This is a genomic window from Candidatus Flexicrinis affinis (assembly GCA_016716525.1).
GTDB classification, from domain to species: domain Bacteria; phylum Chloroflexota; class Anaerolineae; order Aggregatilineales; family Phototrophicaceae; genus Flexicrinis; species Flexicrinis affinis.
Genome location: JADJWE010000001.1, coordinates 1 through 57671 on the forward strand (window position 1 = coordinate 1; position 57671 = coordinate 57671).

At 60.3% G+C, this 57671-nt stretch carries 37 protein-coding genes (1 of these 37 running past the window's edge); 28 read left to right on the forward strand and 9 right to left on the reverse strand.

Annotation, left to right across the window (positions count from 1 at the left end):
• Positions 1–180: 180 nt before the first annotated feature.
• The 8 genes from IPM16_00005 (at position 181) to IPM16_00040 (ending at position 8958) form a co-directional block, all read left to right on the forward strand.
• Entirely contained in the window at positions 181–819 is a 639-nt protein-coding gene (locus IPM16_00005) for a response regulator transcription factor (GenBank protein ID MBK9121488.1), read from the forward strand.
• Between the two features lie 354 nt (positions 820–1173).
• A complete protein-coding gene (locus IPM16_00010) occupies positions 1174–1938 on the forward strand; it encodes a hypothetical protein (protein MBK9121489.1) in 765 nt (254 codons plus the stop codon).
• A gap of 47 nt (positions 1939–1985) precedes the next feature.
• Complete coding sequence (locus tag IPM16_00015; protein ID MBK9121490.1) at positions 1986–2873, forward strand: RES domain-containing protein; 888 nt, start codon at positions 1986–1988, stop codon at positions 2871–2873.
• Positions 2874–3004: 131 nt separating this feature from the next.
• Positions 3005–3217: a hypothetical protein gene (locus tag IPM16_00020; GenBank protein ID MBK9121491.1), complete on the forward strand. Its 213-nt coding sequence runs from the start codon at positions 3005–3007 to the stop codon at positions 3215–3217.
• 109 nt (positions 3218–3326) lie between these two features.
• Positions 3327–4541 (forward strand): hypothetical protein, encoded by a 1215-nt coding sequence (locus IPM16_00025; protein ID MBK9121492.1) that lies wholly within the window; start codon positions 3327–3329, stop codon positions 4539–4541.
• Between the two features lie 12 nt (positions 4542–4553).
• Positions 4554–5219 carry a hypothetical protein gene (locus tag IPM16_00030; GenBank protein MBK9121493.1) on the forward strand — a complete coding sequence of 222 codons (666 nt, stop codon included), beginning with the start codon at positions 4554–4556 and terminating at the stop codon, positions 5217–5219.
• 11 nt (positions 5220–5230) lie between these two features.
• Positions 5231–7600 carry a hypothetical protein gene (locus tag IPM16_00035; GenBank protein MBK9121494.1) on the forward strand — a complete coding sequence of 790 codons (2370 nt, stop codon included), beginning with the start codon at positions 5231–5233 and terminating at the stop codon, positions 7598–7600.
• Complete coding sequence (locus IPM16_00040) at positions 7600–8958, forward strand: hypothetical protein (protein ID MBK9121495.1); 1359 nt, start codon at positions 7600–7602, stop codon at positions 8956–8958. Before IPM16_00035 ends, IPM16_00040 begins: the two co-directional genes overlap by 1 nt.
• 85 nt (positions 8959–9043) lie before the next feature.
• On the opposite strand, the gene IPM16_00045 is transcribed toward IPM16_00040, so the two are convergent.
• Entirely contained in the window at positions 9044–11440 is a 2397-nt protein-coding gene (locus tag IPM16_00045) for a tetratricopeptide repeat protein (GenBank protein MBK9121496.1), read from the reverse strand.
• A 296-nt stretch (positions 11441–11736) separates the two neighbouring features.
• Here IPM16_00045 and IPM16_00050 point away from each other — a divergent pair, with 296 nt between their 5' ends.
• The 10 genes from IPM16_00050 (at position 11737) to IPM16_00095 (ending at position 23185) form a co-directional block, all read left to right on the forward strand.
• On the forward strand, positions 11737–11976 hold the full coding sequence (locus tag IPM16_00050) for a hypothetical protein (GenBank protein ID MBK9121497.1): 240 nt from the start codon (positions 11737–11739) through the stop codon (positions 11974–11976).
• Between the two features lie 28 nt (positions 11977–12004).
• A complete protein-coding gene (locus IPM16_00055; protein MBK9121498.1) occupies positions 12005–12481 on the forward strand; it encodes a hypothetical protein in 477 nt (158 codons plus the stop codon).
• The gene (locus tag IPM16_00060; protein MBK9121499.1) at positions 12478–14592 is read left to right on the forward strand and encodes a hypothetical protein; all 2115 of its coding nucleotides are present in this window, start codon (positions 12478–12480) and stop codon (positions 14590–14592) included. Before IPM16_00055 ends, IPM16_00060 begins: the two co-directional genes overlap by 4 nt.
• Positions 14593–14612: 20 nt before the next feature.
• Positions 14613–14819 (forward strand): hypothetical protein, encoded by a 207-nt coding sequence (locus IPM16_00065; protein ID MBK9121500.1) that lies wholly within the window; start codon positions 14613–14615, stop codon positions 14817–14819.
• A gap of 3 nt (positions 14820–14822) precedes the next feature.
• Positions 14823–16451 carry a hypothetical protein gene (locus IPM16_00070; GenBank protein MBK9121501.1) on the forward strand — a complete coding sequence of 543 codons (1629 nt, stop codon included), beginning with the start codon at positions 14823–14825 and terminating at the stop codon, positions 16449–16451.
• On the forward strand, positions 16448–18115 hold the full coding sequence (locus IPM16_00075) for a hypothetical protein (protein ID MBK9121502.1): 1668 nt from the start codon (positions 16448–16450) through the stop codon (positions 18113–18115). Before IPM16_00070 ends, IPM16_00075 begins: the two co-directional genes overlap by 4 nt.
• Before the next feature lie 591 nt (positions 18116–18706).
• Positions 18707–19735 carry a LacI family DNA-binding transcriptional regulator gene (locus IPM16_00080; protein ID MBK9121503.1) on the forward strand — a complete coding sequence of 343 codons (1029 nt, stop codon included), beginning with the start codon at positions 18707–18709 and terminating at the stop codon, positions 19733–19735.
• Positions 19736–19898: 163 nt separating this feature from the next.
• Positions 19899–21170 (forward strand): ABC transporter substrate-binding protein, encoded by a 1272-nt coding sequence (locus IPM16_00085; protein ID MBK9121504.1) that lies wholly within the window; start codon positions 19899–19901, stop codon positions 21168–21170.
• Between the two features lie 192 nt (positions 21171–21362).
• A complete protein-coding gene (locus tag IPM16_00090) occupies positions 21363–22244 on the forward strand; it encodes a sugar ABC transporter permease (GenBank protein ID MBK9121505.1) in 882 nt (293 codons plus the stop codon).
• 80 nt (positions 22245–22324) lie between these two features.
• On the forward strand, positions 22325–23185 hold the full coding sequence (locus IPM16_00095) for a carbohydrate ABC transporter permease (protein ID MBK9121506.1): 861 nt from the start codon (positions 22325–22327) through the stop codon (positions 23183–23185).
• A gap of 117 nt (positions 23186–23302) precedes the next feature.
• Here IPM16_00095 and IPM16_00100 read toward each other — a convergent pair whose 3' ends face one another.
• The 4 genes from IPM16_00100 to IPM16_00115 are packed head-to-tail and all read right to left on the reverse strand — an operon-like array spanning position 23303 to position 26522.
• Positions 23303–23530 (reverse strand): HU family DNA-binding protein, encoded by a 228-nt coding sequence (locus tag IPM16_00100; GenBank protein MBK9121507.1) that lies wholly within the window; start codon positions 23528–23530, stop codon positions 23303–23305.
• A complete protein-coding gene (locus IPM16_00105) occupies positions 23527–25494 on the reverse strand; it encodes a type IV secretory system conjugative DNA transfer family protein (GenBank protein MBK9121508.1) in 1968 nt (655 codons plus the stop codon). Before IPM16_00105 ends, IPM16_00100 begins: the two co-directional genes overlap by 4 nt.
• A 9-nt stretch (positions 25495–25503) precedes the next feature.
• Positions 25504–26151, reverse strand: coding sequence for a hypothetical protein (locus IPM16_00110; protein ID MBK9121509.1), 648 nt, complete (start codon positions 26149–26151; stop codon positions 25504–25506).
• Positions 26148–26522, reverse strand: a complete 375-nt coding sequence (locus IPM16_00115; protein ID MBK9121510.1) for a hypothetical protein — start codon at positions 26520–26522, stop codon at positions 26148–26150. Before IPM16_00115 ends, IPM16_00110 begins: the two co-directional genes overlap by 4 nt.
• A gap of 490 nt (positions 26523–27012) precedes the next feature.
• Between IPM16_00115 and IPM16_00120 the strand changes: the two genes are divergently transcribed.
• The 9 genes from IPM16_00120 to IPM16_00160 all read left to right on the forward strand — a co-directional run bounded on the left by IPM16_00120 (position 27013) and on the right by IPM16_00160 (position 54173).
• A complete protein-coding gene (locus IPM16_00120; protein ID MBK9121511.1) occupies positions 27013–33963 on the forward strand; it encodes an RHS repeat-associated core domain-containing protein in 6951 nt (2316 codons plus the stop codon).
• Positions 33960–34484, forward strand: coding sequence for a hypothetical protein (locus tag IPM16_00125; protein MBK9121512.1), 525 nt, complete (start codon positions 33960–33962; stop codon positions 34482–34484). The genes IPM16_00120 and IPM16_00125 overlap by 4 nt, the downstream gene beginning before the upstream one ends.
• A gap of 59 nt (positions 34485–34543) precedes the next feature.
• Complete coding sequence (locus tag IPM16_00130) at positions 34544–34990, forward strand: hypothetical protein (protein MBK9121513.1); 447 nt, start codon at positions 34544–34546, stop codon at positions 34988–34990.
• 2010 nt (positions 34991–37000) lie between these two features.
• Positions 37001–37993 (forward strand): RHS repeat-associated core domain-containing protein, encoded by a 993-nt coding sequence (locus tag IPM16_00135; GenBank protein MBK9121514.1) that lies wholly within the window; start codon positions 37001–37003, stop codon positions 37991–37993.
• 671 nt (positions 37994–38664) lie between these two features.
• Positions 38665–40089 (forward strand): hypothetical protein, encoded by a 1425-nt coding sequence (locus IPM16_00140; GenBank protein ID MBK9121515.1) that lies wholly within the window; start codon positions 38665–38667, stop codon positions 40087–40089.
• A gap of 145 nt (positions 40090–40234) precedes the next feature.
• A complete protein-coding gene (locus IPM16_00145) occupies positions 40235–48430 on the forward strand; it encodes a PD40 domain-containing protein (protein ID MBK9121516.1) in 8196 nt (2731 codons plus the stop codon).
• Positions 48430–50097 (forward strand): RHS repeat-associated core domain-containing protein, encoded by a 1668-nt coding sequence (locus IPM16_00150; protein ID MBK9121517.1) that lies wholly within the window; start codon positions 48430–48432, stop codon positions 50095–50097. Before IPM16_00145 ends, IPM16_00150 begins: the two co-directional genes overlap by 1 nt.
• A 125-nt stretch (positions 50098–50222) precedes the next feature.
• Positions 50223–52157 (forward strand): hypothetical protein, encoded by a 1935-nt coding sequence (locus tag IPM16_00155; GenBank protein MBK9121518.1) that lies wholly within the window; start codon positions 50223–50225, stop codon positions 52155–52157.
• Positions 52158–52961: 804 nt separating this feature from the next.
• Positions 52962–54173 (forward strand): transposase, encoded by a 1212-nt coding sequence (locus IPM16_00160; protein MBK9121519.1) that lies wholly within the window; start codon positions 52962–52964, stop codon positions 54171–54173.
• A gap of 582 nt (positions 54174–54755) precedes the next feature.
• Here the strand turns inward: IPM16_00160 and IPM16_00165 are convergent.
• A complete protein-coding gene (locus IPM16_00165; protein ID MBK9121520.1) occupies positions 54756–55127 on the reverse strand; it encodes a single-stranded DNA-binding protein in 372 nt (123 codons plus the stop codon).
• A gap of 373 nt (positions 55128–55500) precedes the next feature.
• On the opposite strand from IPM16_00165, the gene IPM16_00170 reads away from it, so the two are divergent.
• Complete coding sequence (locus tag IPM16_00170; GenBank protein ID MBK9121521.1) at positions 55501–55659, forward strand: hypothetical protein; 159 nt, start codon at positions 55501–55503, stop codon at positions 55657–55659.
• Here IPM16_00170 and IPM16_00175 read toward each other — a convergent pair.
• The 3 genes in view from IPM16_00175 to IPM16_00185 are tightly spaced (at most 46 nt apart) and all read right to left on the reverse strand, a layout consistent with a single transcriptional unit that may run on beyond the window.
• A complete protein-coding gene (locus tag IPM16_00175; protein ID MBK9121522.1) occupies positions 55656–56303 on the reverse strand; it encodes a hypothetical protein in 648 nt (215 codons plus the stop codon). The genes IPM16_00170 and IPM16_00175 overlap by 4 nt on opposite strands.
• 43 nt (positions 56304–56346) lie before the next feature.
• Positions 56347–57132 carry a ThiF family adenylyltransferase gene (locus IPM16_00180; GenBank protein MBK9121523.1) on the reverse strand — a complete coding sequence of 262 codons (786 nt, stop codon included), beginning with the start codon at positions 57130–57132 and terminating at the stop codon, positions 56347–56349.
• A gap of 46 nt (positions 57133–57178) precedes the next feature.
• Positions 57179–57671: the 3' portion of a hypothetical protein gene (locus tag IPM16_00185; GenBank protein ID MBK9121524.1), read on the reverse strand. It continues 164 nt past the right edge of the window; only the last 493 of its 657 coding nucleotides appear in the window; the start codon falls outside the window, past its right edge — the gene reads right to left on this strand; the stop codon is at positions 57179–57181.

Sequence of the window (57671 nt, forward strand, 5' to 3'; positions counted from 1 at the left end):
CTGCTCCTGAATAGCCTCAGGGTATTTGCCATATTCGTCGGTGCTCATCACGCTTAGTCTATAGTCTCGTGATTTTCATATCGATGCAAATCTTTGTGCCCGGAATGTCACAGCGTGACATCGCGCGCGGAATGACCTGCGATATGCTGAGAGGACAGCCTATCAGTCGAGGGTAGAACGATGTCAGCGCGAATCCTGGTCGCAGACAGTAACAGCCTGAGCGTCATCGGCGCGGAAACCGTTCTCCTGCGGCGAGCGCAAACAACCCTCAGCAGGGCCGAAAACGGCAGCGATCTGATCGCGAAAGCCAAAACAGTACAGCCCAACGTCATCCTCTTGGGGGATCGCTTTGACCCGCTCATCGACACGCTGGCGCTGGTCGAGCAGCTGCGAACCACTGTGCCGCGTACGCACATCATCGTCATGGGAACACTGAGCGACGGATTGTTGATCCGCGACCTGCTCGCGGCCGGGGCGAAAGGCTACCTGATGGTCGGCGACGATCTGAATGCTTGTCTGCCCATGGCCGTCGATATGGCACTGCGTGGGTGGCCATACCTCTCGCCGACCGCGAACGCCGAGTACCTGATCGCGATGCAGTCCCCGCTGCGCGACTGGAAGCTCGACGCGGAAGCCCGCGCTGTGCTGCGACTGCTCGCACAAGGTTTGCATGTCAGCGATATCGCCCGTCAAATGGACGTACCGCTGCGGCGCATCTATTGGGTGCGCCAGAAGCTGCGCCGGCGCTTCGGAGTCCAGACTAACGAGCACCTGATCAGCATGGCCATTCAAGAAGGCTTCGCGTTTCCGTCCAACTGACAGCGTCACGTCACGTTGGCAAAATCGCCAAGGGCAGCGAACCGCTGCCAACGCTAATGGTGCTGCCATCGCTGACGCCGACCCCGACAGCTACTCAATCCGCCACGGCAACCCGAACACCGACGCCGTCAGCGACATGGACGACGACCGCCACGCACACCGGTATGGCGGCGCCAACCCTGCGCGAATGCGTGATTTGTGTCGAACAAGAAGTATCCAAATCTGTGGAGGCACGACCGTCTAAGCATATAATGGTGATTAGGCCACTACATAGCTATAGATACCGCAATAGTTGCGCATTTGCACAGGTTAAGCACCGCAACACTCCTGTTAAACACACGGGCGCACGGGACCATGAACTGGGCGATTGAAATACAGCACACAACGCTTTCGCAAGGAAACCTTGCCGACTTGCTCGCGGACCTGGAGTTCACGCTCGTCGCTGGCGTAGAGTTCACTGCCTTCACGTCACCAGAGATTGATCGCTGCAATACACCTGCGGAGGCTTTCGACATCGCAAAACGGCTGAGAACAGCGTTCACTGGTCCTGCCCAGATTGATCCAGAATTTGCCTTAGGATCAGTCATCGACTACTCAACTACTCCGCCCAAACGCCATGCGTTCATTGAAGCCCAGTCTGCCACAATCAAAGCTTCCATCGGAGTGGCAACCCTTACGGTCTCGCCGCCGGCCGGACTATCGGATGAGGCCCTCGCAGAATGGGAAAAGGACCGTACCGAGCAGGAATACCAAAGTCGGCTGGAAGACCAGCGAGCCAAGCTAGTGCCAGCGTATTACAGCGAAAGGGCTGCGAAGGTGCTCGAGCTCTTATCGAAGGAGAAGCCTAGCGGTGAGACGCTTTACAAGATTTACGAGCTCACCGAAGAACTTCCGGCCAATCGCAATGCCTTCCACACGCAGTTTGGCGTTTCTAATGATGACTTTAATAGATTCAAGGATGCCGTGCATAATGCGAGCGTCAGCGGAGATTGGGCTCGGCATGCGACCAACGAGCCTCCGAAGACAACCAATCCAATGTCGCGAGACGAGGCAGAGAGTTTCGTACGCAACATTGCCTCGAGATGGCTGCAGTCTGTGCGGGCGAACAAGAGCCCATGAACTATGCGCTTAGTGGGGTGAGCGCGTGAATTGGAGCATTGGCCTACATGACAACTGTAGATGATGTAGGGGCGGCACTGAAAGGGCTTGCAGTCGCATCGCGCACGCTTCCTGCCAGCGAGACAAAGAGCCGACTACTACGATTACTCGACGGTTACTTCCAAGCCAGTGTTGCACTGGCCGGTCCACCCATGATGGGCGACGGTGGGGTAGCCACAGTTTTCCGTGGGCGCATAGACAAGCCATTCACGATTTCCGAAATAAGCTATCCACCGCAAGCCAAGGTTGTAGCGTTAGCAGGCAGGTGCAATAGGCAGGGTGAGCCTGTCTTCTACGGATCGTTCACTCAATCGGCAATTCCATATGAACTTCGAGCCACTGATGGACAGCGGCTATATATTTCGAGATGGACCACACGTCCTCGGCAATGGCTTTTCGTCAACTACTGCGGTCTCACAACATCTGCCTTTGAGCGTCTTGGAGCGAACAGAGAACCACCATTTTGGGCTACCCCCCAAGTAGTTCAAGAGCTTACCGCTCGCAACATGCATATCAATAGCTTATTGGCGGAATACTTCGTGTCGCAGGACGAACAAGACTACCCGTTTACAGCAACGGTCTATGACATCTTTATCGAGAAGAACCACGGCGTCATATACCCATCGGTGGCTGCCCGCGGTTTCTTTGACAACATCGCGATATCCCCAAAGTTTGTTGATAGGGGATTACGTCTCCAGCGAGTGGACGAGGTCACTTTTAGGTTTGAATCAGACAGTGTTGTGTTCGAATGCCTAGATTCTGCCGTTCCGAACGATCTAGGGCAACTCACATGGGGACGAGGCCCTGATATAGTCGGCTTTCTCTCTGATCCTCCCTTATGCGGCATGTTGATCAATCCAGGTCAGTGGTGGCCAACAATTGGCGTTGACGACTGATTTTGGCTTCAGGGCAGAGAGGCGTTGCGGATATACAATAAGAAGGACGTCCTGACACTCCAGTCACTAAAGCTGAAAAAGGCAGCAATCTGCTCCGCACGTTCGAGATGAGGTGTGCTGACCTCATTCTCTTGCGCGACTGGAAGCTCGACGCGGAAGCCCGCGCTGTGCTGCGACTGCTCGCACAAGGTTTGCATGTCAGCGACATCGCCCGGCAGATGGACGTGCCGCTGCGGCGCATTTATTGGGTGCGCCAGAAGCTGCGCCGGCGCTTCGGCGTTCAGACCAACGAGCACCTGATCAGTATGGCCATTCAGGAAGGCTTCGCGTTCCCGTCCAACTGACGTCGTCACGTCACGTTGGCAAAATCGCCAACGCAAGACTGTAATTCTCGTCAGATTGAGATCGCCGCGGTTGCTACGCTGAGATGCAGGAAGCTCGGCGGAGGCGAACATGCGGCGATTACTGGTGTTGACGGCTGTATGCCTGATGGCATGGGGCGTAGTTGCTTTCTTTGTCGTTGAGCGACATGCCAAAGCCAACGAACCGCTGCCCACGCTGATGGTGCTGCCGTCGCTGACGCCGACCCCGACGCCTACGCAGACCGCCACCGCAACTCGAACACCGATGCCGTCAGCGACATGGACGGCGACCGCGACGCCAACGCAGACCGCGACGTCCACCGCAACGACAACACCGACGCTCTCGACACGTGTGCTGGAAGTCCATGCGGTCATGCCCGGTGTGTTCGTCCCACCGACGGTCACGGGACTTCCAGCGGGGACGATCCTGCTGCCAGCACCGCCGCAGCCATTCGAGCCCCTGCCGGACGCAACCGATCAGGCGCCGCCTTACACCGGATGGATCAGCTACGAGTCGGATCATCCGGCCATACGCTACAGCACGCCGTGGGAACGGCGACAGCAGGCCGGCGCCAGCCGCGGTCAGTATCACCGCGCAGACGAACCGGACAGCGCCGTCAGCCTGGTGTTCGATGGCGAGGGCCTGCGGATCCGTTATGTTGCGGCGCGCAATATGGGCGTGTTCGATGTGATTGTCGACGGAACGGTCATCGATACGGTCGACGCCTATTCGCCCGAGCTCGCGTTTCCCGGCTCACCGGTGTACAGCCTCGGCAGGGGGGCGCACGTTCTAACCCTACGCAGCGCCGGCGAGCGCAATCCGGACAGCGAAGGCTCCGCGGTCGCGCTGGACGCGGTACAGGTGTATCGCGCTGGCCTCAACACGATCATCGGCGCGCCGCCACTGATGCCACCACCGACCGACGAGCCGCGCGACGTTGCGCGCATCGAACTGGTGTCCGCGCCGCCGGTCGTCCTGCCGATCACAACGCCCATGCCGCCTGCGCAGATGATCGTCTCCGTCGTCATCGCCTACGACGAGAACGGCAACCGCGCCGTCGATCCCGCTGAAGGCGTGTCGGGTATCCCTGTGCGCGTGGTCGAAACCGGCACCAATCGGGTGATCGCGCAGGCGTTCACGGATGTCAGCGGCTACGCGCAGATACAACTTGTAGCCGAAACACCGGTACGGGTCGTGGTGCCGTATTTCGGCAAAGTGTGGTCGGTCCCGAACGGCCGGCGTGGCGGAAACCTTCGCTTCACGCATTTGCTCACACCCGGCAACCAGCCGGGGCTGATTCCATAGGCAGGAATGCGAATGTCGCGCATGCTGCGTTTACTGACCGCGGCACTGGCCGTCGTATCTGCGATCTTGGCCTGCGGGACGGCGGTCCTGCAGACGCCGTATTACGTCTGCCCGACTCCCGTGCCGACAGCGGTCATCCCACAGCCGACCCCACTCCCCGGCACGCCGCTGCCGCTGCCAACCCTGCTTCCACTGCCGCCGACGCCCTACGTGATCACACCGCCACAGGACTTCCATGTCGGCGATGCGGTGTTCGTCGGGCAGTCCGGCGCACCGCTGCGGCTGCGCTTCCGTTTGCTCAACGTGGAATCGACGCCTGCCGAGCCGATCAGCGGCGAGCCGCGCAGCCTGTACACGTGGCAGCTTGAGATCGCCAATCTTGGCAGCGTGGTGTACGAAACGGTCCCGGTCGCGCTGATGACGATCACACGGGTCGACACCTTCAGCGGACCGTTGACTGGGACGTGGCCGACCTCACAGGCGGCGATGCAGGCCGCCGGCTACTGGAACGAGGACTACGCCGCACTCCAGCCGGGCAGCTCGCGGATCTACCGGCTGGCCGCGTTCGGGCCTGCCGGGAGTCTGCACCAGCTCACGTACTCGCTGGATGGCGGCGCGAACCGGATCACCTGGATCAATGCCATCAACCCGTTTTGCAGCGGCGATGTCGCCGACTAGAGGGACACACGATGCCTGATTTCGCGCGCATGCTCGACGAGTTGATGTACAGCATCATCGTGCTGATCGCCGGGATTCACTGGAACCTGCAAGAAGCCCTGATTATGGCGGGCTACACGGTGAAACTGGTCAACCAGTGGTTGATTGATCACGTATTTGCGCCGGTCATCGCGCAGACCAACGGAAGCCTCGGCGTGGCGGTCGGCTATGTATTCATCGCCGCGATGCTGGTCCTCGGCATCACCTACATGCTGGCTTCGTTCATCCGGCTGGATGTGGTCAGTCCACGCAGCGCCTTGATCTGGTATGTCGCCGGCGCCTTGTTCTTCAGCATCGGGCCAAGTTTCTATCGGGGCCTCAACGACTTCCGGCTGAACATCGGTCAGGTGATGTACGTGAGCGTGCTCAACGGGATGGGTGCCAACGCCGGCGATTTCTCGTCACTGGCTCAGGTCAACTCCAACGACCTTGGGTTGGGCGTTCTGTGCGATCAGTTCGACGTCTATCTGCCTGGCGCGACCGGGCCGGGACCGATCGATGGGCTGGACATCGCGATGGCGTATCTGCGCGGTCACGCTCAGGACGTCATGGGCTATCCACAGCCGGTCTACTCGCCAGGCTGTGGCATTTACTACCAGAACCCGAATCCGTCGACCTGGGCAGGCGCTGGCGGGACGTCGGTCGTGCCGATGGACTGGAACCTCGACGGTGGCTACTTCGACTACACCATCGCGCCGATTACGTGGGACGGCGTCGACGGTGCAGTACGTGCCACGGCAGTGTCGATGGCGGGATCGTCGCAGCAGCGCGCCTTGAGCGCATGGCCGCTGCTGCTGTTCGCGCTGGTCGAGCAGATCGTGCATCTGCTGATCACGATCGCGATGGGCATCACCTTTGTCTCGTTCGGATTGGCGATCCTGTTCGCTTTCTTCAAACGTACCGAAAGCATCGCCCATAACATGATCAACCAGTGGATCGAGTTGATCGTGCAGACCGCGATCATCGCCTTGATTCAGGCGCTGGTGATCGGCTTCTTCCTCGCCGGCGCGGCGACCGGCAGCGCGACCGGGATCATCGGCATCGGCCTGATCTGCCTGGTGTTCATCGCCATCACGTTGTGGTCAGGCGTCAAAGCCGTCTGGAACAGCTTCAACCGGCTGTTCAACGCCATGGGACAGGCGACCGGCCGGGTGTTCATGACGCCTGGCATGGTCACATCGGCGGCAGTGACGGGCACAGCGAGCGCTGCACTGGGGACGGCATCGGCGGCGGCCAGTGTCGGATCGAACGCACTGGCGGGCATGAGCGCGCTGCACAGCGGGGCGACGGCGGCACAGGCGGCCGGCCTGATGCTCGGCGGAAGCAGCGTCCTGACCGGCGCGGCGCGGACCCTGACGCACCTGCCGGGCTTGCGCAACACGGCGCTCGGCAGCGCGGCGGAGCAGTTCAGCGAAGGCGCAGCCACGCGGCGCGTAGCCGACAACCTGCCGGTCATCGGGCGCATCGCAGGGCCGCTGATCGGCGCACGGCTGCTGAGCGACCGCGATCCGGACCACGCTGTTTATGACGAGCGGGGCCGCATGCTCGCGCGGCCGATGCTGGTGCCGGCGGTCGGCGAAGCGCTGGCAAGCTGGACCGTACCGGGAGGCAGCGGCGCCGCTAAATCGACACAGAGCGATGAGGGTTCCGGTGAACCACCATCGCCGCGCCGCACCGGCATGTTCACGCCTGCCGAGCCGCCGCGTGAGGCGGTCGAGCGCCAGACCTATGCCGATGACATGCGCGGCGAAGAGCTGGAAACGCACCTGACCGAACGCCTCGGCCAGCTGCAAGTCACCGGCAGAGACAACATCGCCAGCGTGATGGGTGACGTGATGCGGCTGTTAGGCGGTCACGGCGCGCTGGGCATCGACACCTTGAGCGTCGGGCTGGCCATCGCGCAGGCGCTTGGCGTGAAGCCGACGGATGACAGGCCGCCGGTGCGCGACGATCTCTCGCGTTTCGGCGTGTTCATCGATCAGGCCGCGCGGCTCGGCCTCTCGCCGCAGCAGACCGAGCGCGTTGCACGGGAGATCAACCAGACGCCGGATCGCCGCTTGACAGACGAGTCGCGGTCGCAGTTGATCCAGCAGATCGTGAGCGCCGGCGCGTCGCGAGACGAGGCCGAGCGTGAGGTGACGCGGCTGGAGGTCACCGCGCGGCTGCTGCCCGACACGCTGACCGCGCACGGGCTGGTCAACGTCCCGCCGCAGACGGTCTCGCCGCGAGTTGACGGGACCGTGACCGCGCCGACACCGGAAGGTGGAACGGCGTACTCAGTGACGACACCTAGCGAGACGGCTGAGGGTGGCAGTGACCGCGCAGTTGGAGGCAACAGCTGATGGAGAAACTGCGCTATCACACCGTGGACGAACTCCAGACGCTGAGCCTGAGCGAATTGCAGGCGCTGTGGGAACTGGTGCCAACCGAGCGCCAGCGCGCGTACAAGACGGCCTACGAGCGCGAGGTTCGCACGGCCGGCGCGGTCGGATCGGACCAGCTTGAGCGCAAAGTAGCCGGGGAACTGCTCCAGCGCTACGCGACGTCGGCGCTGATCCCGATTGGTTCGCGTTGGGCGAGGACACCGGGGCGCGTGCAGGACGCCGCCCGGCAGAACGTCGTGTTGGATGCACCGGAAGACGAGGCGAACGCCGCATCCGGCAAACCGTCACGCGCGGTCGTTCTGGGCATCGGGCTGGCGGCGCTGCTGTTCGTCGTGATGCTGGTCTCGCGGCTCGGCGGTGGATCGCCGTCCGTCGTCGCGGACATGCCGCCGACGGAGACGTTGACGCCGACGCCTGCGATCAGCCCGACGCCGACACCGCTGGCGCTTGAGTCGCAGGACGACGTGATTCAAGGCAGCGACGGCGGCCGCGAAGTCGCCTACCCGGTCAGTTTGCAGGTGATCCTGCCTGACGACTCCGCGCCGCGGTTGTGGGTGGTGCAGCGCCGTCGCGTGCAGGCGTCCGAGTGGCGCTACGACGACAACCCGGATACCGCGTCGTCTGTCAGCGGTATGTCGGTACGGCCCGTGATCGGCATCCCGTGGTCGGACGAGAACGCCGCGTATTTCGATCAGATCGGCGGCGGCACGCGCTTCCAGCTCACGATGAACACCGGCGCGATCTTGACCTTCGAGTTTGATGACAAGCGCGCGGTGCGGCGCAGCGAGACCGACATCTTCCGACAGGTGAGCCCCGGACTGGTGCTGCTGCTGATCGGCGAGACGGACGAGCAAGGACTCCCGACCGCGGCGCGCACGCTGGTCACGGCCCACTATCCACCGGAGCAGGAATTAGGCCGCACAGGCGAGTTAATTGGCGCTGCCGCGCCGTCAATCGTCGCAGACCTGCTACCGATATCGCAGCCGACCGCAACGCCTGCGCCGGATGCGTTCTCCCGGTTGGACGTCCAGATCATCCGCGTGACGACACAGAGCGGGCGGCTTACGACACGGTTTCGCCTGTACAACGGGGGATCGTCGCCGATCCCGATCACGCCGGATGATATCTGGCTGGCGCTCGGCTATGTCGAGAATCCGCCGGGGCCAAGATCGCCGGCGGAGGGGATGGCGTCGTTTACACTGCTGCCCGGTCAAGCGGCGGACGTGGAGTTAGTATGGCTGTGGTCCGGCGAGCCGTATGGGACGCTTCAGATCGGGCGTTATCAGTGGGCGATTCAACTGACGCAGAATAACTGATCGAAAGGCTCACTCAATCATATCTTTCTATAAAGGGCCAACCCGCGGCAGCGCCCCCGTACCGTGTAGTGGGTCAGGCGTACCTCTACAGCCGGTCGAGCAGGTCCTTCTTCTTCGCCTCGAACTCCGCGTCGGAGATAATGCCCAACTGCCGCAAGTCGTCGAGTTTCTTGATCTTCTCGAAGATATCTTCTGACGGAGTCTGCACCTGTGCCGGCGGCGGAGGTTGCGCGGGGGCCGGGGCTGACGGCGATGCGGGCGGCTCAATCTTGGTAATCAATGTGCCAGCGCGTCCACGGTTAAGTAACGTCACGATCGCATCAAAATCTTCTTCTATGAGAGGGCGTAACTCCCAGTTTGGCCCTGAGAGGATCCGCACGTATGACTCCCCCTTGCGCGGGTCAGTAGACGGCTGAATCCCATCGATCGAATCCCACGGTACGCGCCAGTGCTGGTCGGTGTACTCCGGCTTGACCTGATCCATGTCGCGAGTAACGAACCCGGCAAACATCCCAAGTGCGCCACCTGTCGAATATGTAGGGAACTTACGCGTGAGTGTGCCGAAGGTGGTGATATATAGCGCCTGATCGGTCACACAGATGTACCCCGTGCCATGACGTCCTGTCCGCGCGCGGTAAGCTGATCCGTCAGGCCGCCGTCTATCCATTTCATCGCGTGCCCACAAGAAACCGCAGAGATGGCTGTCGACATACTGCTCACCTGATCGGTCAAATTGCGATAGAAGGGACGTATCGAGGTGCCTGCCCGCTGTGTCGCACCACATACGATAACGGGACACGCCAGCGTGTGACACGGAAGCAAGGATTTCGCGATATCCTGCGTCATTTGGATTTAGCCGCACTGCTGCGGCCAAATCCAGGAAAGCCTTATTGAACTGCTTCTTTTCGTCATAAGCACAGCCGCGAAGTAAGTATGCACGCATGTCCTTCGGATTAAGCCTAATCGCAACGGAATGATCCGCAATTGCCCCGTCGTAGTCGCGGAGGTCATAACGTGCGCTTCCGCGGAGATTGTAGGCTGAGGTATCCGTTGGATCAAGGCGGATAGCCTCTGTCAAGTCAGCAATCGCCCCCTTATAGTCTTTCTTGTCGTAACGCATGCTCGCTCGATTGCGGTAAACCCAAGGCACATTGGGGTTCGTTCGTATTACTTCTGTGTAATCGGCGATCGCCCCATCGTAGTCGCCTTTGGCTTTGCGTGCGTTCTCCCGGTTATTGTAGGCCAAGGCAAACTTCGGGTCGAGGCGGATGGCTTCGTTGTAGTCGGCGATCGCCCCGTCGTTGTCGCCTTTGGCTTTGCGCGCAAGCCCCCGATTGTTGTAGGCCGCGGCATACTTCGGGTCGAGGCGGATGGCCTCGTTGTAGTCGGCGATTGCCCCGTCGTAGTCTTTCTTTTCGTAGCGCGCAAGCCCCCGATTGTGGTAGGCCGCGGCATACTTCGGGTCGAGGCGGATGGCCTCGTTGTAGTCGCCGATCGCCCCGTTGTAGTCTTGCTTGGCGTAGCGCGCATTCCCCCGATTGTTGTAGGCCGCGGCATACTTCGGGTCGAGGCGGATGGCCTCGTTGTAGTCGGCGATTGCCCCGTCGAGATCGCCTTTGGCTCTGCGCGCATTCCCCCGATTGTTGTAGGCCAAGGCATACTTCGGGTCGAGCCGGATGGCCTCGTTGTAGTCGGCGATCGCCCCGTCGTAGTCTTTCTTTTCGTAGCGCGCAAGCCCCCGGTTGTTGTAGGCCAAGGCAAACTTCGGGTCGAGGCGGATGGCTTCGTTGTAGTCGGCGATCGCCCCGTCGAGATCGCCTTTGGCTTTGCGCGCATTCCCCCGGTTGTTGTAGGCCAAAGCATCCTTCGGGTCGAGGCGGATGGCCTCGTTGTAGTCGGCGATCGCCCCGTCGAGATCGCCTTTGGCTTTGCGCGCATTTCCCCGGTTGTTGTAGGCCGCGGCATACTTCGGGTCGACGCGGATGGCCTCGTTGTAGTCGGCGATTGCCCCGTCGTAGTCTTGCTTGTCGTCGCGCGCTACCCCCCGGTTGTTGTAGGCCGCGGCATACGCCGGGTCGACGCGGATGGCCTCGTTGTAGTCGGCGATTGCCCCGTCGTAGTCTTGCTTGTCGTCGCGCGCTACCCCCCGGTTGTAGTAGGCCGCGGCAACCGTAGGATCAAGGCGAATGGCCTCGCTGAAGTCAGCGATCGCCCCGTCGTAGTCTTGCTTGTTGGCGCGCGCATGGCCCCGTGCATGGTACGCCATCGCGCATTGGCTGTCTTGCGCTAGCGCCTTCTCGGCTTCGGCCAACGCGCGGTCGGTGTCCTTCGCGCGGGCCAGCGAACGCGCGTACCACGCACGGTACAGCGACATACTTGGCGCAGCGGCGACAAGCTGCTCGAACGTCTTGACGGCGGCTTCGTTCTCGCGCGCCTCAAACTGCTGCTTGCCTTGCGCGAACAGCGCCTCCGGGGTCGTCATGGCGTCCTCCTGCGGGCCGCGTAACATCCACGCGCGGCCCGTCCGTTCATCTGCTATCCATTTAGTATAGAAATGAACCCCCTGCTAAGCAAAAACGAAGCGCCCCTGAAGCACTTCCGCCACTCGCTCCTTGATCTCCAACATTTCGTGATGGCTCAACAGAACACCGCCTACAAGAACATGTGAGACCGCTTGTCACGATTGCCAACCTGAAACTGTAATCCTCGCCACGTCCCACGCGCCCGCTCAGATAGGCTGAGAGACAGCCGTTCAATCATGAGTGGGGAGTGTCTCGCGTGAACCTTTCCGATGCCATTCAACAGTTGTTTGCCGATTTGCAGGACATCGCGCAGCTCATCGCGCCAATCGCCGCCGTCATCGGCTTTCTCGGCCTCGGCCTGATGTACATGGGCTCGAGCTGGCCAATCATCGGGGACTGGAAGCGCGACAACCCGAAGGCGGCCAATCAGGTCGTCATCGGCCTGCTGTTCGTCGTCTTCGCCTCCAGCGTCACCGCGCTCATCACCTTCGCCTAGTCGTCCCCAATCCGAGAGGACACAGGCGATGGCCGCGAGTTTCAAGTCGCACGTGCTGCTGCGCGACGAAAAGGGCTTCATGGGCGTGCCGTTCAAGCGCCTGCTGCTGGCTGGCGTCGGCGGCGGACTGACCTACACGCTGTTCAACCTCGCCCTGCCCGATCTGGCGTTGGTCGCAGGCGTCGGCGTCGCCGTGGTCACGGTCGTCATGACCGGCACGCGCGGCGGCATCCCGCTCTGGCAGCGCCTGATGTACCGCGTGCGCGGATCGCTGCTGCTGGCCGCAGCTCGCGACACGCAAAGCGTGTTCGGCCGCCTCGCGCTGGCGCTGGATCTGCCGGTCGATCTGGTCCGGCTGGATGCGGCGGCGATCTTCGCGCCGGCGCGTCCCGACACCGAGATCGACATGCGCGAGTGGGTGACGTTCGCCCGCGCCGCCGAGGCCGACCGCGACGACGGGCTGCTGTTCGTCGACGCGCCGATGACCGGGGATCTCAGTCGATGAACCCGGCGCGCACCTTCCTCGTCGAGCCGTTCGACATCATGCTGCACGCCACGGAAGACGGCGTCAATGCGCTTCAGGCGCGCTTCTCGACGTGGCTGCGCACCCTGCGCGAGCCGGCACGCTTCGTCTGCTGGCAGATGCCGGCCACGCTCGACGACAAGATCAACCGCCTGAGCCGGCTTTCGCAAGACGTGGACGACGCGCAGCGCCGACTTCTGCTGATGGAATACCGCCGTCATTTCGAGCGCCTCAACGACAGCGCCGACTATCAGCGGGCGTTGTGCGGCATGGCGCTGTGGAGCGAGGAGAATCCGCGCGCGCTGGCTGGCGGTATGGCGTCGGCCTTCGATACGCCGGTCGCGGAAGCGGCGTGGCCGGCACTGTTCACCGGGCGCTACGAGATCCGCGATGGCGCATTCGGACATCTGGCGCCGGCCGGGCGTCCCGGCGGGCGTCCGCTGTGGGCGATCCTGACGAGCTACGAGTTCGCGCCGGCGACGTGGAACTTCTTCCGGCCGCTGCCGCCGCTGCTGCGCCTGAACGTTCCGCTGGCGCTGGCGATCGACATCGGCAGGACCTACGACCGCAACGCCGCGATCGACGCGCTGGAAGGCATCATTCAGGCCTATCAGGTGCATCTGGCGGGCATCAGCGGCGAGGACAGCCGGTCGGTTCAGCGCATCGCCGACTGCCGGCGCGCGCTGCAGGAGATCAACAACGGCGACGCGCTGCATCTGGTCCAGATCACCATTGCGGTCGCCGCCGACACCCTCAAGGCGCTGCGCGAGCGCGTGCAGACCGTGATCAACGAGACGCGGGCGTGGTTCTCGCTGCGGCAGGAAGCAGGCGAGCTGCTGGCGCGCTCGGTCGGGTTCTTCACCACCAGGCCCACGAAGGAAATCAACGTGCCGACGACGACATGGCCGGTCACCTCGCGCGAGCTGGCGGTGATGCTCTCGCCGCTTGGCTACCGCAAGCTGTCGACCACCGACGGCGTGCTGCGCGGCGAGGCGGTCGGCGCGGCCTATCCGGTCTTTCACAACGCGTGGCGGGACAAGCGCGCTACGCACGAAGTGTGGGTTGGCGTACCCGGTTTCGGCAAGACCTTCGGGCTGAACTGCTACCTGACGCGGGAGTACGCCGAGAACGGCATCCCGTTCGACCTGCTGGAACCGATGGGGCATGCGCGGCACATCGCCGACGCGTTCGGCCTGCCGTGGACGGTGATGAGCGCCAAAGCGACGCGGCTCAACCCGCAGGACGTGATGTTCCCGACGCTGATCGAGCAGGTCAGCCACGTCACGCGCATTTACGAGACGGTGTTGGGGCGTTCATTGTCCGGCTCGCAGCGGCAGAACCTCGAGCGCGGCCTGCTCGGCGAGGCGCTGGAGCTGCTGTACCGCGGCTTCCGCGACCTGAGCCAGGTGACGCCTGACCTGGCGCCGACCTGTGACGCCGTGTGCGACGTGCTGTCCGGTCTCGGCGACAAGGAGTCAACCAGACTGATTGCCAAGGATCTGGCGGACGAGATCGCCGGGCTGTGTACCGGCAGCGGACCGTGGGCGGGCTTTCTGAACGGCGCGACCAATATCGACCTGTCACGCGGCGGCCGCCAGTCCGTCGGTCCGCGCGTCTTCAGCTTCCACGATCTGGAAAGCGACCCGATCTTGCAGGCGCTGGCCTACACGCAGGTGCTGAGCGCCATCCGCCGTGACAGCCTCATCGACGAGCAGCCGCGCATCATCGCGGTGGATGAAGTCTACCGGCTGATGCGCCACCCGTCGCTGCTCGACTTCCTGATCGAAGCGGCCAAGACCTTCCGCACCCGTCGCAAGAAACTGATCTGCGTGGATCAGCAGATGAGCGTCTTTCTCGAAGGCAAGGCGCGGTTGGTGTTCGAGAACTGCCCGATCCGGGTCGTGTTCAGCCAGCGGCAGGGCATGAACGTCTTTCACGAGGACGCGGCCTTCCAGCACCTCAACCAGCAGCACCGCGACATCATCGCCGCCCTGCCGCGCTTCCACTACGTGCTCGACATTCAGGACGAAGGCCTCTGGTACCTGTACAACCGTCCCACGGCGGGGGAACTCGCCCGCTTCCAGACCACCTGATCGCCGATGGAGGACGCGCCATGCCGAAGAAAACCGAAGAAAGTCCGTTTCAAGCGTTGGAAGAGGAAGCCTACCACGCCTACCGCGAGTGGCCGGTCTGGCTGGTCTTGCGTGGACGTGAGCTGGACGCACACCTCGCGGCGCAGCGCCCGGCGAAGACTCCGCCAACTGGCGCGGCATCTGCACACACGCGCGGCGATCCGCCGCTGGCTGCGAAAGGAACGTAACCGATGAAACTCGTGATCGTAGAGACACCCGCGCAGGCGAAGACGCTGTCCACCATCCTCGGCGACAGCTGGCGCGTCGAACCGTGCCACGGCCACGTGCGCGATTTCCGCGCCGGCAAACCCGGTGTTGACGTCGATAACGGTTTTGCGCCGGATTTCAGCACGGTGCCGGGCAGAGGCGGGCTGGTCGTGCGGTTGAAGAAGCTGCTGCGGCAGGCCGACGTCATCTACGCGGCGACTCCGCCCGGGCGTGGCGGCGAACTGATGGCCTGGCACGTGCTGGCGCTGGTGGCCGATTCGGCAGACAAGCCGGTCTTCCGCGTTGAGCTTGCTGCCCTAACGCCGGACGCCGTGCGCGACGCCTTCAGGCTGCCGAGGCCGCTCGATTTGCGCCTGATCGAGGCCGAACTGACACGGCGGATCGTTGGCCGGCTCATCAGCGCAGGCGTGAACGCGATGATATCGCGTGCAGACGAGGGAACTCCCTCACTGTCCTATGCCAGCCTGCTCGCCCTGCGCCTGGTGCAGGATCGCGAACGTCAGATCGCCAGCCACAAGCCGCAAAGCTGCTGGATGGCGTCCGCGCAGCTCAACGTGGAAGGGGTCTCGTTCACGGCAAAAGTCCTCAACGCCAAGGGATCGCCGCTGGCGCTGCGGACTGAAGCGCAGGCCGACCACCTTGTGCGCATCCTCGATCCGGCGGTGTACTGGGTCGAAGGCCTGATCCGCGGCGCCCGGACTCATCCGGCGCCGGCCAGCCTCACGGTCGGCGCGTTGATCGAGACGGCAAGCCGTGACCTCGGTCTGACGCCGGCGCGCGCGCTGTCGGTATTGGCGACGCTTTACGAGGCCGGATGGATCACGCATCCGGACGCTCAGCGGCAGGCAGGGACGCACGAGGCGGCGCTCGCCTACATTCAACGCGAATACGGTCAGGATTACGTCGCATCGGAGTCCGCGGCGCCGGTCGGTCTCGCGCCGGTTGACATCGCCCGCGTGCCGGAGGATGACAACGGCGACGGTGCGGCCATCTACGGCCTGATCTGGCGGCATTTCGTCGCCTCGCACATGACACCGGCGCAGGAAAGCATCACCGCGGCGCGCATCCGTGTCGGCCCGGCCCGCGACAAGAAGTACCCGATCGAGCTGCGCGCGACTTCGCGGACGATGCTCTTCGACGGCTGGACGCGCGTGCTCAAGGACCGCGGGCAGGAAACCGCCGATGCGTGGCTGCCCCGCCTCAAGGAGGGCGTTGCCCTGCAACTGGAACGCATCGATATGCGGCAGGTGACGCTGCGTGCTGTGCAGCCATACACCGAATCGACGCTCGCCCAAGCGCTCGCCGCTACTGGCATGCCGCCGACCGAAGCGGTCGCGGCGATCGCGCACCTCCATGCGACCGGCCTGCTGGCCAGCGTCGACGGTTCGCTGACTCTGACGGAGGCTGGCCAGTCGCTGACCCGACTCCTTGTTGAACACTTCGACGACCTGACCGGGACGACCTGCGCTGAGGAGCTGGCAGCGGACATCGAGCGCGTCGCGGCAGGTGAGGCAACCCGCGCGGAAGTCCTGAGCGTGTTCTCGTCGCGCTACGGTGAACGTCTGAACGCCAGCAAGGAGGTGCTGCTGTGAGCGCGATGACTCCGCCGCTTCAGGACAAAGCAGCCTCGTTTGACGTGGACGCGGGCTGGCACTGGCACGACGCGACCCTGATCGTCTTCGAGCGGGAGAACGCCGGCCGGTCCGAGTACGCCGTCGGCGCGGTCGATCTGTACGCCAACGCCAATACCGGCGACCTCGGCGGCAGCTATCTGGAGCTGGCGGCATTCGACAGCATCGACCGCGCGGCGCACGTGTATCGTGACCTGCAAGCGGAAGTCGACGAGCGCATGCTGCTGCCGTTCCAACTTACGGATTATCTGGATCAGCGGGCACAGCAGCACGGCCAACAGACTCCGGTGTGGCGAGCCGCCGGACCGGCGGAGTATGCCGCCTACGCGGCGATCCGGTCGCTGGATGCGCCTGAACCTTCAATCGAGGTGGATTACCACTTTTCCACAGGTATCTCGGAAGATGGCGAGCCGGCGCTGCAGGCCGTCAAGCGCTGGCCTGAGCACGGCGACACGCGTGAAGCACGGCAGACGCTCGACACCTTCGGCATGAGCGACGAAGCGGCGGTCGTGGCGCGTGAACTCAACGTCCTGGCGGAAACCGAAGGATTGCAGGCCGCCATGGATCTGGCAAAACACATCGCCGAGGCCAGCGGCCAGATTGATGCGGATCGCGCATTCCTGTTCAGTGCCGGTCCGGCTGATCAGTTCACAAGCGACCCGCAGGCGGATCCGACCCAGCGGTTTCACGACGCCATGGCTGGCACCGACACCCGGCTGCTGGAGCCAATCGATCCGGTCGTCAATTACTCGTTCGACCTCGTCAGTACTGATCCGTACACGCTGGATCTGATCGCGAACAAGTGGTGGATCGGCCAAGACGGCGCGCTCCAGAACAGCGGACTGACCGTCGAGAGCTTCTCGCTGGAGTCGTTCGAATTCGAGCGCGAGCACGAGCAGGAAGTCGCCGCGATGGACCGTGACGACCTCGAACACATTCACCACAGGGATGGCTTGGAAGCCTCGATGCGGCAAGCCGAAGCATGGTCGGTCGGCCATGGCGAGCTCGACCCGGAACGCGAGGACGGGCGGCTGTTCTTCGACGGCCCGCCTGATCGCTTCACAACGCAGCGCGAGGCGGAATTGGCCGGCCGTGAACGCCCATTGGATGTGCCTGTGCGCGACTTATGGCAGGAACTGATCGACCGGGCCGAGAACGATCAGCCCGAACCGGAGCGGCATTACTGGCAGATGCACCACCGGCCGGTCGAGACGCCGGAGGGCGAGCCGCTCGGCACCGCGTTGGTGCTGATCGAGTTCCCGCAGCTGCCGCCGGACTTCGGGACGTATCTTGAAGAGCACGGCATGGACGACACGGTCTATCCGACCGAAGCGCGCCGGCTGGAAGTCGGTCACTTCGCGGATGAAGACGCCTCACGGAAGTTCGAGGCCGAGTTTCGCAGCTTTCTGGTGCCGGGGATCATGGAAGGCCCCGATCTCGCGCCGGCGGTGGCGAAGCTCGAAGGGCTATCCGGTGAATGGGAGCCGCTCGGTTTTCACGACATCTCCGCATTCATGCGCGGCGCGCAGCCGGTGATCAAGGAAGAAACAGACTGGCACATGCACGATACGCACGCCGGGCGGGAACCCCGCGATCCAGTGGACACGTTCGATTTCGAGTTTTAAGGGTCTGACAACACTTTGCTACAGGGCTGTACGCCCCATAACGACTCACGAAATTTAGGTCGCCGCCTCATCCATACCATCAACCTGTTAGTCAATCAAGTCGTCAAAGTAGTTCAGCTTTCTACACCGTCTGCACCAACATTCTATTCTCGCAGCACGCGTGTGTAATCGGTCCCGCCGGCTCAATGCTTGAGACTTATCCCGACGCTTGAACTCAATCGTGAATCCCCGTCTGCTTCTCACGTACCTTTCGCCCCTGAGCGTAACTATCAACAGCTCGGTTTGTGTCCAGATCACCGGAGCATTTTACCCAAAACTTGCCAACGGCAGACGAGCACGATAAGCTTAGGCAATCGTTGGCGCCAACGATTGCCTAAGCTGTCAATGGCCTCCAGAAAGTGTGCAACGGTTAGGCAGGGCCAATAGTCTCGGCGTAGTACTTAACAGGTCAATCTAGTTGTGCAGGCCCACTGAGTCAGCGTACAGACGATTGGCGTTCGCGTTGTGATCGGAGCGTATTCATTGGCCCAACATTCGGTCTTCGGCGAGCAGAAGTTCCCTTAGGCCCCTAGTTTCGAATCGTGGAAGAGTATGGGCGACAGAATTACCCTGAAGGATATTGCTAGAGAAGTTGGTGTGCGTCCTGAGACCGTTTCGAAGGTGCTCAACGGCAAAGGACACGTTTCGGGCGAGACCGAGCAGCGAATTTGGCGGGTCGCCCGCGAAATGGCGTACAGGCCTAACATCATCGCGCGCAGTCTTCGTTCTCAGCAGAGTCACACACTCGGGCTGTCGTGGCGGCCTGCGCCGCCCGATCAGCTTAATCCGATTCTCGACCGTTTCCTGCAAGTGGTTGTTGAGACTGCCAGACAGGCAGGTTACTACATCCTTCCATACCCCATAACCTCCGACACGCGACACATAAAGGTCTATCAAGAGCTGGTCGACACCAACCGCGTCGACGGATTCATACTGTCGAGCACAAACTTCGACGATCAGCGCATTCAATACTTCCAGAAGATCAATTTCCCATTCGTTGCCTTTGGACGGGCCAACCCGGACTGGAAATTCTCAGCGGTTGATGTGGATGGCACTGCTGGGATTCGCCTTGCCACCGAACATCTGACTGAGCTTGGTCATACCAAAATCGCCATATTGGCTTGGCCCGAAACCTCTATCTCGGGGACGAATCGCCTTGAGGGCTACTTACAGGCAATGCAACACCGTGATCTTGCAGTCAATGACAGATGGATCATTCGCAGCAGCCATTCAGTCCAAGCGGCACGGGAAGCCACGGCACAGCTTCTCGAACTGCCTGCCGCACTCCGACCCACAGCGATCGTCGCCTTGTCGGATCTGATGGCGATCGGAGCCATGAAAGAAGTGACCCAGCGTGGTCTGTCCGTCGGGCACGACATCGCTGTGACGGGCTTCGATGATGTCCCCATGGCGCAGTTTCTGAGTCCATCGTTGACGACGGTGCGACAACCGATTCAACAAGTGGGGCAGCTATCGGTCGAACGATTGCTCCGGCTCATTCATAAGGAGTTTGTGGCAGAGGACCTTGTGCTATTGGAACCCGAGTTAGTTGTTCGAGGGTCCAGTACCGGAATCGAGTAAGTGACATACCGCTGGACGCGAGTTCGGCTCAATGTGAGCGAAACACACTTCGTGTGGCATCGATTAGTCGCTCTAACGCGGAAAGGGAGGTGCTGTATACGGGAAATTGATTGACCGATCCTGACATCGCAAAAGATCGAATATCTCGAAGGGGGAAGTACCCATGAAAGCAAGGCGCTCTACGTTTCTCTCTACTTTGGTTCTCCTTTTGGTTTTGGCCATCAGGAGTGTCGGTTTCTCTCAGGATCAAGCCACGATCACGTTCCAGCAGCCATGGTCGCTTGATTCGGATCGCGGCAAGGTCGTCAAGGCACTGATCGACGATTTCATGGCGGCCAATCCGGACATCGTGGTCGAAATCAGGGACACAGGTGTCAACAACGAGGTTTTCGTTACGGAGGTTATCAGCGGCAGCGCGGCCGACGTCGTGATGTTCGGTGAAGACGGAGTGGTACTGTTTGCGCCGCAGGACGCGTTCTTCGATTTGTCCGACTTTGTCGCAGAATGGGATGAATCTAAGCGCGGGGACTTCTATGAGTCGGTCTGGGATTTCGGCACGTTCGATGGCCGGCAATATGGCATCCCGTGGATCGCGCACAGCATGGCTCTGATTTACAACAAGGCCATGTTTGAGGAGGCTGGGTTGGATCCGGATGCTCCGCCCACGACGTGGGATGAACTGTATTCCTATGCCGAGCAGCTGACTGATGGCGAGCAGTATGGCTATGGGTTGGTCGGCAAGCAGGGTCACGACATGGCTTGGAGCTGGTACAACTTCGTGCGGCAGAATGGTGGCACTCTCGCGCTGCAGGAAGGTGACGACTGGTCCGTTGCCTTGAACTCCCCCGAAGCACTGGAGGCGCTCGAGTTCTACATCAGGTTGAAGGACGTGGCTCCCCCCGAAACGACTACCACTGGTGGTGGCGAGGCCAATACGCTCTTCGTTCAGGAACGCGTAGCGATGTATGTGTTAGGCCCTTGGGCTGTGGCCGGCATCAACAATGAAGCACCAGACATCGAAGTCGGTGTAGCGCCCCTCCCTTACAGTGTGACACCTGCGACGACCGCCGGAGCGGGCATGCTGACAGTGCCGCGGACCTCCCAGAATCCAGACGCAGCTTGGCGTCTAATTGACTTCCTCACCGAGGTCGAGAATCAGGTCAAGCTCGTTTCCACCGGATTTGCCTTCCGCATTCCCACGCGTCAGTCGGCTGTCGAGGATGAATGGTTTCAAGAACACCCGGAATACATTCCTTTCGTCGAGGGCTTGAGTTATGGGTATTCGCCGATCGTGATGGATATTGCGCGCGAGTGGAGCATCGTCCATAACGAGGTGGTGCAAGCGGAGCTCTCTCGCGCGTTCATCGGTGAGATCGGCCCAGCCGAGGCGCTTCAAGACATGGAAAGCAGTGGAAACTTGCTGCTCAGCCGGTAGGACATCTCTGTGATCTGAACTGAGGAGGAGGCGCGGCAGGCGCTGTAACGAACACTGTCCGCCTTCTCCCACCTTACCCCCTCACGCATCTGGCTCGAAGCTGAGAGTCGTGGCCGATAAGTTTGGTTTGTTCCAAGAAGCAGGCCCAGAAGGACGCGAGTCGTTGTGATTGGCAGGTTCCTGCAGCCTAGAATGAACGCCTTTCTGAATGAGATGCGGTTCAATTTCTGGCCTTATCTTTTCGTAGCCCCTGCCCTGATCTTATTAGGGGCGTTCCTGATCTATCCCGCTGCGTACGCGTTTCAGATGAGCTTCTATGACTGGCAGCTGATCGGAGACTCGGAGTTCGTAGGCCTCGACAACTACATCCGCTTTTTGGAGCTGCCAAACGTCCAGACAGCCATCTCCAATACCCTAAAGTACACACTCCTCAACGTGCCCGGCACGCTATTCGCATCGCTGTTCGTCGCCATATTATTGAATCAAGAAATCCGGGGTCGCGCATGGTTTCGAGTGTTGTTCTATTTACCGGTGATTTCGTCCGATGTGGCCGTATCGCTGCTCTGGAAATGGATTTATTGGGCTGGCGAACGAGGACTTCTGAACAATGTCATTGGTCTGGTGGGAATAGCGCCACAAGACTGGCTAGGAAATCCCAACCTCGCGATGCCGATGGTCGTCCTGCTCACCATCTGGAAGGGGATGGGTACGACCATGCTTATTTTCCTTGCTGGGCTTCAGTCGATCCCTCGCGATCTCTATGAGTCTGCTGAGATCGACGGCGCAAGTGCTTGGGGACGGTTCCGGTTTGTCACTTGGCCTCTGCTCCGTCCGGTCACGCTCGTGGTAATGCTGCTGCTGACCATCAGCTCGCTCCAAGTGTTCACCCCAATCTTCGTTATGACGGGGGGCGGCCCCGCTAATCACACGCTGACCATTGCTTTCTATATCTACAACATGGCGTTCCGTAACGGTCTATATGGATTCGCTTCGGCGATCAGCTACTTGCTCTTTGGATTTATTCTCGTTCTCACGATTGTCCAGCGACGATACTTCCGCGATGTGTCTTTCTAGAGCATGGGATGTTGCATGGGGGATGCACCCTAAGCGCGGTTCGCATGTAGTTCAACAAGTTAATGCTGGGAGATTCTGCCATGGGGCCTGCAATCGCACGCGACAAGCGGGGCAGCAATTCGCAAAAGCGTGTCGTCTATGCCCTGCTCATCTTTGGCGCAGTAGTAGCGTCGTTCCCATTCTTCTGGATGCTCGTCACTGCCTTCAAGACTCCAGAACAAGTGTTGGCTGTTCCCATGCGTTGGATTCCAGATCCAATCACCACGGAGAACTTCGAGACGGCATTCCGACGGTTTGACTTCGTCCGCTACTTCCTGAACACACTGTTCATTGCCGCTAGTGTCACAGGATTGAGCGTGGTCATCTGCTCGTTAGCCGGGTATGCGTTTGCAAAGAAACGATTTTGGGGCCGCGACATCATCTTCAACATCCTGCTTGCTACGCTCACCATACCGGGAGCGGTACTCATGGTCCCGTTGTTTCAGGTGATTCTGAATCTGGGCTGGATCAATAGTTTCGTCGGCATAATCATTCCGTTCTGCGTAAGCGTCACCAACATCTTCTTGATGCGTCAATACATCAGCACGATTCCATCCGAGCTTGAAGAAGCAGCACGAATCGATGGTGCTTCGGAGATCGGCATTTGGTGGCGTATTATTCTCCCATTGAGCAAGCCAGCCATCGCTACCGTTGCCATCTTTAGCTTTGTGGGAGCATGGGACGGCTTCCTGTGGCCGTTGATCGTGTTGAAGCAGAAAGAAATGTGGACCTTGAACGTCGCCCTCGGATTGTTGCAGTCCGAGTTCATCGCGGCGGAGGGTTCTCCGTGGGGTGTCATGATGGCGGGTAGTATTCTGGTGATTTTGCCGCTTATCGGCGTCTTTCTGTCCCTACAGCGCTATTTCCTCAGCGGGCTTACGATTGGCGCTGTTAAAGGATGAGAATGATACTACCCCGGTATCCTGATGTCGGACCTCTGATCGTAGAGCGATCAGCCGGTGAGCGAGGCGGCGTAAGCCTGCAGGCTATACTTGTTGAGCCTTATCCTTAAGGGGACGTCACATCTGAACCCGGCGGCGCAGGGTGTCGCTGATTCTCACCCGCACGCGCTTGATTGCCGGATGTGTAGTCATCACCATGAAATTCTCTAGCTCGATCCGGCCGCCGCTGACCAGTTCCTCGGTCCACACGTCGATCAGCGTCTCGATGACCGCCTGCACGTCGCGATTGGTCAAACGCGTTCGCCGGCCGATCTCACGGACCATCGATTTCTTGTTCAGGCTCATAGCAGTCTCCCCTGTTTCAGCTTCGCTTCGTCACCCATGTCGGTCTCGGCCAGCACCTGCCGCGCGGCAATCTCGATCGTCGACGGCTGCTCTTCGTCCTCCATCGTAACCGAGTCCTCGAGCTCGGCTGCCGGCGTTCGCCGGACGCGTTCGATGCCGCGTTCCAGCAGCAGCGCATCGTCACCCGCCCCGCGCAGCCGCCGCTTCCAGTCCTCGCGCTCGTAGAAGCGCGTCAGCCGAGCGTTCAGGATCACCTGCGTGGCGAATCCGGCCTCGACGTAGCGCGCGAAAATCGTGCAGTTGCCGACCTGCGGCGTGATCACTTCGTCGACAGTCAGCAGCGGACGCTGGCGCAGGAGGCTGTCCGGGTCGTCGGTGTTGGCGTCGGTGGTCGCCGTGCCGCTGGCCCTGCTGTAGAACTCCGCGGTGTCGGCGTCGCAGCCGCCGTAGATCACCTGCGTCGCCAGCCCGGTGAGCAGCGCCTGCGTGCCTTCGCGACCGTAGATCAGCTCGAACTGCCCCTTGGTCTGCGCGCCGATCAGGATCGAGATGCGCCGCTTGCGGACGAGGTTGACATCCGCCACCAGACTGTCGAGCTTGCCGAGCGTCGGGAACTCGTCGAGGATCACGCCGACCGGCACCGGCAGCGGGCCTTTGTTCTGCTCGCCGATCGTGTCGAGGTCGAGCATCAGCTTGCGCAGCGTCGCGCCCAGATACGAGGCATACACCGCGCGCATCCGGCCCGGGCAGGTCAGCACGACCACGGTCGGCCGTTCGACGATCAGCGCGGCGTCGAAATCCGACGTCGATGTATTGGCGCGGACGTCGGCGGACGCCCAGCCGGTCAGCGCCGTTGCCAGCGTGGCGATGATGTTGGCCGCGACCTTGCCGTCCGTCCCGACCGACGCGGCGAAGCCGTTGGCCAGCAGCGCGGCGTCGTCCTTCCGCGACGTCAGCGTTTTCGCCAGCGCCTTGACGTCCCGCATCGCGCTGTAGATCGCGCCCAGCGTGTTGAACCGGATCAGGCAGGCGGCCAGCAGGGCGGCCGCGCTGTCGGTCCAGAACCGGTTGTCGCCCAGCACGGTCGGCACCAGCACGTCCGAGATCGACCGCGCGTCGGAGACGTTGTCGATGCCTTCGGCGAGGTTGTAACGCGGGCCGGACGCGCTGGTCGGATCGTGGACGACCACCAGATGGCGCGTGACGGCGGCGTATCTGAGAATGTGCGCCTTCAGCTCGCCTTGCGGATCGGCGATCACCAGCGAGTGGCCGGCCAGCATGCGGTCGGCAATGGCGGGAAGGATGATGCCCTGCGTCTTGCCGGATCCCGGTCCGCCGAGCGTCAGCAGTCCGCGCGCGATGTCTTCGCCACCCAAACACAAACGCCCCGTCCCAGCGTCCAGCCGTCGCTTTTGCTCGCCCCAGAATGCGCCGAGCAGCGTCAGTCCTTCGCCGTCTGGACGGCGGAAGCGGCGATACTGGCGCAGGGTGCAGAAACGCGCCGATCCGAGCGCGCCGCGCCTGACACGCGGCGACCTCAGCCAGTCCATGCGCTCGCGCAGCCAGCCGCCGTCACGCAGCAGGCTGTGCACGCCGATCCCCGTGAACAGCAGGGTGAATACAAGCAGCGCTGCGAACAGGAAAAGACGCGCGCTGTTGATGCCGCCCGGCGCGCCGACGATTGACGTGACGAGGTTGTTGGCGCTGGATACACCGCGGCGGACCGCCTGATCGCCGACCAGAACCAGAAACAGCGACGCGACCGTGAGCAGTGTGACGCCATAAACGAGAACGAGCAGGGCACGTGCCATGGCGGGGCGCCGTGCGTGATCGTCGCTGCTTCGGCGGATGCCTGCGCCAAGTCCGGACGCCGTGATGACAAGCAGGACCGGCGTCAGGCACAGCAGCGGCCACAGCAATCCGGACACGAGGTCACGCCCACCGGTGAATAACCAGTAGATCACGCTGCCCGCCTAACGCGACACGGCGCTGTCAGGTTCGTTGCGGGCCGGCTCTTCGCGCAGCCGCCGCCACTCGGGGCCGATCCGCACGTCGAGCGCATCGGCGAAATGGCGTGATGCGATCTCGCGGAAAAGCCGGTCATGCCCGCGCGTCGCGTTGTTGTAGACCGGCAGGCGGTCAGCCGTGGACGGCGCGGTGCCGGGCAGGATCACATGCGTATGCAGGTGGTCGCGCGACGGCTGGCCGTCCTTCGCCTTTGTTGTCGCGCAGTGCATGACATAGCTGTATTCCGGCACGTCGAGGCCACGCTCGGTGTAGTAATCCTCAACCACCCGGTCGGTCAGGTCGTACATCAGGTCGCGGCGCTGGCTTTCCGGCACCAGCTCCATCAGGTCCGGCGCCGGCGAGATCACCCACGTCCAGGCCAATACGTGCTGGCTTTGCAGCGCATCGCACTGCTTGAAGATTTCGCCGTAATGGATCCCCAGGCCGCGATCCTGCCAGCGTTCGTAACGGGTCTTCTGCGCCAGGTGATTGTTCCGCGTGTCGCGATACTGGAGGTACTTGAGCGTCGCCTTCAGTCCTTGCGGCCCGGTGCCGCGTCCGATCCGCTTCGGCCCCTTGTAGGCGAAGTCGGCGACAATGATCGCCTTGCTCATGACTCGGCTTTCAGGTCACGCACGGCGTCGATACGGCCTTGCAGCCGCTCGCGATCCCGGCGTGCGGCGATGATCGCCTCGTCGATCGCATGGCCCGGTTCGCCGTCGTGGAGCGTCGCGACCAGGTGAATGATGACGTGCAGGTGAAACGTGAGCGCCGCTTCCAATCGCTCGAGCTGCGCCTGCAGTGATTTCTGGAAGTGTCGGCGGCTGCCGACAAGGTCCGCCTGCTGGTCCAGATACAGCCGAATCGCGTCGCGGATCAGGTCGGCTTCGGTGATGTCGCGGCCCTGTTTGGCGGCGATCTGCGCCAGCATGTCGCGCATCTCCGGCGTGATGTTGATGCTGCGCCGCACCGTTTTGTTGGCCATTGGCTCGTCGACTCCGGACAGGTATCCGTTTCGATTGTCTCAGAGTGCGAGGTCGGAACGTGGCGAGGACTACAGCTCAGGATTGGCAGAATTGCGGGGTTGTCGGTAGTCAGGGCCTACGCCGCCTGCAAACCGCCGACAGGCGCGAACGCACGCCGGTGCTTTCGTTGGCCGGGGACGTCATCCTCCGCACATGAGATCGCCCAGCAGGACGCGAGCCGCAGATGTTGTATCCGCATCGGTCATGGCATGGCTCGCATTGAACTGAAACTAACTGGGAAACACGTGCGCACGAATTTGCGCACAAATGTGCGCACGTGTGTGTGACTGGCGCATCTGTTTCGGGTCTAGGATGGCTTTGGGTCAGTCACCTTCCATCGCGCGTTAAGTATGTCTTCCGTAGGTTGCTGACTATCGGAGCGTGCTTATCTTGCGATCCAAGACGAGCCAGTGCTGGCCCCAGTTCGTACAGGCACTAAGGAGAATCAACATGCCCAGCTACTCGCTTCACGAAGACGGACCGTTCGGCAGCGGAAACTATGCCGAAAAGACGGTAACACTTCCAGCCCCTGTCGAGTCCCTTGCTAATACTGTGACCTCGGTAACGTTTACGGCTTGGACATCGTCGGGAACCGGATCGGCGCAGGTCCAAGCGCTTGGGACAACGGCGGCTAATCGCAACTTCATGGTCTCTGCTTATCCGCAGACGCTGAGCGCGACTTATGTCGGCAAAGAAGCGCTTGACGCGTTGAGTGTTCGCGTGTCGGGTTCAGGAATCAACATCAAGATTTCCGGAATCACGGTCAATTACACGCGGACCAACCAGATTTCGGCGCACACGTCGCATGTCGGCGTTGCCAACAAAGACGGGGCGGCTGATTCGCAGTCGACACCCTGCTCGGTCAGCCTGCAGCACGGCGAGAAGCGCGAGACGGTGGTCGACATCGCCATGGACACCGCCTACCGGCCGCTGACGTTGACGCGCTACTACCGCCAATTCTTCCAGGACCGCCTCAACTACATGGGACTGGGGTGGTCGCACAACCACAACGTCAAGCTGACGACGCCGAGCTCCGGCGTGGTTCAGATTCAGTTCGGGGACGGCGGCGTCATCACGCTGCGGGAAACCGCCACCGGCGGACAGTACTACCGCGGAGACCCCGGCCTTCAGGCCGAATTGTTTTGGAACTCGCCCCCAGTGGCCGGCATTTCGTACATCTTGACCCATGTCGACGGTTCGAAGTACTACTTCGATATCAGCAAGCTGATCAAGATCGACTTTCCGGACGGGACCGAGTGGACCTACACCTATCAATCCGATTCCGGACAGCACGACTTCGGACTGCTCAGGAAAGTGGAAGACAACCACGGCAAGCAGCTCAATTTCCGCTACTACGACAACTCCGGCAACTTCAAGCACAAGAAGCTGTGGCGCGTCGGCGACCATGGCGCCGCTGGTCTGGCCGGCACGTCACCGACCGGCCGCTATGTCGAGTTCAGCTATACCAAGCAGCCGGTGACCGACAAGCCGCTGCTGACGTCGGTGCGCGACCTCAACGGGCAGACGTGGACCTACGAGTATTCGGACAACGTCGACTACAAAGGCACGACGCTGTCGCCGCTGTTCAAAGTGGAGACGCCGCATGTCGCGGCGAGCAGCACCGGGTACGACTCGACCAAGGGTATCGTCATCAAGCGCCTCGAGTACGGCTGGACGGGGAGCGGCAGCAACAAGCGGATCGCGTCGGTCAATCAAAAGCTCGGTAAGGAAGGCAGCAGCGAGAACTACCAGCGCGAAGAGCAGTACACGTTCAACAACGACGGGCTGTACTACGACACGTACGTCTCGGTGGCCGGGAAGACGACTCAGCACAAGTATGAGCTGGGCGCGTATGTCGGCGCGTTCGACGCCAACGGGAAGTCGGTCAAGCAGACGCTGGACGGCCATTACCGGCCGATCTCGGTGTCGGACGGCAATGACAACGTCACGTCGCTGTCGTGGACGTCGAGCGGGGACTTCCTCGCCAACGTGCAGGACGCCGAAAACGCCATCACCGATTACGAGTACGAGAACGGCAGCTCGGTCACCGGGCGGCTGACGAAGACGACCGATGCGGTCGGGCGAGAGACGATCTACGTCTACGACCCGTCGAACAGCTCGCGTCTACCGAACATCATCCGGCGCAAGCAGAACGGCGTGATCTTCAGCGAGATCCACCGCATCTACCATGCCAATTTCGACAAGGTTGAGCACGAACTCGAGTTCGACCCGGCCGCGATACCCAGTGAAGGGCTCGGATGGAAATCAAACCCCGACAACCACACGTCGCCCGCACCCATCCGGCGAGTGGACTACACGTATATCGGCAGCGGCTACAACACGCAGATGCTTGCGAGTATCGTGAACGTCGACCTGGTCGGGGCGGACGATCAGTCGACGTCCTATACGTATGACAACTACGGCCGCGTCATCAAGACGGTCCGGTCGAGCCTGTTCGGATCGTGCCTGGTGTCGGAGACGTATTATGACGACGCCGGCAACGTGACGGCGACGGTGTGCGGGCACTCTTCGCTAGACTTAGGCACGACCTACGCTCAACTCGACAGCGTTTACGACCCGAACGACCCGGACAAGCACCGGGTGACCAAGTACGCGTACGATCCGCTCGGGCGGCGCATCGAGGAACGCACTGACGTCGGCTCGCCGTTCGAGCAGAAGCACTACACGGCCTACGATGCGCTCGACCGCGTGACGCGCACGATCCGCAACGTCAAGCCGAGCACGACCTCCTGGCTGGACGCCGCCCAGTGGGTTTGGGACGCAACCCAGAGCCGCTGGGAAACGGCGACGGGCACGGCGATCAGCCACGGGACGCGCAACGACGAGAACCTCATCGAGGACTTCGAGTACAACGAACTCGGACAAATCCGGCTGAAGCGCGACACGCTCGGCAACGTGACGTTGTACGGGTACGATAACGTCGCCCGCGTCGATAAGGTCATTGAGAGCGTCAGCAAGCCGAACTTCTTCATTACCGGCAATTCGGTAGAGGATCCACCTGAAGAACCAGCGCCGACACTTCAAGAACGCTTGACCTTGTCTTCCTATCTGGCGAGCGCCGATCCGGACAAGGACATCATCACTAAACTCAAGTACGACGGCGCGGGCAACCGCATCTCCCTGCGGCGCTTCACCGACACCGACCCGATCGAGACTACGATCGACACGACGTACGACAAGATGAACCGCGTCCTGACGGAGACCGTCAACCTGGCCGAAGGCGCCGACAAGGCGCTGCCGGACCAGCATGTGCGCACGCGCTACGAGTACGACGGTGTCGGCCGCCGAATCGTGCACGAGCAGATGGTCGAGAACCGGCCCTACAGCGCGACCGAGAACACCAACGTGTGGCGCACCACCTTGTTCGGCTACAGCAGCCGCAACGAGCAGGTACGCAGCTATGCCAGCGCCAGCGATCGCCTGTATTTCGACACGGTGACGACCGACCCGACGCTCGCGAATTACGTCGAGAGCGGGCTGCCCGATCAGGACCTGCTCACGCGGCGCTGGTACGAGGAACACAGCTGGGTGAGCAGCGAGCGGGACGCCATCGGCAACCGGACGTGGTACCGTTACGACGGCCTCGGGCGCGTGATCAAGAAGATCGTCAACGCGGTTGGCACCGCAACCGACATGAGCGCCAACGACCCGCGCAGCGACAGCTACGTCCCGAGCAGCGCGCCGGACCAGGACATCATCACCCGCACCTACTACAACGCGGACGGCCGGCCGCAGCGCGTCCAGCAGCTGCTGGACACCGCCAACCCGAACGCCCACTGGACGCTCTACGACTACGACGCCGGCGGGCGCGTCAAGCGCGTCATCAAGAACGCCAGCCGCGCCGACTACTACGGCACCGACGCGTGGTCGGACCTGAGCGGATACACGCCGGCGACGTTCTCTGCGGACAGCGACAAGGACCTCGCCAGCACCTACACCTACGACGGCAAGGGCCGGCTGATTCAGGTGCTGGACGAGCGCTCGGACAACGTGACGTACACGGTTTACGACCAGTTGGACCGGACGGTCATGACGGTGCAGAACTACGTCGCGTCCGGGTCGACCACGCCCGCCGCGTGGGTGTGGAGCGCGGCCAACAGCCGCTGGGAGAACGGGAGCGGCGCCGCCATCGACCACGGCACGCGCAAGGACCAGAACCTGATCGCGCAGACGGCCTACGACCGGCTCGGGCGGGTGACGTCGGTGCGCGACGCGACCGGCGCGCTGCGGGTCCACGAACTGGACCGGCTCGGCCGGACGGTCAAGGTGATCGAGAACTACGTCGACGGCGTGTACAGCAGCAGCCAGCCGGACGAGGACCGCATCACGGTGAACGTGTACGACAAGGCCGGCAACCTGCTGAGCGTGACCGATCCGCGCGGCGTGGTGACAAAGTACGAATACGACAAACTCGGCCGGGCGGTCCAGACGATTGCCGGGTACGGGAGCGGATTCGCGACCACCACCTACACATGCTACAACAAGGCCGGCGAGGTGCTGCGGACGATAGCCAACTACGTACCAGGCGGTAATCCCGTGCAAGACGAATGGGTGAGCCAGGGCGTGTGGCTGTTCAACCCGACCGACCACGGCACCGACAACGACGTCAACCTGATCACGGCGTTCGGCTACGACCGCGCCGGGCGGCAGACGTCGGTCGTCAACCCGGCGGGGGACACCGTGCAGTACGCCTACGACAAGGCCGGGCGGATGCTGACCGAGACCGATCCGCTGGGGGCGGAGAAGGCCCTGCGTTACGACGCGCTCGGCCGGCCGATCCTCGCCGTCGAGAACTACATCCCCATGAGTCCGGACATGCCCGACCCGCAGCCGTGGATCTGGAGCAGCGCCAACAGCCGTTGGGAGGATGGATCAGGAACCGCCATCGTCCACGGGACGGCGCTCGACGCCAACGTGATCGGCGCGATGAGCTACGACAAGGCGGGCAACCTGCTCTCGCGGCGCGATCCGCGCGGCAACCTGACGACCTACGAATACGACCGGCTCAACCGGCGGACCAAGGCGACCGACCCGGCTGGCGAGCAGTGGACGACGGCGTACGGCCTGCCGTCCGGATCGACCGGCATCACGGCGGTGGTCAACGCCTACCCCGGCCTGAACGCGGCCAACACCGCCTACAGCGTGACGCGCGAGACCGACCGCAGCGGCCGGCTGATCGGGATCGACTACGGCGACCCGGCCAGCACGCCGAAGGTCGAGCTGGCGTACAACCTCGCCGGACGGCGCACGTCGGTGATTGAACGGACGACCGGCGGGACGATCCTGCGCAAAACCGACTATACTTATGACAAGGCGCAGCGGTTGAAGACGGCCGTGTTCGACACCAACGACGACGGCACGCCCGACACCACGGTGACCTATGTGTACGACGGAGGCGGGTACCTGACCCAGATGCTGCCGGGGATCGTGAGCGGTTCGATCGACTACACCTACGACGGCAAGGGCCGCATCGCAGGCATCAATGACGTCAATGGCCAGTCATCGTCGTTTCTCTACACCAACGTCGACAGACTCAGCGTCGCTCGATGGAATGCGGGTACGGGGCGAGATGAACAGCTTTTCAAATCCGAGATGGCCTACGACCCGGCGGGACGCGTGACAACCATCCACCATCATCGGCTGATATGGGGTAACACACAAGAAACCCTCGCCCGCTTCGACTACACGGTGGACGCGCGCGGCAACCGGACGCAGGCGGTCGAGCAGCGCCAGCCCAGCGGCGGCGGATCGCTCCAGCCGCAGACGCACGTCTACACCTACGACGGCGTCGAGCGCGTGACCGGCGCGACCACCTATCCCAACGCCACGCCGACCGGCACGCCGATCCGCACCTTCGCCTACGCCTACGATCTGGCCGGCAACCGGACCAGCGCGGCGCTCAACGGCACGCCGACGAACTACAGCTACAACAACCGCAATCAGCTCACGAGCGACGGGACGCACACCTTCGGCTACGACAAGAACGGCAACCGGATCAGCGACGGCACGCTGAGCACGATCTGGGACCGCGCCGGCCGGATGCTCTCGCACGACGGGCACGGCTACGCCTACGACGGCGAAGGCCGGCGCATCGCACAGACGGCCGGCGGATCGACGACGCGCTACGTGCTGGACGTGCAGCGCGGGCTGCCGGCGGTGATCGGGGCCAAGACGGGGTCGGACGTGACGCACTACATGCACGGTCCGCTGGGGATGTTCGCCCAGCGCAACCCGGACTCCTCGTGGGATTGGATGCTGCACGACGGATTGGGGAGCGTACGCGGCGTGTTCGACGGGACGCTGCAAAGCGCGGCGGAGTACGATCCGTTTGGCGAGCCGATTGTGGCACCGGTGGGCACCGCGTACGGCTTCACCGGCGAGCTGACCGACGGCAACGGGTTGGTGTATCTGCGCGCGCGGTATCTGGCGCCGGGGCTCGGCACGTTCGCCAGTCGCGATCCGTGGCGGGGGACGGCGTCCGCGCCGCGGACGTGGAATGGCTACGCGTGGGTCGAGGGGAACGTGGTCAATCGCGTCGATCCGGGTGGGATGCAGTCGATCGGTTTCGCACCCTACTCAGGCTCTGAGCCGGATGTCGTGTATACCGTGAATACGGCATCAGGCGGATCGAGCTGCGGCAATCAGTCGAGTGTGCCGGTGCGGACCAAGGAGTCGAAGCTGGCCGAGCGAGTGTCGCAGGGGTTTGCGCGTACGCGTGGCACATTCGTGCCGTTTCAGGATCCTGGTAAACTGCCATCGCGCGAACAGTGTCCCATGTCTGCGCTCTACTCATACGGACCCTGCAAAGACTTCAGCGTATTCGACATGGTCGGTGGCGGCTCGGTATCCGGCGGCGTATTCGATGACGTGATAGGCGATGTCATCAATGTGATCCGTGTAGCCTTCGGTGCATTCGAGGCCGCGGAGGCGTCGAGTGAGCAAGATCGTAGTAGCGCACAAGAGAGTGCGGTTGAGCGGATTGCCCGAGTTCAAATATCGCAGGTCGCACCCGAGGAACGTAACGACTGTGGCGAGTACGAGTCGCCTGAATGGGAGGCGGAAAAGAATCGCCGCAAGGCTTTGCAGGATGCTGCGTGTGGAGACGCTCTGGAAAGCTGCCGGCAGCAGAATTTGGTGAAGCTTCGCGACTCGAGCGGTAACGTCTTGGAGGCGAGTGTAATGGAGTGGGCACAGCGTTACATCACTTGTGGGGAACGGCGCCGTGACGTAGATAAGTGCTACCCTGAACCGGACGAAGGGCATATGGACGCGATCCGCGATCTCAACGGTGGACTCGAGATTTGCTACAATGCCATCGACCTGATCAGAAACAAGAAGGATCCCACTAAAGCTAAGTCGTGGAAGGAACTCCTCCGATGATCACGAGCGAAGACGGAGCGACCAAGAACATCTTCCTTGATGTATCGCGTGCGAGACACTATGCCGCGGCGGTACATCGCGCATTCTGCGATGTACCATTACCGCATCCTCCATTCGTTCGAGATCCGCGTGCTGAGGATCTCAAGATCCTTAGATTGCTCGAAGGTCAAGCGTGGTGGGTGCTCCCCCCCGTCGTCTTGTACGTGTGGAGGGTCGACTTTAGCGTCCTGGATGTTGAGCCGTACGTGTATTTCCTGCCTGCATTTCTCGTGCAGTCGGTTCTCGCGGATGAGTACGATCTATCGGCCTGGACATTCAACCGGCTCATCCCTCCATCCGAAGGAGAAGTCGGATCGAGGTTCATGAACATGGCTGCGTCATTCAACGCAGAACAGTGCCAGCTTATCCTGCTGTTCGCGAGAGACTTCCTTGAGGTGAATTGGCATGTTGCTGAAAGTGCGGATAATCGCGCTGCGCGGACACTGGAGTTCTGGACATCGCGATCGGACGCCCTGAAGTAAGGTCGCGCGACGGGACGCTGCAAAGCGCGGCGGAGTACGATCCGTTTGGCGAGCCGATCGTGGCGCCGGCCGGCACCGCGTACGGCTTCACCGGCGAGCTGACCGACGGCAACGGGCTGGTGTATCTGCGCGCGCGGTATCTGGCGCCCGCACTCGGCACGTTCGCCTCGCGCGATCCGTGGCGGGGGAGCGCGTCCGCGCCGCGGACGTGGAACGGCTACGCGTGGGTTGAGGGGAACGTGGTCAACCGGGTTGATCCGGGTGGGATGGCGGCATGTAGTCCGAATCAGCAGAGCGGTTCTTCGGGGGTCGCTGACGTACGTGAGCTACAACGAGAAGTGCACAAGCCCAAGCGAGCTGGTCGTCCATCGGCTCTGTCGTGTGGACCGAACAAGACGATTAACATCGACGGCGGCTGTGAGGACGCCGGAGGCGGCAGGCAAGCGCGGGAAACCCCGGTAGTGGTAGCTGGGGCGGAGGCTGGAGCAGTATCATCGCTACCATAGACCTACAAGCGATCCTGATCGCTCTCGGCCTTTCGCCGGTATTGGCCGAAGCGCTAGAGCGGCTCTTCAGTGGCGTGAATGACGTGATAGCCCAACTCTCCGAGGCAGGTGTAGCGATCCCGCTACCGAACGTCGGCGGTCAGGCTGGCACAGCCCCACAAGCCAGTGCAACAACCATTCCCGATACGGACGAGCAGGATCGCAGCTACCCGATAACTCGCGATGTTCCTGATCAGCCCGATTGCCATCCAATAGTCTGGCCGGCACCGATCTGGAAGTCACTGGGAATCAATGACGAAGGGTGTTCGATTCAACTCACGATCGTCCTGGCCCAGTGCTAGAACGGCGTACGCGACAGCGCGATACGGACGTGACGAAAGCCTACCGACAGAAGAACAGTGTGGCAATTGGCGAAACTAGGGGACAAATCCATCATAAATGGCCTTTGTACCTCTATGGCCCAGATGAACCGTCAAACTTGGTGTTCTTACCGCTGGCCGAGCATACTGCGTGGCATGCCGAACTACGTAGACAAGGAGTCACGGGAAACATGTATTACGATCCACAGGGACCAAGTACTGTGTCGTACATCACAACTAGCGATCGACGTATCATTGAGGAGCTGCTGGCTCAGTACGATATCGCGGTGCTTCAACCCGCCAGTGACCAACGCCGCGAAGATGCCGCCCGCGTATTCCTTTGGAATGCTCCATGGTTCGGTAGCGATTTCGGAATCAGCACAGGTGTGGTTATGGGAACAGGTCGAATCAGCACATCCGAGGGCTCTGCAATCCATGTTTGCGTATTCTGTTGGAGATGGATAGTCGCCTGCCACCTACGTCGGGTCTGTCACACGACTTCAAGCGGCTCAGAGCCTTAAGCCTGTCCAGGACAAATCTGTTCGAAATGTGGCGCCGCTATCCGCCGCCCCCGGAAACCGTGGAGGAAATCATCAGACATCGCACATGGGCATGTGATATCCTGCTCGAAGTAAAGCGGTAACTCACTTCGATCGCTTCCACGAGCTCAGTAGTCTGGCGCTGTCTCCCTTGACGGATTTGTGGTTGATCGACAGCCTTGTGCCGGTGTGGTATCACGGTCGCGCAGTCGAACTTCTAGAAGCGGCGATAGACGGTGTTCAGCACGGCAACTACAAATCCGATGGCTACACGTGTTCGGTGCTTGCTAGGTCTGTCGCATACGTTTCGCTGTTGGCTAGGCCCGAACCAGACGCGCGGTTGCGAACGATGTCTGATGATGAGAACCCAATAGTTGCAGGACATGCCCGCGTCGCACTTGCAATGCTAGGTGACCCAAAGGTGGTCCACAAGATATCGGAAACTCGGCTTGATATGGCAGACACAGACACTGAAATCATGCTGAATGCAGCATACTTTCTCGGATCGCCCATCTGTATCCCGATGCTTTCGACGTTGCCAAGCAAGGCCCTCTCATTGACGACATGGGCGAAACCCTGTGCAGCACAGCAGCGTTTGTCATCGAAGCGATCACCGGAATAAGGATACGAAGCACAGATAACAGCGAGTTGATCGTATCACGTGTCGAAGAGATCCAGTCGATGATCCCACAGCTCGGTGACGACAGACGGTATTATCGTGGTCATCCCTTGAACGCGCTTCACTTCCGATCCAGGCTTTCACCGTTCGGTGGACTCGAGTCAAGTGCTGGATATTGGGGGTTACTGAGCACTATTGGTATTGATGTCGGGTATCGGCAGCGGTACGACGTAATCCACAACCTCCCCGCGTTAGACAAATGGGATGAAATTGCTGCAACATGGGACAGTAACCATGAGCCCGGCCGCTGGTACTTCAAGGGGAAGCTTGTGAGATGATGGCTTCACCGGCGAGCTGACTGACGGCACCGACGCAAAATCTCCCCCTCGCCAAATCGCGAGGGGGAGCCACGGTACACAGCGAGTGCCCTGCTCCGAACGGAGTGGGGCACTCAAGCGTATACTGTGCGTATGACGAACTGTTCACCACTGAGATGGCGTACGACCCGGCGGGACGCGTGACGATGATCCACCACCACCGCGACGTCTCCGGCGTGCCGCAGACCCTCGCCCGCTTCGACTACACGATGGACGCGCGCGGCAACCGGACGCAGGCGGTCGAGCAGCGCCAGCCGAGTGGCGGCGGATCGCTCCAGCCGCAGACGCACGTCTACACCTACGACGGCGTCGAGCGCATGACCGGCGCGACCACCTATCCCAACGCCACGCCGACCGGCACGCCGATCCGCACGTTTGCCTACGGCTACGATCTGGCCGGCAACCGGACCAGCGCGGCGCTCAACGGCACGCCGACCAGCTACAGCTACAACAACCGCAACCAGCTCACCAGCGACGGGACGCACACGTTCGGCTACGACAAGAACGGCAACCGGATCAGCGACGGCACCCTGACAACCGTCTGGGATCGCGCCGGGCGGATGCTCTCGCACGACGGGCACAGCTACGCCTACGACGGCGAAGGCCGGCGCGTCGCGCAGATCGCCGGCGGATCGACCACGCGCTACGTGCTGGACGTGCAGCGCGGGCTGCCGGCGGTGATCGGGGCGAAGGCGGGGTCGGACGTGACGCACTACATGCACGGTCCGCTGGGGATGTTCGCCCAGCGCAACCCGGACGCGTCGTGGGACTGGATGCTGCACGACGGACTGGGGAGCGTGCGCGGCGTGTTCGACGGGACGCTGCAGAGCGCGGCGGAGTACGATCCGTTTGGCGAGCCGATTGTCGCGCCCATGGGGACGGCGTACGGCTTCACCGGCGAGCTGACCGACGGCAACGGGCTGGTGTATCTGCGTGCCCGCTACCTCGCTCCCGCACTCGGGACGTTCGCCTCGCGCGATCCGTGGCGGGGGACGGCATCCGCGCCACGCACGTGGAACGGCTACGCGTGGGTCGAGGGGAATGTGGTCAACCGGGTCGATCCGGGTGGGATGACAGTGTTTGGCTCCACTGCCATCCCACCCGCATAGTTAACGAGAATCGACCCGCTCCATGTGCTCGGCAGCCAGATCGAATCTGGATTCCTTGCGCTTTGCTTCCAGCATGAGCGAACGCTCGAAGCGGCTTGCTACCTATCGCATGCTAGTCCCGGATGCCCTGCACGGTCAGTCTGCCGATAGAGTGCTTCCAGCGTCAGCAGGTCGTGGAAGTACTCGCAATCCATAGACGGATGACTCATCATGTGTCCGGAGTTCGCTCGACCACGTACGGCGGCGCGGTTTGTTGATGGGATATGTGCGATGTCGGCAGGAATATTAGGTCACTGATCCCCTTCACCCGGAAGAACATCTTGTCCTTGCCGAACTGCGCCCGCGTCACGTCTAAATGCCGGCACGTTTGGCCTACGCTACCGAGAGTATTGGACTAACTGCAACATTGCCACGTACGTTGTTGCGCCGGAGTTAGAAGAAAGATCTTGGTCTAGGCGCAACATTACGAACCATCTAATCCCCTACGATTGGACTACGCAAGTCTCAGTATGAGAGCGTGCGGAGCTGGCTATGTGCTAATCATGTAATCTGTACCGCATCAAATGCATCACGAGCAATATTCTGTTAAAACTCCGCAGATAGATTAACATCATGTAAAACAAGAGCACAGCATTTCGATTGTCAGACCGTTCCAAACCGCGAGGTGGCTTATGACCCAGGTCTACAACACGAACGTTGAAGTCAACGGTTCTGACGATGTCGTTCAACTTGCTGTGACCGGCAACAGCGTGCAGACGGAGCCGCTGCAAGAGTGGAATACCAACTCTGGCGATGCGGTAGCGCGCTTACACCAAGATGGGCGTGTTCAAAGCGGATCGCTCGATACTGGCGCGGGTGCGACTGGCGATGCCCAGATTGAGGTCTTCCGTCATGAAAGCGCGACCGCACTTCCAAAGCGCGGATTAAACATCACAGGTGCTATCACCGATGCGCTTACGTCAATTGTAGGCTGGACTGTCCATGAGCTGTTCTTGAAGGGGACCGCCGGCGTCCGCGCGCTACATAGCGCATTGCGTGTCCGGATCACCAATCAGAACACAGGCACAGATAATGCGAATGGCGAACTGCGGGCAGGCGAGTTTGAAGTCTCTAATGCTGGGGGAGGCAGTGGCAATGTCGTCCCATTTGCAACAGGTCTTGATGTACGTGTGACTAACGAAGTTTCCGGACACATAGGCACCGCCTACGGCGTGCATATCGCCGTGTCGGACTTGAACACCAACGGCATTGGTGATGCTTACACCTTACATGCGACCGGTGGAAAAACGCGACTCGACGATGTTCTCGAGCTGTACGGTAATCGGGCATCTGCCCCGACTGCGGAAGAGCAAGTCGCCAAGATCTATGTCAAGTCGGACGGCAAATTGTACGCGAAGCTTGAAGGAGCTTTGGGCGAGTACTTGCTGTCGGCAGCTCCTACACCTGTGTCGGGCGACGAGGGCAAATATCTTCGTGGAGACGGTTCGTGGCAAACCGCTGTGGGGACTGGCGCAAATACAGCGTTGTCTAATCTCACATCAGTTGCAGTCAATACATCGTTGATAAGCGACACCGACAATACGGACGACCTCGGCACCAGTGCAAAGAAATGGCGTGCGGCATATTCAAACGCACTCTACTTAGAGGAACGAACCGCTCCGCCAACCCCAACGAGCGGTGACGGTATCATTTACGTCAAGTCGGATGGTCTCTATTTCAAGGATGACAGTGGAACTGAAGAACGATTGGGGCACTTTCAAGCACGGGTGACCACAGTAAACAATGCAACAACCACCATCTTCGATTATACGCCAGCCACCAGTTCTGCGGTGTTGATTACGGGCTACGTATCTGGCGTGAACACGATTGACTACGCCACCGGCCTCGTGTCTCGCTTTGCGTTCACCGTTGCCCGAACCTCCGGCGGCACAACATCGATACTGGGTTCGTTTACCAACACCAGTGAGACAAGCGCCAACACGCCGTTCGTTCTGGGCAGCATAGTTGGCAACAGTTTCGTTCTCCAGGTGGATCAGGATGCTGGAGGTTCACAAGCGTGGAACTGGCTTGCAGAGTACACCATTACCGTCATCTAGACCGCTACGCATTCGGACAGTATATGCTGCCTCATGTGACCTTTCTTTCTTGGCACAGGAGGCTTCACTAGACCTCACGTAGATTAATCGGGTTTCACTCCATCAAGTACTCGCAAAGCTTGGGCATAGTCTTGAGGAAAGAGTCATGCCGTACACAGCACATAGCGTCGAAGAACTGAGATCCCTAATCCAAGGTGCACCTGACAATGTAATGCATGTAATCGAGTTATTGCCCGGCATGAAGTACGAACTCAATGCACCCGCATTCTTGGAGGGTTGGAACGGCTTTCCAATAATCTCAAGTCAGAAGATTATCCGAATCGTCGGACGCGGCGCTAGCTTAGTGCGGCGCGAAATCGCAGGTACGCCATTCTTTCGATTCTTCGAAGTCGAAACTGGGGGATGGCTTGAGCTTATTCAACTAAAATTTCAGAATGGCACGATCGGAGGAACTGCAAGTCCTCTTTTCATACATCATGGTGGTGCCCTTTTCAACAAAGGAACGGTTCACATCAAGTATTGTGACTTTGTCGATAACATAGTACTTACCAGGTTGACACCGGCGATTAGTGGTACCCCTGACTCATTCGGCGGTGCAATTGCCAACAATGAAGGCTCCCTAATCGTACAGGGAAGCGCGTTCAGAAATAATCAAGCAGTAAAAGGTGGAGCCATACATAATGATAATGGCAACCTCGATCTGACAAATTGTATGTTTGAGAATAACCGTACTATAGTAAGCCTAATATACGGGAATGGAGGTGCTGTAGGTACTTACGGAGGGGATGTAACTATTCGTCAATCACGTTTTAGCCAAAACTACGCCCTCACCGCCGGTGGAGCGATACATTGCACCGATACGACACTTCTGGTAACAGGCAGCGACTTCACCGAGAACCGGACGGTTGTGGATATTACAGGCGGTTGCTTTTACAATGCCAGCGGTTCCGAAGTTGCACTTCACTTCAATCAATTCTACGGAAATGGCGGTGGTCCAGGTATTCAATTCGGTGCTGCTTCGGGCACCGAGGTTGATGCCACCAACAATTGGTGGGGTGCCGCGCTTGGCCCCTCAATTGGCTATGTAAATACATATCCCCGAGATTCAGTATCAGAAGAGGGAGTAATCTACGAGCCGTTTCTAACGAGTGAAACCGCAATCCATTCCAACCTGGCTGAATGCCGACCTGGACTTGCCAACATAAGTTATGCAACGACCGATCAAGCGACCTCGAAGAATCCAATTAGCCTGATTCGCGGCGAAAAGCGCTGGGTACAGACCGACATAAAATTGGAGTCACCCCTAACGGCAATCGAGTTCACTCGGACCTACCGTCAAAGCTTGCAAGACGAACTGCAATTCATGGGATTGGGCTGGACTCACAATCATGTCGGTTTTGTTGAGCCGATTTCTATAGGTTCACCAAACTCTGTAGATGTCGACCTTCAAACTGGCGGCCGAATCAGATTGTATGAAACAAGTTCAACCGGAAAGTTCGAGGGAGCTGCCGGTTCCAACACGCGCCTCACATTCAGCGGTTCACCCTCGTACACAATGGCAGTACTCAAAGCCGCCGACAAGAGTAAGTTTCGTTTTGAGATCATTGACAGCGGAAACCCGAACAGTCGCTACAGACTTGTGTCTCGGACGTGGCCTAATGGAAATCGATGGACCTATACATACGATGTCAACGCTCGCCTGACCTCAGTTCAAGATGATTGGGGGCGAAAGTTAGTGTTCTTCTATTATGGGGGCACGAGTTACAAGGAAGGTCAACTTAATACAGTCGAGGCAATAAACGAAGGCGTGTCGGTCGGCATCGTCGCCTACGACTACACGCCGGAAATGGAGAACGGCGCGCCCGTATCCAATCCCAAAGCCCTCTTGTCGTCCGTAACCGATCTGCTAAACAATACCTGGACATATGACTACTTTGGCTCAAAGTCCGGCGAAACCGGAAGCGACCCTACACCGCTAAACTTTATGACGGCGCGTCGCTCGCCGCCGATCCAGACCCAGGGAAATGGCGTCGTTGACCTAGAACGGTTGAACTATTTCGTGGACTCCGGTGCAGTGACTAGCATCGTGCAAAGGCGCGGCGACGACGATGAACTCGTTGAAACGGAGTTCGAATTCTCCGAAGAAGGACATGAGACGACGGAGACGGTTGCTACCTCGATTCGCACACATTCTTTCAAGCGCGGCCTCCTGGAGAACACGATAGTCGCAGAGGAAAACGCGAATACGGGGCGATTGGAACCAACCGGCGTTTTCAGACCCGGTAGCCAGGCCGATGCATACGGCAATATGACTTGGCTCGGCTGGAATGACGACGGCGAGTTCCTTACCGATGTGATCAACCCAGCCGGTGCTATCACGTCGTTTGACTATGAACGCGACGAACAAGGCGATTTCAACGAAGATTCTAGGTTTGTCCGACTCAGCGATGCGGACGGACGAAGAACCCACTACTTGTATGACGATGATCTGCGGCAACCGACCCTTGTACTTGTCTCAAACGAACAAGTCTCAATCGATGTCAAAGGTGACATGGATAATGTCGCTGATTGGACAAAGATCGATTCGTCTACAACTAACGAACTAAGTCTGGACGTTACAGCTGGGTACTTCCGCAGAGTAGTTGCAGATTCGAGCGGTGATGGTATCGAGAGTAACGCGTGGGACTTTGTTGATGGCCGGACGTACGTCTTATCGGCGCGCGTATTCCCTGTCGCTTCGTGTGCTGTGACGCTGCAGGTTCCGGGAGTACCGGCGCTAGAACTTAACTCGGTAGGAAGCAATGCCTGGGAAGAACTATCTGTCTCATTCGTCGCAAATACCAATCTAACTGATCGTGTCGTACAGGCAATCGCTTCAGTCAGCGGCGAATTCTACCTTGATGCAGTGTCACTCATCGAAGATGGACGAGAGTTATTGAACGATCGTTTCTTCGAGCGCTCGGATACGCCAGCGATACCGGATTGGCGGGGTATTGGCGGCCATGAGCCAACCATGAATGAGAGGCGGCCCGGCGCCGACACCGGCGGGCATTCGCGTCATGTCGTGGCAGCAACCGGTTACGGTATCAAGAGCGCAGAAGAATTCTCAATTACCGCAGAGAAGAAGTATCTCTTGTCTGCTCGAATCTTCGTCGTTTCTGGTGAAGTAACCATGCAGGTTCTCGGTGTTGGTGGCGTTGGCGTTTCTACCGCGGCTACCCTTGGCGTCTGGCAAACCATCCGGACTCTGTATACCGCAACGACTTCAGTGTCCTCACTAAATGTGGCATTTACCGCTGAGGGCGGCAGCGCGGAATTCTATGTCGACTCGGTCCATCTGGTTGAACTGGATGCGATCTATAGCTGGCAGGAGTACCGCTACGACTACGCTTGGCGCACGGTTGAGGAACGATCGATCGACGTAGATACTCTTAAGGTCTCTCGCGAATTGACACGTGAGTATTACGTCACAACATTGTTCTGGGGCATGCTCGAGAAGCTCACTCACGTCGATCCGGATGGTGTCACCAATAACAATTGGACGACGTATGAGTACGATCACGCAGGACGAACAACGCTGGTTCACAAAGGCAGCGTCTTTGGCAACTGTGACGTTACGTACACAGTGTACGATACCGCAGGCAATGTTGTTGCAACGATCTGCAATTATTCGCCAGGTGCCGATCCCGCACCGAGCGATGCCCAGGAAGCTGCAAATCTGTACGACGCCGAAAAGCCCAACGAAAATAGGGTGACAACGTTCGCGCATGACGAACTCGGCCGTCAGTACCTCGTCACGACAAATGCAGGTTCGGACTTCGCTATTACGAACTATACCGTTCTGGACTCGCTTGATCGGCCCCGGCTTTCGATCTCGAACTACGAGAATCCCGAAGTATCTCCCGGCGTACGTACGTACACAGAGCCATACACTTGGGCATGGGACGGCGACAAATGGATTGACGGCTCCGATCCAGCCAAGGTTATCGACCACGGACCGAACAAGGACCGGAATATCGTTTCGCAGACCGTTTACAACGAGCTTGGACTCACTCGCTTGCAGCGCGACGTAGCCGGCAAAGTTGCTTTGTCTGGTTACGATCGTGCCGGGCGATTGATACGGTCCGTGTTGAATGCCAGCCAGCCGGCTTTCAACAACCGCTTCAATGGGGGCGACCCGACGCTTGAAATGTACCCTGGAGAAGGCATCGCTCTGAACTCAAGGGCCGATCAGGATATCATTCAGTTTAGCCAGCACAATGCTGTTGGAAACGTCGTCAAGAGTACATCGAATCCGGATTTCCCTGACGTCTCGCGTACGACGCTCACCACGTATGATGCCTTGAATCGACCTCATTTGGTGGTCTCGAGCGCGAGCGCGCCGGCGTACGAGATCCTGGCGGATCGGCAGCTTGCCAGCTACGTGTTCAACAGCGCTCCAGACCTGGACCTCGTCACCGAAACATCCTACGACCTAATGGGACGGGTGCTGGAAACAAAGGACGAGATGGGGCGGATTACGCGAACCGTCTATGATGTTCAGGGTCGATTGATCCGGTCGATCTCAAATTACCATTCGCAGACAGGCGCCGATGGCAATGTTGTAGATCCCAGCGACTGGCATTGGCAAGACGGGCGTTGGATGTACCTCTTTGACCCAATTCAGACGACATATTATCCAGTAGAACACAACTCGCTTGGCACCATGATCGGCATTGCCGATCAAAACCTCGTTACCGAGACGATCTACGACGGTGCAGGGAGAGTCCTCGAAACGCGCGACATATTGGGCCGTGTTACGAGATTCGTATATGATGGACTTGGACGTCAGACAAAGTCCATCACCAACTACGCCGAACAGATCACCGTCCCTGATGAATGGCAGTGGCGCATCGTAAGCGGCGAGGGCGCCTGGAGACTCAGCGCTACTAGCAATATGAAGGTCTCGTTCGGCGATGACAACGACCAAAACCTGATCATCGAGACGTCTTATGACGGGGACGGGCGACCCTTTGAGGTCCGTAATGCCGAGGGTCTCGTTACCAGAACGGTTTATGATGAACTGGGGCGAACATCCAAGACAATTCGGAACTACGTCGAGCAGTCAACGGAGCCGCATTCTTGGGAATGGCGGGAGGAATCCAGCAAATGGGCATGGCGCCTGAGCGACGAAACCACTGATCTCGTCGATCATGGCGACCGAGAAGACCAGAACTTAATCACGCAGACACATTATGATGCGCAGGGCCGCCCGGAGCTAATCCGGGACAATCGTGGAGTTGCCGCATTTAGCGTCTACGACAAACAGGGACGTCAAGTCAAGACAATTGCCAACTACATACCGCAGACAACACCACCCGTAGCGTGGATTTGGCGACTGGACGCTGCTGAAACCGAATATGCGTGGCGGCTCAGTGACGACAACGATACGGAAGTGAGCCACGGCGCGGATAACGATCAGAACATCATATCTGCGACCGAGGAGTTCGACCTGCTTGGACGTGTTGTCTTTACGCGTGACGTCGCTGGTCACGCCACGGTTCGGATCTATGACGAGCTTGGACGCCAAGTCCGAATTGTGACCAGTTACGTCGTGCAGGGTGCGACCGATCCAAAGGATTGGGTGTGGCGCACAGAAGGCGGTGTGTGGGGCTGGTATGCCGCGGACAGCGGTTCGACGCTGGTGAGTCACGGCACGGACAACGACGTCAACCTCATTAGCGATACGCACTACGACAAGGCGGGTCGGGTGGTCCTGACGCGCGACGCGAGCGGAACATCGACCGCCTTCACATATGATCGCGCCGGGCGGCAGCGCAACGTCACCACAGCAGCCGAGACCGGTTTGGCGACAACCAGCTATGCGTGCTTCGACAAAGCAGGCCGCACGCTGCGCCGCATCGACAACTGGATCGATAATGGCGTATCGCCTGACGAACGAGACACTGCCGGCAATTACGTCTTCGATCCGGAGCTGCATGGAATTGACAACGACCAGAATCTGATTACGCGGATCGTACTCGATGAACTCGGTCGCGTCTACCGACAGTCAAACCCGGCCGGAGACTCAACTACGAGTTTTTACGACCTTGACTCGTCGTTGGTCCAACAACTTGACCCGCTCGCTGTATCGACGCGGTACGTACACGATCGGCAGCGACGGACAACAAAAGTTGTTCAGAACTACTATGATCAACGGATGCGGATTGCCTTCTCATCTAACCGCGATCGAACCAACGCGGCGGAATCCGACATCTTCACCATGAATCGCGACGGCACGAATGTCGTACGTCTCACCAGCGATGGCGTTGTAAACGAGGCCGCTGCATGGTCTCGTGACGGGACCAAGATCGCATTCTTTCGGAGAACTACCTCTGGGCACCTTATGATCTACACGATGGACAGCGACGGTGCAGCCTTGACGGCAATTACCGACACTGACGCCGATCACCTGTATCCAGCGTGGTCCGCGGACTCGACGAAGATTGTGTGTAAGGGCTACAACGTTTCCAGCTACGTGCTGAAGGTTATGGACAGCGACGGCGGCAACAAGCAGGTTCTTTGGGAACCGCCGGCCAACCGGGACATCTACCATCCGAATTGGTCATGGGCGAACAACAAGGTTGTGTTCGAACTAAATCATACCGACGCGGCGCTCGAGTCGGACATCGCTGTTGTCAATAGCAATGGAAGCGGTTTTGCTCTGCTCGTAGCGGACGGCAACAAGAATCGCAACCCCGTGTGGTCGCCTGACGGCACAAGAATTGCGTTTGACTCGAGGACCGTCGAGAACCTTTTCCAGATCTACGTAATGCGGCATGATGGTACCGATGTCACGCAGCTCACATTTACCGCCCAGGCAAACGTCAATCCGACGTGGTCGCCCGATGGGCGACAGATCATGTTCTACTCGCGCCGTGACGGCCTGCCTGAACGGCAGCTCTACGTGATGAACGCTGACGGGACGAATCAACGGCGAGTTACGGTCAACGAGTCGAGTGATAACGACGTCGCGTGGGCGCCGATTCAGACAGATCCGGCGGCGTGGGAGTGGGTGACGGATCACTGGGAGAACGAAGACGGCGACCCGATTGTACACGGCGACCTCAACGACACCAACGTCATCGTTGCGATGCGCAACGACATCGCAGGCCGGCCGATTGAGGTGCGCAACCCGGGCGGCGCGACGACTGCCTATCGCTACGACGCGCTCGGTCGGCGGATCGTCCGTGTGATGAACTATGTGCCGCAGGGGACAACCGATCCGGCAGACTGGGTATGGAGCGTGGCCAACGACCGCTGGGAACGTGGCGCAAGCGATACCACCGCGATCAGCCACGGCCCGAACGGCGACGAGAATATGGTCATGCAAATGCGCTACGTCGATCTTGATGCACCAGGCGACGTGACCGGCCAAACGCGGACGATTACCGTCCAACCGAACGGCACCGAGATCGTGCGCGACTTCGACCGCCTAGGCCGCCCGCTGACGATCGGCTATGACGACCTCAGGGCGACACCTGACGTCACCTTCGCGCATGACATCCGCGGCAACCGTGTCCGCATGACCGAGACGGGCATCAGCGGCACAGTGCGCGAGACGCTATATAGCTATGATGGTGCGCAGCGACTGATTACAGCCAGCTTCGACACCGACGGGGACAGCACTGTCGACGAAACGGTCGGATATGCGTATGACGTCAGCGGACGACGTACACAGCTAGCGATGCCTGGCAGCAAGACGGTCGACTATACCTTCGACGCGCGCGGGCAAATGCGAAGCCTGACAGACTGGTCCGATCAGACCACTCGATTCCGCTATGACGCGATGGGGCGTCACGTGCTGACACGACGCGCCAATGGTCTGCGGTCGTTGTACCAGTACGACGCCGGGGGACGACTCCGCCTGCTGCGACATGACGCCGGCGCGCGGCTGTTGGCGCAGTTCGGTTACGAAGTGGACGCGCGCGGCAACCGGACGCAGGCGTTCGAAGCGCAGCGGCATCCGGGCAGCGGCACGACCATCATCGACCAGAGCGACGACGCGGTGTACTACTACGGCGACTGGACGACCGCGGGCGGCTTCCACGTCACCGCGCAGCCGTATGCCTCGTTCCGCTTAACGTTCGCGGGGAATGAAAACGTCGAACTGACGATGGGCGAAGGGCCGGATCACGGCTTGTACGACGTGTACATCGGCGGGTCGCTTTGGCAGAGCTTCAACGGCTACGCCGCCAACGCCGGCGAGCGTGTGATCCCGATCCCCCTGTCGAACGACGGACCGTTTACGCTGCACGTCAAAAACCGCGCCGACAAAGCTCGTCATCGTCCGGCCACGTGATGCGGTTCAAGCAGCTGTCGGTGGACGCCGAGTACACGCTTCAGACCCTCTCCTACACGTACGATGCCGTGTCGCGCGTGCTGGGCGCTGACTATTATCCAGGGGAGAATACTGCCTCGACACCGGCGCAGACGTTCGCCTACGGTTACGATGTCGCCGGCAACCTCACCGACAACAACGGCACGGCGCGGACGTTCAACAAACTGAATCAAATCAGCAGCGGCGGCGTGACCTACGACGCCAACGGCAACATGACGCACGACGGCACGAACGTATATACATGGGACCGCGCCAACCGGATGCTGGATGGAGGCGGAATCTCGTATCAATACGACGGGCTAGGCAATCGGGTTGAACAGCGCACCGGACCGAAGGCCAGTCCATTCACTACACGCTACCTGCTCGATGTACAGCCCGGCCTCGTGCAGGTGATCCGAGCCATTGCGACCACCGGTTTTCCGCTGCCGGACATTCAGCACTACGTCCACGCGCCGGGCGGGATGCGCATGGCATCCAGCACGATCGAATTCTGGACCAGCCTGCTGCCGGACGGCCTGAACAGCGTACGCAGCGAGGTGCGCGATTCGTTCATCGTCGACGCATCCGGCGGATACGAGCCGTACGGCGTGCCGGCGGATGTCGTCGGGACGTTCGAGCAGCCGTTCCGCTTCACGGGCGAGATGCGCGACGCGAACGCGCTGCAGTATCACCGCGCGCGGTACTATGCGCCGGCACAAGGCGTGTGGACTCGGCTGGATCCGTTTGAGGGCACGATGAATCGCGCTCAGAGCCTGAATGGGTATTCGTGGGTAGAAGGGAACGTTTCCAGCCGAATAGATCCAACGGGCAGATACTGGTGGGGAGTCGCTGGGATACCTCGCCCAGACGAATATGCCGGACAATATCGTACCGACAATTACATTAGTCACGCCATTCAGTTAATGTTGTCGGAAGCACCGGGCTTGAATGAGCTATTTCATGCAGAGTATGTTGTAAACAAGTATGAAGGCACTCAGACCGCCCGTCCAGTTGATCTGCTTAGAGCCGACGATCTAGTTCATTCAGTCGAAGTATGGGAAATCAAGCCGAACAATGCGAATGCGAGAAGTCAAGGGCGAGAGCAGATCGACTGGATCGAGAATTTCACGCAAGGAGTGGTTGCAGATCCATCCCGTCGCGGCAGGTATACATCTTCGGCATATCCACACCCATTCCGTGATGGTTTCAAGTATAACTGGAGTACCTACAACTGGCGAAAGGGTACAACTTTTCCGAGCAAGATCTATGTCGGAGCGGTAATCCCAACGACTACGCGGTGGTATGCTGGACAAACCGAACCCGGACTCATTGTCTACTGGAAACAAGACCAACAAGAGCCCGATGCACGCAGCTATCCCGGCACGCAAATCCGAAGCATTCCTAAGGATGTGTCAGATGCACGCGCGGGAACAGCCCATCCGCCAGCCAACGTCATACCATTTCCCGGCATATACGAACAACCAGAACAAGATGCGGCCGCAGCAATCAGCCTAAAGTTTGAGGACGTCCTCCTTGGCATAGGGATCGTCGGCGCAATCTGTATTGCGGGTGCCGTTATCGTGTTTACACCCATAGATGAACTGATAATCATCGGCGGAGGCGCAGCATCAGTCGTCGGCGGTGGCTAGATGAAAGTGTCAGTTGTCGATCAAGTGCGACCTGAGTGGCAGGGGTTGGTAGCCTCGACCAGATCCGGTGCAATTCTGAAGAAATCTGGCATACGCCGACGCCAAGCATAGGGACACTCGAAATCATGCGACTTGAAACGACGATCGGAATGCTGCCAAACGCTTCAAGAATCAAGTGGAGCAGTGACAGTCAAAAGGTTGCCATTTCGACCGTAACCGGGGGTATTGCCTTCTACTCCAGAGACTTCCTGCTGCTTGGTTTTCTTCAGGGCTATATAGAGGGTGTTCGTTCGATGGCTTGGAGCCTCGATAACAATAGCCTTGTCTTTTCTCAAGTGATGACGACCGACAGAACCGATTCAGCAGTTGTTGAACAAAGAGTGGTTCTGTGGGATCTGGCAAGAAACGAACCAACCCTACTGTTCTACAGTCATCCGGACACGTTTGCTTCAGCGGTTGTGTGGAGCCAAGACGGTACGAAACTGGCCGCGGCATTGGCCGATGATGAAATTCTTGTCTGGGATGCAACTACTGGCGATGAACTGCTTCGACTCACAGGGCAACACATTCAGTATGCAATGGATCTGCGCTGGATTGGAGAGAGGCATTTAGCCAGTTTCGGCTACGACAACACTGTTAGGATCTGGAGTGTCGAGGGAAAGGAAAACCCCTACGAACCGGAGGCACCGGAGTTCTCCGGTGTGATACATTTCGACGTTGCTGCCGAGCAGGGCCTGCTGTTGTACGTAACCGAAGATGGGCGGGTGAGACTCTGGGATGTCATCAACAATGCGCCGATTCAGACTCCCGAATTTGATGACGACGGCATTCGATTCGCCTGTTGGATGGCGGATAGAAACCATATCGTCGGAGTCAATCAACAGGGCGTTGTTACCGCCTGGCACGCAACAACTGGTGTAACACGGGCCGCGCTTGCTTCACCGTGCCATGTGCTGGTCGTTCACCCTCACTTATCACGTGTTGCCGTTGCCAACAAAGACGGCTCAGTCGTGTTATGGGACGTAGTGAGCAATCACGTACAGCAGGTTTTGCCTAGCGGTAGTCAATCCATCAGGTCATTGAATTGGTCGCCCGACGGCACACGGCTTCTAGGTTCAATGGAAGGAAATGGAATCTGGTTGTGGGATACAACGGCGGGAGCGGAAACAGTAGTACAGCCCGAAGACAGCCTTACACGGCTGGAGGGTCTATCGTCTGTGAGTCGGCATACGTCAAGGGGCCTCCTGCTACTAGGATTTGAATTTGGCCGGTACGTTATCCTCGAAGCAGACGGACGAACGTTTCAAGTCCGTTCGCTTGCGCACCGGGAACCGCTAAGTACTGCGAAGTGGAGTAATAACGGCGAGCGGTATGCGGTCGGAGGATACTACGGGTCCATAGACGTCTTCGCAACAGATTCGAACGTCGCCCTAATGAGCATCAAGTTCGAAGGGACACTTCATGGTCTGGATTGGAGCCCCGACGACTCCAAGATCGTAGGTTTCCTACATTCCTCAGCAGCGCCTAGTTGCGCTGTGATGATCTCTGCATCCACAGGTGAGGTCGTAAAGTTCGAAACTACGGCGTTTATGGGCGCTTGGAGCGCCGATTCGTCGATGTTCGCGAGTATCAGCATGAGTAGGGAAACTATTGGGTCATTGACGCTGCAAATCTCAGGCACGGATGGTTCATCTATCGCACAACACCTACCACCGTCCCTACAGATAGTGAGCACGATGAAATGGCAACCAAACAAGCGACGTATTTGCTTCGGTACTCATGACGGCAGACTGCATATTTGGGATACCGAGAAAGAAAGCCTAATCACGGAAATTGCGGGCCATTCTTCCAGCGTTAGTGCCATCGCGTGGCATCCAGACCTACCAGTGTTCGCTAGCGGTGGCCGTGACCATAAGGTAGCCGTTTGGAACGTGGGCAACCAAGAGCAATTGCTTGGGTTCTTTCATCCAAGTCAAATTACAGCATTGCAATGGTCGCCGGACGGAAGCAGTCTCATCGTGGGAAGTATCGACGGAACGGTGACCGTGTGGCTGGCTTGATTCGAACCGACCGGCGTGCGGGCTTCCCAACCGGGTCGTGACCATACGCCTCTTGCCGCGCCGTGCCTCCGAGCTGGGCGTGCGCATGGCACTCGGGCACGTCAGCTGACCGACGAGAAGAGCGCCCGATATGATCATGATCGTCCGCACGACGCACACGGCGGGCTATCCCCTGCGCGGTGCGCCGCATTGGCGATGCCAGACTCCACTTCTGATTGGTAGCAAAGACGGGGTGGTTACACACGCAGATAGAGCACACCGGCTACACAGCCCACAAACCGCCGACAGGCGCGAACGCACACCGGTGCGTTCGGTGGGCGGGGACGCTCCCGCCCACATGCCACATCGCACCGCAAGGCGCGATGTGGGTGCGCCACGTAGAGGCGCACGGTAGCCCCCACCGGCGCCTGAGGTGGCCAGCTTTTAGCTGGCGGGTTAGCCTAAGGTGGTGCGGGAGCCCAGTGACCGGTAGGAGCACGGGTCGAAGCGACGTGTTACACATCCACCCGCTGGCACCTTAGGCTAACCGACCTCCAGCCTACACGAGCGTTGGCACCCTGCAGGTCACGAGTCGCGCGCCCTCCGCACGTGTGTGTGCCAGGCTCGAGGGCAACTGGCATACTTGCCCTTGAGCCACCCGCATCGCCAGAACCCTTAGCTTGCCGTCCTGCCAGGACTTCGGTCGACAGTTCGACGGTGCGGGCATCTCCACGCGGTCGTAAACCTGTTGCGCCGCGAGCGCCTTAACCTGCATACGTGCGTGGCGATGGGGTTCCCGTCCTGAATTGGGCTAGGAGGTTCCCAATGTTCTTCTTCGGTATCGATTGGGCCAACGAGAAGCATGACATCTGCGTCCTGGATTCCCGGGGCAAGGTCGTCACGCAGTTCAGCATTACACAGTCATTGGCCGGCTTTCAGCGGCTGGAGCGCATGGTCTTGAGGTACGGTCTTTCCAACGTTCAGCTGAATATCGAACGCTCGGACGGACTGCTGGTGGACTGGATCATGGCGCGCGGTTGGGCGCTGCATATCACCCCGGCCATTGTCGTCGCACGTCGCCGTCCGCGCCGTTCGAAGTCCGACCTATCGGATGCCTATCTGCTGGCGTATCTGCTGCGCCTGCAGGATCCGGACTGCCGGTTGTTGTCCCGCTCCACGCCCACGGTGCTGCACTTGCGCGAACTGGTACGCGCCCTCGACAACACCCTCGCCGAACAGCGCCGGCTGGGAAACCGTCTGCGCTATGTCCTGCTGCAATACTTTCCCAGTGCACTCCAGCTCTTCAGCCGTGTCGAACATCTCATCACGCTGGCGTTCCTGGAACACTTTCCCACGCTCGAAGCGGCACGCGGTCTGACCCCTCACGCGCTCAAGCGGTTCCTCAAGAAGAATCACTACTATCGCTACGACCGCATACCGCAGCTGCTGGCAACGCTGCGTGCCCCGATGCCGTGCGCGACGATCGCGGACGGCTACGTGGCTCAGGTCCAGGTGTTGGTGCCGCTGCTGCGACAGATCCATCGCACCATCCACCAGCTCGAAAAGGACATCGCCGTCGTGTTCGAGACCCACCCGGAGGCGGCGTGGTGGCGCCACCTGCCCGGGGCGCACGGCGGGTTGACCTCGGCACGTATGCTGGCGTGGGTGGGCGACGACCGCACCCGCTTTCCGACGGCGCAGACGCTGCAAGCGATTGCGGGCACCGCACCGATCACCCGGCGCAGCGGGAAGTCGCTGGCCGTCGAGTTTCGCCGTGCGTGCTCCCACCCGCTGCGCAAGGCTGCGGACGACTTCGCCCGGCAGAGTGTCCGCCACAGTGCGTGGTCTCGGGCGTATCTGGACGCGCAGGTGTCCCGTGGGCACAACCGCGCGCGGGCCTATCGCGCTCTGGCCAATCGGTGGATGAAGATCGTCTGGACCCTCTGGCAGCGCCGCGAAGCGTACGACGAAGGCGTACACGCCGCCAACCGGGTCAAGTACGCCCAGTCGAAGCCACGGGCTCGGTCTGCCGCATAGCGCAGGCCGATCCGAACGCGCCTTACCGACCACCTCGTCGCGCTTCGTGGATCCCGAGCCGACCGGTTTATGCTGCCTGGTCACCGGGCCCTTTGACCGCGACCGACCTTTTGACACATCCCGAAAAACAACCCTTGACTCTGTAAACCTGTCGATCCCGCCGATCCGCCAGCCTCGCTGACGGCAATCTCGGCAGCCTCCAATGCGCCTGCCTACGACGGCTGCATTGCGGCGGGAGCGGTGGCATCGCGCCAGCGATGCGGCGCTGCTGTCAAGCGGCGCCATGGCCGCCGTCGAACTCATAGCCTACCACTTCACCAACAAACCTCGTTGACCGGACGCCGCAGCTCTGCATGACGACACCTCCATTGACAGCCAGTGCCGCAAACACGGTCCGTACATGGTTGCGGCACTGCAGGTGTTCTCAACCGCGCGCGAAGTGTGCGTCGGCAACGTCGCTGAGATTCACCCTGGCTGGATCGGCAGCAAGCACAAACCCGTCGGTGACGCCAAGCGCACGCCGTGACAACACGAAAAGGGCGATGCATCGCGGCACCGCCCTGCGTTCGTCCCGCTGCGGACCTAGAACGGGATGTTGCTGTCGTCGCCGGCGTCCGAGCCGGCATCGCCGTTCTCTGCGCGGTCCAGCAGGACCAGTCGCGTGGCGTCCACATCGACACTGGCCTGCGCCGTGCCGCTCTGGTCGGTCCACGCCGACGGCCGCAGCCACTCCGCGCTTACCTGCACCAGTGAACCTTTGCGGACGTACTGCGTCGCGATGTCGGCGAGCTTGTTCCAGCAGTTCACCCGAACCCACAGCGTCAGCTTCTCGCCGGCGCGGTTCTTGCGGCTGACCGCCACCGAGAACGACGCCACGCGCTGCTCACCCACGTCGCGCACCTGCGGATCACTGCCGACGAACCCCGTCACCTGCGAATTGATGCTGGTACCCATGATGGTGCTCCTTTGCGCGTTTGCGCTGTCTCATCCATCGGCCTCGTGCCGATGTCTGACCAGCACAACAGCAGGCGGATCAGCCGGGCCGTCACCCCGCAGGGCGCTCCCTGTTTTGTTGAGTGAAACGGCGCCAGCCAGACAAAAACAGGGAAAGCGAAATCCGCAGGATTTTGACGGTCGGCACGCCTGCTAGGATGGTCAGAGACCCATCGGCAGGTGTTGGCTGTGTGGAAGGACAGCCGGCAGCGAAGAGATCATGGCTGCCGGCGATGCAGCGTGACGGTCGTCAGGCGATCCGTACGAGGTGGGAGCTGGCGTTGTTGTCGTTTTGGCTGATCAGGCGCGCGGGTGGTGCTGATGCGATTCGGGGATGGGACACGGCCGGCTTGCGGCGAATCCGGAAGAGCGCAGGCTGTGGCGCGCGGAGCGCCGTCCGGCGTGGAGCACCGGCACGGTGGCTTTCGAGGACAACGCGGCTCACGTGGACCGCGTAGGCGATACACTCGGCCGGGCGAATCGCACCGTCTAGGGATGCGGTGACGGGGGCGGTGTCGGCGCATCGCCCTCATTCGGAAAGTAGGCGCCGCGGAAGACGTACTGCGACGGGTTTCCGCTGTGCCGCACGCCTTCGTACAACGCGCCGGTGATCTGCCGGATTCCACGTTGCAGTTTCTCGCGGATGTTAGCCTCGTCGCCATGCTGGAGCAGCTGCACTGCCGCAACGGTGAGCTGTTCCACGGCATCCAGCAGCGCATACGCGGCACGCCCCTGCCAACAATGGACTCCGTTGGCGTACGCCGTGGCAGACTTCAGATCGTCGAGACCGCTGTAGGCACGCAGCATCGCCCGCGCCGTGCCGTCGAAGTCCGCGATCCGCAGGTCGTCTCCGGTGTCGAACCGGTGCAGGAAGTCCCGCATGGCATCGACCGTGTAGAACGAGAGCGCGTTCTGTCCGCAGAACACCGCCAGCCGGTGGCACGCGCCTGTCAGATCGGGATGCCCGGCCAGTTCGAGGCAGGCGTCCTGCAGCGCGACCATGCCGTCCGAGATGCGGCTGTCGTCCGGTTCGGTGTACAGGTTCGACACGAGCATCTCGCTGATCGCGTTGTATTGGTTCGGGTCGAACAGGTCGTGATAGCGGCGCAATGCGGCAGTGCGAAGATCGTCGATCATCTCCGGATTCCTTTTCTATGTGATTGAAAGATGGGGAACGGGCTTAGAGGAGGTACGGCTGGAGCTCGTCGCGGCAGATCGGCAGGCTGCGGACGCTCATGCCGTCGAGGCTGATGAAGCTGGCGAAGGTGCGGATGGGCTGGCGGCGCAGCAGCGCGTACACGTACTGCCCGACGACGGCCGCCATCCAGTCGTTGACGAGCAAATCCTGGCCCCCGCGCAGCACCAATTCGGCGCAGGACAGGTCAGGCTGGGGCGCCGGCACGTCTGTTTCGGGTTCCAGCAGCGCCGGGAACAGCAGGCCTTCTTTGGGCAGATACGCATACTTGCCGCCCCGGCCGTCGATGTGTCGACGCATCTGATCTGCATCGGACGTGTTGCCGATCACGACCTGGCCACCGTCGCGGTAGTTGCCGGCGCCGATCAGGATGCCGCGCGCACGATGCAGCTCCCGCCGCGCCTCGTGATTGTCGACGCAGCCGACCACCAGCTGAGCGCCGTGGCGCTCGCCGTGCTTCCCGGCGTCAAACGGCTCGACGCACCACGCGATGTCCAGACCCAGCGCCATATTCAGCCGCATGCCGACGACTTCCGCTTTCGGCAAGCCCAGATTCGACTCTGCGACGGAATAGAGCTGCCGCCCGACGTTCACGTCTTCCACGACATCCGGATCGACCAGCAGGATCGCCGGTGTGTGCAGCCGGGCACGGCGCATGTCGTAAACGATGCGCGCCACGATCCGTGCGACCTGTGCGCCGGTTCCGCCGCAGCCGACGATGACGACGGTCTGTATGTGGGTGTTCGGATCGAAGCGGGCTTGCCTGCTCATCGTGCCTCGTCTCCAAGCACCTGCTCCAGCGACTTCTTGACCGGGATCAGATCCCGGTCGGATAGCGCCGCGCTTTCCGGGCTTCGAGATCAACGAGCAGTTTGCGGATATCCCGCGGCTCGCGCTTGCTCTTGCCGCTAACGGCATGATCGCCGAACGCCGAACCGAGCAGCATCGCCCAGTCCGCCGCCAGTGACGAATCCCGCAGTGCGGCCTCGTCGACGCGCGGCACCGTACCCCAGCAGATCGCGCCGGAGCCGAACACGTTCGGCAGCGGGGCGTGGAACAACGGTGTGTCGAACGCTTCGGGACGGCGCTTGACGGCGTAGACCGCATACTGTGGCGGCTTGCCTTCCGCGGTGGTGCGGATCAGGATCAACCCAGGCAGCGGCAGGCGCAGCGCCGCCTCCGAGCCCTCGAGGAACAACCCGGCGATCCGCGGCGGGCGGTATTCGACGATGGTGCGTTTTACGCCGTCCTGCCGCACAAGCAGGGTGTTTCCCCCCAGCAGGCCGGTATCGAAGGTGACTTTGGCCGCC

Excerpts from the sequence above, each read along its gene's own strand:
- IPM16_00005 (MBK9121488.1), top strand. The coding sequence starts at position 181 with ATGTCAGCGCGAATCCTGGTCGCAGACAGTAACAGCCTGAGCGTCATC.
- IPM16_00010 (MBK9121489.1), top strand. The coding sequence starts at position 1,174 with ATGAACTGGGCGATTGAAATACAGCACACAACGCTTTCGCAAGGAAAC.
- IPM16_00015 (MBK9121490.1), top strand. The coding sequence starts at position 1,986 with ATGACAACTGTAGATGATGTAGGGGCGGCACTGAAAGGGCTTGCAGTC.
- IPM16_00025 (MBK9121492.1), top strand. The coding sequence starts at position 3,327 with ATGCGGCGATTACTGGTGTTGACGGCTGTATGCCTGATGGCATGGGGC.
- IPM16_00030 (MBK9121493.1), top strand. The coding sequence starts at position 4,554 with ATGTCGCGCATGCTGCGTTTACTGACCGCGGCACTGGCCGTCGTATCT.
- IPM16_00035 (MBK9121494.1), top strand. The coding sequence starts at position 5,231 with ATGCCTGATTTCGCGCGCATGCTCGACGAGTTGATGTACAGCATCATC.
- IPM16_00040 (MBK9121495.1), top strand. The coding sequence starts at position 7,600 with ATGGAGAAACTGCGCTATCACACCGTGGACGAACTCCAGACGCTGAGC.
- IPM16_00045 (MBK9121496.1), bottom strand. The coding sequence starts at position 11,440 with ATGACGACCCCGGAGGCGCTGTTCGCGCAAGGCAAGCAGCAGTTTGAG.
- IPM16_00055 (MBK9121498.1), top strand. The coding sequence starts at position 12,005 with ATGGCCGCGAGTTTCAAGTCGCACGTGCTGCTGCGCGACGAAAAGGGC.
- IPM16_00060 (MBK9121499.1), top strand. The coding sequence starts at position 12,478 with ATGAACCCGGCGCGCACCTTCCTCGTCGAGCCGTTCGACATCATGCTG.
- IPM16_00065 (MBK9121500.1), top strand. The coding sequence starts at position 14,613 with ATGCCGAAGAAAACCGAAGAAAGTCCGTTTCAAGCGTTGGAAGAGGAA.
- IPM16_00070 (MBK9121501.1), top strand. The coding sequence starts at position 14,823 with ATGAAACTCGTGATCGTAGAGACACCCGCGCAGGCGAAGACGCTGTCC.
- IPM16_00080 (MBK9121503.1), top strand. The coding sequence starts at position 18,707 with ATGGGCGACAGAATTACCCTGAAGGATATTGCTAGAGAAGTTGGTGTG.
- IPM16_00085 (MBK9121504.1), top strand. The coding sequence starts at position 19,899 with ATGAAAGCAAGGCGCTCTACGTTTCTCTCTACTTTGGTTCTCCTTTTG.
- IPM16_00090 (MBK9121505.1), top strand. The coding sequence starts at position 21,363 with ATGAACGCCTTTCTGAATGAGATGCGGTTCAATTTCTGGCCTTATCTT.
- IPM16_00095 (MBK9121506.1), top strand. The coding sequence starts at position 22,325 with ATGGGGCCTGCAATCGCACGCGACAAGCGGGGCAGCAATTCGCAAAAG.
- IPM16_00100 (MBK9121507.1), bottom strand. The coding sequence starts at position 23,530 with ATGAGCCTGAACAAGAAATCGATGGTCCGTGAGATCGGCCGGCGAACG.
- IPM16_00110 (MBK9121509.1), bottom strand. The coding sequence starts at position 26,151 with ATGAGCAAGGCGATCATTGTCGCCGACTTCGCCTACAAGGGGCCGAAG.
- IPM16_00115 (MBK9121510.1), bottom strand. The coding sequence starts at position 26,522 with ATGGCCAACAAAACGGTGCGGCGCAGCATCAACATCACGCCGGAGATG.
- IPM16_00120 (MBK9121511.1), top strand. The coding sequence starts at position 27,013 with ATGCCCAGCTACTCGCTTCACGAAGACGGACCGTTCGGCAGCGGAAAC.
- IPM16_00125 (MBK9121512.1), top strand. The coding sequence starts at position 33,960 with ATGATCACGAGCGAAGACGGAGCGACCAAGAACATCTTCCTTGATGTA.
- IPM16_00135 (MBK9121514.1), top strand. The coding sequence starts at position 37,001 with ATGGCGTACGACCCGGCGGGACGCGTGACGATGATCCACCACCACCGC.
- IPM16_00140 (MBK9121515.1), top strand. The coding sequence starts at position 38,665 with ATGACCCAGGTCTACAACACGAACGTTGAAGTCAACGGTTCTGACGAT.
- IPM16_00145 (MBK9121516.1), top strand. The coding sequence starts at position 40,235 with ATGCCGTACACAGCACATAGCGTCGAAGAACTGAGATCCCTAATCCAA.
- IPM16_00150 (MBK9121517.1), top strand. The coding sequence starts at position 48,430 with ATGCGGTTCAAGCAGCTGTCGGTGGACGCCGAGTACACGCTTCAGACC.
- IPM16_00155 (MBK9121518.1), top strand. The coding sequence starts at position 50,223 with ATGCGACTTGAAACGACGATCGGAATGCTGCCAAACGCTTCAAGAATC.
- IPM16_00160 (MBK9121519.1), top strand. The coding sequence starts at position 52,962 with ATGTTCTTCTTCGGTATCGATTGGGCCAACGAGAAGCATGACATCTGC.
- IPM16_00165 (MBK9121520.1), bottom strand. The coding sequence starts at position 55,127 with ATGGGTACCAGCATCAATTCGCAGGTGACGGGGTTCGTCGGCAGTGAT.
- IPM16_00170 (MBK9121521.1), top strand. The coding sequence starts at position 55,501 with ATGGGACACGGCCGGCTTGCGGCGAATCCGGAAGAGCGCAGGCTGTGG.
- IPM16_00175 (MBK9121522.1), bottom strand. The coding sequence starts at position 56,303 with ATGATCGACGATCTTCGCACTGCCGCATTGCGCCGCTATCACGACCTG.
- IPM16_00180 (MBK9121523.1), bottom strand. The coding sequence starts at position 57,132 with ATGAGCAGGCAAGCCCGCTTCGATCCGAACACCCACATACAGACCGTC.